The organism is Maricaulis sp. W15 (assembly GCF_001924955.1).
Lineage (GTDB): Bacteria > Pseudomonadota > Alphaproteobacteria > Caulobacterales > Maricaulaceae > Maricaulis > Maricaulis maris.
This window is the reverse complement of the sequence record NZ_LQXG01000002.1, coordinates 1-57,671: the sequence shown is the minus strand read 5'-3', so window position 1 is coordinate 57,671 and position 57,671 is coordinate 1. Positions and strand designations below refer to the sequence as shown.

General features: G+C 63.6%; 48 protein-coding genes and 1 pseudogene (1 of these 49 running past the window's edge). 23 read left to right on the top strand and 26 right to left on the bottom strand.

The window, feature by feature from the left end; translation table 11 throughout:
* On the top strand, positions 1-92 hold the 3' portion of the coding sequence (locus AWH62_RS03135) for a DUF1993 family protein (protein ID WP_075189111.1). The gene continues 421 nt to the left of window position 1, outside the view; the window shows 92 of its 513 coding nt (coding positions 422-513); the start codon falls outside the window, past its left edge; the stop codon is at positions 90-92.
* 86 nt (positions 93-178) lie between these two features.
* On the top strand, positions 179-814 hold the full coding sequence (locus AWH62_RS03130) for an LON peptidase substrate-binding domain-containing protein (RefSeq protein ID WP_075189027.1): 636 nt from the start codon (positions 179-181) through the stop codon (positions 812-814).
* A 24-nt stretch (positions 815-838) separates the two neighbouring features.
* On the opposite strand, the gene AWH62_RS03125 is transcribed toward AWH62_RS03130, so the two are convergent.
* The 5 genes and pseudogenes from AWH62_RS03125 to AWH62_RS03105 all read right to left on the bottom strand — a co-directional run.
* The gene (locus AWH62_RS03125) at positions 839-1,213 is read right to left on the bottom strand and encodes a hypothetical protein (protein ID WP_143742896.1); all 375 of its coding nucleotides are present in this window, start codon (positions 1,211-1,213) and stop codon (positions 839-841) included.
* 27 nt (positions 1,214-1,240) lie between these two features.
* Positions 1,241-1,642, bottom strand: a complete 402-nt coding sequence (locus AWH62_RS03120; protein ID WP_075189025.1) for a hypothetical protein — start codon at positions 1,640-1,642, stop codon at positions 1,241-1,243.
* Between the two features lie 178 nt (positions 1,643-1,820).
* Positions 1,821-2,603: a class I SAM-dependent methyltransferase gene (locus tag AWH62_RS03115; protein ID WP_075189024.1), complete on the bottom strand. Its 783-nt coding sequence runs from the start codon at positions 2,601-2,603 to the stop codon at positions 1,821-1,823.
* A gap of 57 nt (positions 2,604-2,660) precedes the next feature.
* A complete protein-coding gene (locus AWH62_RS03110; protein ID WP_075189023.1) occupies positions 2,661-3,212 on the bottom strand; it encodes a hypothetical protein in 552 nt (183 codons plus the stop codon).
* Positions 3,213-3,552: 340 nt separating this feature from the next.
* Positions 3,553-4,176, bottom strand: a pseudogene (locus AWH62_RS03105) (AAA family ATPase); the annotation flags it as partial.
* A gap of 171 nt (positions 4,177-4,347) precedes the next feature.
* Between AWH62_RS03105 and AWH62_RS03100 the strand changes: the two are divergent.
* From AWH62_RS03100 to AWH62_RS03080, 4 genes are all read left to right on the top strand, one after another.
* Positions 4,348-4,533, top strand: a complete 186-nt coding sequence (locus AWH62_RS03100; protein ID WP_075189021.1) for a YqaE/Pmp3 family membrane protein — start codon at positions 4,348-4,350, stop codon at positions 4,531-4,533.
* A gap of 139 nt (positions 4,534-4,672) precedes the next feature.
* Positions 4,673-5,632: a hypothetical protein gene (locus AWH62_RS03095; protein WP_075189020.1), complete on the top strand. Its 960-nt coding sequence runs from the start codon at positions 4,673-4,675 to the stop codon at positions 5,630-5,632.
* 806 nt (positions 5,633-6,438) lie between these two features.
* On the top strand, positions 6,439-6,984 hold the full coding sequence (locus AWH62_RS03090; protein ID WP_075189019.1) for a hypothetical protein: 546 nt from the start codon (positions 6,439-6,441) through the stop codon (positions 6,982-6,984).
* 1,872 nt (positions 6,985-8,856) lie between these two features.
* On the top strand, positions 8,857-12,033 hold the full coding sequence (locus tag AWH62_RS03080; RefSeq protein ID WP_075189017.1) for a metallophosphoesterase: 3,177 nt from the start codon (positions 8,857-8,859) through the stop codon (positions 12,031-12,033).
* An 82-nt stretch (positions 12,034-12,115) separates the two neighbouring features.
* Here AWH62_RS03080 and uvrB read toward each other — a convergent pair whose 3' ends face one another.
* Positions 12,116-14,281, bottom strand: a complete 2,166-nt coding sequence (uvrB, locus tag AWH62_RS03075) for an excinuclease ABC subunit UvrB (protein ID WP_075189016.1) — start codon at positions 14,279-14,281, stop codon at positions 12,116-12,118.
* 150 nt (positions 14,282-14,431) lie between these two features.
* Between uvrB and AWH62_RS03070 the strand changes: the two genes are divergently transcribed.
* Together AWH62_RS03070 and AWH62_RS03065 are read left to right on the top strand one after the other, a co-directional pair.
* A complete protein-coding gene (locus AWH62_RS03070) occupies positions 14,432-14,890 on the top strand; it encodes a response regulator (RefSeq protein ID WP_075189015.1) in 459 nt (152 codons plus the stop codon).
* 3 nt (positions 14,891-14,893) lie between these two features.
* Positions 14,894-15,343, top strand: coding sequence for a response regulator (locus AWH62_RS03065; RefSeq protein WP_075189014.1), 450 nt, complete (start codon positions 14,894-14,896; stop codon positions 15,341-15,343).
* A 13-nt stretch (positions 15,344-15,356) separates the two neighbouring features.
* Here AWH62_RS03065 and AWH62_RS03060 read toward each other — a convergent pair whose 3' ends face one another.
* Positions 15,357-15,749, bottom strand: coding sequence for a DUF3775 domain-containing protein (locus AWH62_RS03060; protein WP_075189013.1), 393 nt, complete (start codon positions 15,747-15,749; stop codon positions 15,357-15,359).
* A gap of 200 nt (positions 15,750-15,949) precedes the next feature.
* Between AWH62_RS03060 and AWH62_RS03055 the strand changes: the two genes are divergently transcribed.
* Positions 15,950-19,594: an ankyrin repeat domain-containing protein gene (locus AWH62_RS03055; protein WP_075189012.1), complete on the top strand. Its 3,645-nt coding sequence runs from the start codon at positions 15,950-15,952 to the stop codon at positions 19,592-19,594.
* A gap of 87 nt (positions 19,595-19,681) precedes the next feature.
* Positions 19,682-20,188: a response regulator gene (locus AWH62_RS03050; protein ID WP_075189011.1), complete on the top strand. Its 507-nt coding sequence runs from the start codon at positions 19,682-19,684 to the stop codon at positions 20,186-20,188.
* Between the two features lie 48 nt (positions 20,189-20,236).
* Here AWH62_RS03050 and AWH62_RS03045 read toward each other — a convergent pair whose 3' ends face one another.
* From AWH62_RS03045 to AWH62_RS03020, 7 genes are all read right to left on the bottom strand, one after another.
* On the bottom strand, positions 20,237-20,713 hold the full coding sequence (locus tag AWH62_RS03045) for a hypothetical protein (protein ID WP_075189010.1): 477 nt from the start codon (positions 20,711-20,713) through the stop codon (positions 20,237-20,239).
* Between the two features lie 194 nt (positions 20,714-20,907).
* On the bottom strand, positions 20,908-21,252 hold the full coding sequence (locus AWH62_RS03040; protein WP_075189009.1) for a hypothetical protein: 345 nt from the start codon (positions 21,250-21,252) through the stop codon (positions 20,908-20,910).
* A 60-nt stretch (positions 21,253-21,312) separates the two neighbouring features.
* Positions 21,313-22,344, bottom strand: coding sequence for a low specificity L-threonine aldolase (locus AWH62_RS03035; protein WP_233128246.1), 1,032 nt, complete (start codon positions 22,342-22,344; stop codon positions 21,313-21,315).
* Positions 22,345-22,360: 16 nt separating this feature from the next.
* Complete coding sequence (locus AWH62_RS17065) at positions 22,361-23,155, bottom strand: hypothetical protein (protein ID WP_198928857.1); 795 nt, start codon at positions 23,153-23,155, stop codon at positions 22,361-22,363.
* A 98-nt stretch (positions 23,156-23,253) separates the two neighbouring features.
* Positions 23,254-23,829, bottom strand: coding sequence for a class GN sortase (locus AWH62_RS03025; protein WP_143742895.1), 576 nt, complete (start codon positions 23,827-23,829; stop codon positions 23,254-23,256).
* Positions 23,826-24,194 carry a hypothetical protein gene (locus tag AWH62_RS16610; protein WP_083634960.1) on the bottom strand — a complete coding sequence of 123 codons (369 nt, stop codon included), beginning with the start codon at positions 24,192-24,194 and terminating at the stop codon, positions 23,826-23,828. The genes AWH62_RS03025 and AWH62_RS16610 overlap by 4 nt, the downstream gene beginning before the upstream one ends.
* A 129-nt stretch (positions 24,195-24,323) precedes the next feature.
* A complete protein-coding gene (locus AWH62_RS03020) occupies positions 24,324-26,069 on the bottom strand; it encodes a marine proteobacterial sortase target protein (RefSeq protein WP_083634959.1) in 1,746 nt (581 codons plus the stop codon).
* Between the two features lie 292 nt (positions 26,070-26,361).
* Between AWH62_RS03020 and AWH62_RS03015 the strand changes: the two genes are divergently transcribed.
* Both AWH62_RS03015 and AWH62_RS03010 read left to right on the top strand, forming a co-directional pair.
* The gene (locus tag AWH62_RS03015) at positions 26,362-27,567 is read left to right on the top strand and encodes a pyridoxal phosphate-dependent aminotransferase (RefSeq protein WP_075189110.1); all 1,206 of its coding nucleotides are present in this window, start codon (positions 26,362-26,364) and stop codon (positions 27,565-27,567) included.
* 118 nt (positions 27,568-27,685) lie between these two features.
* The gene (locus AWH62_RS03010; protein ID WP_075189006.1) at positions 27,686-28,153 is read left to right on the top strand and encodes a Dps family protein; all 468 of its coding nucleotides are present in this window, start codon (positions 27,686-27,688) and stop codon (positions 28,151-28,153) included.
* Positions 28,154-28,585: 432 nt separating this feature from the next.
* Here the strand turns inward: AWH62_RS03010 and AWH62_RS03005 are convergent, their stop codons facing one another.
* The 7 genes from AWH62_RS03005 to AWH62_RS02975 all read right to left on the bottom strand — a co-directional run bounded on the left by AWH62_RS03005 (position 28,586) and on the right by AWH62_RS02975 (position 35,142).
* On the bottom strand, positions 28,586-29,479 hold the full coding sequence (locus AWH62_RS03005) for a LysR family transcriptional regulator (protein WP_075189005.1): 894 nt from the start codon (positions 29,477-29,479) through the stop codon (positions 28,586-28,588).
* A 67-nt stretch (positions 29,480-29,546) separates the two neighbouring features.
* A complete protein-coding gene (locus tag AWH62_RS03000; RefSeq protein ID WP_158025545.1) occupies positions 29,547-30,563 on the bottom strand; it encodes a DUF547 domain-containing protein in 1,017 nt (338 codons plus the stop codon).
* Between the two features lie 294 nt (positions 30,564-30,857).
* A complete protein-coding gene (locus tag AWH62_RS02995; RefSeq protein ID WP_075189003.1) occupies positions 30,858-31,850 on the bottom strand; it encodes an aldo/keto reductase in 993 nt (330 codons plus the stop codon).
* Between the two features lie 151 nt (positions 31,851-32,001).
* Positions 32,002-32,568 carry a TetR/AcrR family transcriptional regulator gene (locus AWH62_RS02990; protein WP_075189002.1) on the bottom strand — a complete coding sequence of 189 codons (567 nt, stop codon included), beginning with the start codon at positions 32,566-32,568 and terminating at the stop codon, positions 32,002-32,004.
* A 53-nt stretch (positions 32,569-32,621) separates the two neighbouring features.
* Positions 32,622-33,566, bottom strand: a complete 945-nt coding sequence (gene trxB, locus AWH62_RS02985; protein WP_075189001.1) for a thioredoxin-disulfide reductase — start codon at positions 33,564-33,566, stop codon at positions 32,622-32,624.
* A 145-nt stretch (positions 33,567-33,711) separates the two neighbouring features.
* Positions 33,712-34,155 carry a beta-lactamase hydrolase domain-containing protein gene (locus AWH62_RS02980; protein WP_158025544.1) on the bottom strand — a complete coding sequence of 148 codons (444 nt, stop codon included), beginning with the start codon at positions 34,153-34,155 and terminating at the stop codon, positions 33,712-33,714.
* A gap of 30 nt (positions 34,156-34,185) precedes the next feature.
* Complete coding sequence (locus AWH62_RS02975; RefSeq protein WP_075188999.1) at positions 34,186-35,142, bottom strand: mitochondrial fission ELM1 family protein; 957 nt, start codon at positions 35,140-35,142, stop codon at positions 34,186-34,188.
* Between the two features lie 128 nt (positions 35,143-35,270).
* On the opposite strand from AWH62_RS02975, the gene AWH62_RS02970 reads away from it, so the two are divergent.
* The 4 genes from AWH62_RS02970 to AWH62_RS02955 all read left to right on the top strand — a co-directional run bounded on the left by AWH62_RS02970 (position 35,271) and on the right by AWH62_RS02955 (position 39,542).
* Positions 35,271-35,696, top strand: a complete 426-nt coding sequence (locus AWH62_RS02970) for a BlaI/MecI/CopY family transcriptional regulator (RefSeq protein ID WP_075189109.1) — start codon at positions 35,271-35,273, stop codon at positions 35,694-35,696.
* Complete coding sequence (locus tag AWH62_RS02965) at positions 35,696-37,633, top strand: M23/M56 family metallopeptidase (protein WP_075188998.1); 1,938 nt, start codon at positions 35,696-35,698, stop codon at positions 37,631-37,633. The genes AWH62_RS02970 and AWH62_RS02965 overlap by 1 nt, the downstream gene beginning before the upstream one ends.
* 69 nt (positions 37,634-37,702) lie before the next feature.
* Positions 37,703-38,281: a murein hydrolase activator EnvC gene (locus AWH62_RS02960; RefSeq protein WP_075188997.1), complete on the top strand. Its 579-nt coding sequence runs from the start codon at positions 37,703-37,705 to the stop codon at positions 38,279-38,281.
* 91 nt (positions 38,282-38,372) lie between these two features.
* A complete protein-coding gene (locus AWH62_RS02955) occupies positions 38,373-39,542 on the top strand; it encodes a trans-acting enoyl reductase family protein (RefSeq protein WP_075189108.1) in 1,170 nt (389 codons plus the stop codon).
* 366 nt (positions 39,543-39,908) lie between these two features.
* Here the strand turns inward: AWH62_RS02955 and greA are convergent, their stop codons facing one another.
* The 3 genes from greA to AWH62_RS02940 form a co-directional block, all read right to left on the bottom strand.
* Positions 39,909-40,382 carry a transcription elongation factor GreA gene (greA, locus tag AWH62_RS02950; protein WP_075188996.1) on the bottom strand — a complete coding sequence of 158 codons (474 nt, stop codon included), beginning with the start codon at positions 40,380-40,382 and terminating at the stop codon, positions 39,909-39,911.
* A gap of 55 nt (positions 40,383-40,437) precedes the next feature.
* On the bottom strand, positions 40,438-43,695 hold the full coding sequence (gene carB, locus AWH62_RS02945; protein ID WP_075188995.1) for a carbamoyl-phosphate synthase large subunit: 3,258 nt from the start codon (positions 43,693-43,695) through the stop codon (positions 40,438-40,440).
* Positions 43,696-43,978: 283 nt separating this feature from the next.
* Positions 43,979-45,424 carry a metallophosphoesterase gene (locus AWH62_RS02940; RefSeq protein WP_075188994.1) on the bottom strand — a complete coding sequence of 482 codons (1,446 nt, stop codon included), beginning with the start codon at positions 45,422-45,424 and terminating at the stop codon, positions 43,979-43,981.
* 357 nt (positions 45,425-45,781) lie between these two features.
* Between AWH62_RS02940 and AWH62_RS02935 the strand changes: the two genes are divergently transcribed.
* Positions 45,782-46,336 carry a DUF2975 domain-containing protein gene (locus AWH62_RS02935; protein ID WP_158025543.1) on the top strand — a complete coding sequence of 185 codons (555 nt, stop codon included), beginning with the start codon at positions 45,782-45,784 and terminating at the stop codon, positions 46,334-46,336.
* On the top strand, positions 46,333-46,569 hold the full coding sequence (locus AWH62_RS02930) for a helix-turn-helix transcriptional regulator (protein WP_233128245.1): 237 nt from the start codon (positions 46,333-46,335) through the stop codon (positions 46,567-46,569). The genes AWH62_RS02935 and AWH62_RS02930 overlap by 4 nt, the downstream gene beginning before the upstream one ends.
* 134 nt (positions 46,570-46,703) lie before the next feature.
* Here AWH62_RS02930 and AWH62_RS02925 read toward each other — a convergent pair whose 3' ends face one another.
* Together AWH62_RS02925 and carA are read right to left on the bottom strand one after the other, a co-directional pair.
* Positions 46,704-48,305, bottom strand: coding sequence for a peptide ABC transporter substrate-binding protein (locus AWH62_RS02925; RefSeq protein WP_083634955.1), 1,602 nt, complete (start codon positions 48,303-48,305; stop codon positions 46,704-46,706).
* Between the two features lie 186 nt (positions 48,306-48,491).
* Complete coding sequence (gene carA / locus AWH62_RS02920) at positions 48,492-49,664, bottom strand: glutamine-hydrolyzing carbamoyl-phosphate synthase small subunit (RefSeq protein WP_075188991.1); 1,173 nt, start codon at positions 49,662-49,664, stop codon at positions 48,492-48,494.
* 219 nt (positions 49,665-49,883) lie between these two features.
* Between carA and AWH62_RS02915 the strand changes: the two genes are divergently transcribed.
* The 5 genes from AWH62_RS02915 to AWH62_RS16720 all read left to right on the top strand — a co-directional run.
* Positions 49,884-52,055, top strand: a complete 2,172-nt coding sequence (locus AWH62_RS02915; RefSeq protein ID WP_075188990.1) for a sulfotransferase — start codon at positions 49,884-49,886, stop codon at positions 52,053-52,055.
* Positions 52,056-52,331: 276 nt separating this feature from the next.
* A complete protein-coding gene (locus AWH62_RS02910) occupies positions 52,332-52,796 on the top strand; it encodes a GatB/YqeY domain-containing protein (RefSeq protein ID WP_075188989.1) in 465 nt (154 codons plus the stop codon).
* Between the two features lie 107 nt (positions 52,797-52,903).
* Positions 52,904-54,745, top strand: a complete 1,842-nt coding sequence (gene dnaG / locus AWH62_RS02905; RefSeq protein ID WP_075188988.1) for a DNA primase — start codon at positions 52,904-52,906, stop codon at positions 54,743-54,745.
* Between the two features lie 52 nt (positions 54,746-54,797).
* The gene (gene rpoD, locus AWH62_RS02900) at positions 54,798-56,909 is read left to right on the top strand and encodes an RNA polymerase sigma factor RpoD (RefSeq protein ID WP_075188987.1); all 2,112 of its coding nucleotides are present in this window, start codon (positions 54,798-54,800) and stop codon (positions 56,907-56,909) included.
* Positions 56,910-57,346: 437 nt separating this feature from the next.
* A partial coding sequence (locus tag AWH62_RS16720) for a hypothetical protein (RefSeq protein ID WP_198928856.1) occupies positions 57,347-57,671 on the top strand: 325 nt, incomplete at its 3' end.

Sequence of the window (57,671 nt, the reverse complement as noted above, 5' to 3'; positions counted from 1 at the left end):
ATGCGCTCTTTCACGCCTCGACCGCCTACAATATCCTTCGGCAATTGGGCGTGCCGATCGGCAAGGCCGACATGATGGGGATGAGCCGTTAGCGCGATGTCGCAGACTTGCCTTCATCTGTTGTCTTGAGATCGGGTCGGACCTTGGCAGCCTGCCACTCCGGCCCTATCTCAAGTGCATGAGCCAGAATCTGCCCCTGCCTGACCAATTGCCGCTCTTCCCGCTCGGCGGCGCAATCTTATTGCCTGGCGAAATCCTGCCCTTGAACGTCTTCGAGCCGCGTTATCTGAACATGCTTGACGATGTTCGCCGTGGTGGCGGGCATATCGGCATCATCCAGACCCGACCCGGCAGTGATCCGGGACACCCGGAACTGGCCATGATCGGCGGTGTCGGTCGCCTCAAACAGTGTCAGGAGACTGAAGACGGTCGCTACTTGATCACGCTGGTCGGGGTTAGTCGCTTCCGGCTTGAGCGCGAAATTGCGACCAAGACGCCGTACCGGGTGGCTGAGCCGGACTACACCCCGTTCCGCGATGATCTCTTGCCGCGCCGCGAACCGGATGCGGATCGGGAGCGGTTGCTGCAATTGCTGCAGGCCTGGTTCCAGGCCGAGCAATTGACCGCGGACTGGCGCAGCCTGCGCGATGCGCCTATCGCCGTTCTGGTTGACCAGTTGTCGATGAACGCACCGTTTCCGGCCAGGGATCGTCAGGCCTTGCTTGAAGCGCCGGACAGCGCGGCGAGACTGGATCTCATGCAAGCGCTTCTTGCGGCGCGGATTGCCGGCAGCGCCGACGGGCCGATCCAATAGCCGGTCGCCGGCCCGAGGGCGGGTTCAGTTTTTCAGCCAGTCGAGGGCGCGTGTTTTTGATGTGAAGACGTCGGCCTTGTCGCCATTGCGAGCATGGGCGCGGCAGGCCCCGCGAGCGATGTCGCGCTGTTCCTTGCGCACGACATAGGCGATCCGGTAGCCCTTGAAGAGCCGCGCAACGAATCTGAAACGCTCCTCCCAATCCAACTCACCGAGTTTGTAGTCGGCGCTACGGATATCGTAGAGGATCAGGTGGCTGTCGATTTTTGCGGCGATGCTGGTGAAGGCGCTGGCCGGAGCACGCTCGGCGCCTGCCACCCGTTCGCCCTCGGCGCGCAACTCGATCACATTGTTGACTAGTTTGAGTTCGAAGCCGCGCATGGAGTAATTGTTGTTCATGCGGCGTCGGCCCCGCCGCCCGTCGGCTCACTCTTTCCGAGCTGGGTCGGTCCTGTGTCCATCCAGCCATACTCGCGCAGATTGCCGTGAGCGGCAATGCAAGGCAGAGCCGCCCCGCGCTTCGAGCAATTCCATGACCCGACCGATCTGCCCGTCCTGATCCGGGCGGCCAACGAAGGCGGTCGGATAGGGCGTGCAGATACGGGCGATGACGCGGGCGCGTTCTTCCCAGGCATCCGGCGTGAAGTCGTAGTGCGCGCCGCGTACATCAAACAGGACGCCGGAGACGTCGGAATGGGCCAGAAAGCTCTCGAACGAACGTCCGCTGTCGCGCCCCATGCCAACCGTGCGTGTGCCTTCCGTCCGCATCTCCAGCACACTGCCGTCGATGCGAATCTCGAAGCCTTCCATGGAATAGGCCTGGACCACGCGCTCTCCCTTTCACGATGAAGGGGCGGTTATGGCGGTAATCATGCCAAGAATGTGGCGGTTTGGCCAATTTTGCGCGAATGGAGGGGGAGGCGGCCATGCGTATGCGGGTAGCTGGCGCATTTTCAGCGAAAGTGGAAACCGGTTTCGCGGTTCGAAAAAGCGTCAAAACAAAGCTCTAACCGGATTTGCGGGCCAGGGTGGCAAAGCTGGTCGGCATGTACGGGTCGAGCCGGGTCGCGTCCGCTGACCAACGGTCCTCGTAAAATCCCTCAATCGTGAAACCGGCCGCAATCTGACCGCCGATCTGGTCTTCCAGGCTGTGGGAATATTCCAGTGCTTCGCGTCGGCGGACACGTTCCTCGCGCTGTCCGACCGGCAGGTCGCGGGCGGCGGAGAAGGGCAGGTGGAAGCGTGCAGTCAGCGGTCCGCCGGCGTCCACCTCGTCATGATCGAACAGGAAAAAGTCCGGATTCATGAAGCCGGCGAGCAGGCGGCCACCGGGTTTGAGGATGGCGGCGCATTCGCGCCAGACCGGCAGGATGCGGCTGGCGAACAGGTTGGATGTGGCATTGAAGACCAGATCATAACCGCTCCCGACCTTGTCGGAAAATGCCGTCATGTCAGCCTCGATGGTTTCAAGGGCCAGACCTTCGCGGGCCGCCACCTCGGCATCCTTGGCCAATTGTGCCGGTGACAGGTCGACACTTGTGACGGTCGCACCGGCAGCGGCGAGCATTGGCGCCTGTTGCCCGCCGCCGCTGGCGAGACACAGGATGCGGGCGCCCTTGATGTCGCCGAACCAGTCGCGCGGTACCGGCTTGTTCGGTGTCAGGATGACCGACCAGTCACCGTTTCGAGCGGCGGCGATGGTGGCAGCATCGACCGGTTGGCACCACTCACTGTCGCCGCTTTCGCTCTCGGCGTTCCAAGCGTCCCGATTATGTGCGTGGATGTCCATCTCTCACCCCATGACCCGCTGCCTGCCTAGCCTGCGGTGCGACAGCAGACAAGCCGGTTAGCCCGGCTTGCGGGTTTTCAGGCAGGCGCAGTTTTTCATCCCGGTTTCACACAACCGGTCCAGCCATTCATCCAGCGCGATCGCCAGGATGCGTTGCTGTGACCAGCTCATCTGCACCGAGACCGTGCCCAGGCGCCGTTTCTGTTCGGCAGTCAGGCGGACGGCGGTGCGGTGTTCCAACGGCGCGTCAGGACCGGGCAGCGGACGCGGCGGATTGGGGGGTGCCGCGCCGCTGCAACACCCGCCCGGCGGCGAGGCGGAAGCGGGTGTTTCCGACGCCTGTTGGCCAGGCGTTCCGGAGCCGGTATCGGGGGCATGACGCGGCGGCGGGGCGGCGTCAGCCGGCAGGGGCGGGCGTTTGCGGGCAAACAGCGGCGTGTTGTGGCACTGTTGCTCGCGCGGCTGGTTTTCCGGGCGCGGCGGATCAATATCGCGGCGCTGCGGCTGGTCGGTATAGGAGGTCGGGCCGAGCGGCGAGGGGATGGCAGGCGAGGCCTCGCCCTTGCGGGCAAGCAGTCCGGCGTGAAGGCTGGCGTATTTGGCGCTCATGAACGGGTCCTTCCTGTCGGGATCAGGCGGTGAAGCGGCGACCGAAGGGTTGATGGCTGGCGCGGCGACGATCCGGCTTGCCCGGCGGCGGACCGCTGTCGGCCTTGCGACGGTCAATCCCGTCCCAGTTGGAATTGGCCGAGGCGGCCGGACCCGGCGGTGGTGGCGGGGCGCCGCTTCCGGCGAGGGCATAGCCGGGCTGGTTTTCCAGCGCGTCCTCGTTCTCTTCGACCTCCTGGCCTGACATGCCGGCAGTGGCGGGCGACAAGATGTCGGCTTCGAAGGTCGAGCGCGGCGGACGGTCCAGGAGATCGCGCGGATCGCTGGCCCGCATCCGCATCAGCCGGTCGTCGAGATAGGCCCAGAGATTGGCGACTTCGACCGCCGAACGACTGGTGTCGGAAACTTCTCCGACCGTGCGGCCATCAATCATTGAGGCGGCAAAGTCGACGCGGTGGTGCAGGGTGACCGGGGCGACGGTGCCGTGCTGTGACAGGGCGACCGCCGTCTCGCCGGTGATCCGGGCCCGGGCGGTGGCGGAATTGATGACGAAGACCAGCGGCTTGCCCTGCATCTGCACGATGTCGACCGTCGGCCCCACGGCGCGCAGATCGTGCGGGCTGGGACGGGTCGGCAGCACCACGAGATCGGCATGGGTGATCACCTCGGCAATCGTCGAGGTGACGGCCGGCGGCGTGTCGATGATGATCAGGCGATAGCCGGCATCGGCGAGGAGCTGGATGTCACGACCCAGATCCGGCACCGAGATGCGGGCAAAGGCCGGGACGCTGCTGGCCCGCGCATTCCACCATTTCGCCATCGAACCTTGCGGATCGGTATCGACCAGGGCGACCGGCCCGGCCCCCGACAGCTCGGCCTGGACGGCCATGTGGGCTGACACGGTGGTCTTGCCGGACCCGCCCTTCTGCGACGCGAAAACCACGACTTGAGCCTTGCCTGCCATGACTTGACCTCTCCCGTGCGACCGCGCAATGGCGGCCTCCTCAGCGCCCATCAAAACAGGCATGTCTTGCACGAGGTCTAAGCGGGGCGCTGGAATTTGATTTGAACTTTGTACGTATTGTCTGCGTTACGCCGGGGGGATGCATAACCGAAGCGACCGAGGAGACTTGCCATGACCGTTCCAACCCGAACCGATAGCGCCGACATCATCCGGGTCATCGCGGCGATTTTCCTGCCGCCGCTCGGCGTCTTCCTGCAGGTCGGGATCGGCGCGCAATTCTGGATCAATATCGTCTTGACCCTGTTCGGCTATATCCCCGGCATCGTGCACGCGGTGTGGATAATCGCCCGCCGCTAGGCGCAAAAAACGCCCGCCGCCAGGCGCGGGTGTCCGCCGCAAAGCCTGGTGATGCGGGCAGGGGACAGGCGGCCAGCCAGTCCCGTCCGATGCAAACCCGTCCTCATGCTAGGCTGATGCCGGAATGAGGAGTGAATGCATGACTGAAGCCGCCCTGAACCGCTATATCGCCCTGCATGAGGCGCTGGGCCGTGGCCGGTCAAAACCCGATTCGACGGCGCTGCCCTTCACCGCCTCGGCCCTGCTGCGCAGCGCGGACGAGACGGCCGAGCCGCGCCAGCTGGTGAGCCGGACCCGTGAGATCCACGACGCAATCAAGGACCGCCTTGGCGGCCATCGCGCCCCGACCGGCTCCCTGCGTTGGGTCTATGCCGCGATGATGACGGCCCGGGGGATTGATCCGGAGCGCTTCTTCGCCCTGCGCGAGGCGGTGCGCGCGGCCCGCAAGGCCAGCGGTACCGGATCGATTCATGGCGGCGGTGCGCGTGCGGCGCTGGTCCTGGCCCTGTCGGACGAGCCGACCGAGACGCTGGTCGCCCGCTTCTACGCCATCAAACAGGCCATCCGCCCGCCCTGGTGGCGCTCCGATGTCTCGATCACTGACACCTTCGCCGCCGCCCATGCCGCCGAGGGCGCCGCTCCCGGCGATGTCACCGCCCGTCGCGAGCAGGCCGAGCAGGTCTTCGCCGCAGACCGTCATTTCCAGCACAACAAGCGCGAGGCAACCCGTCTTGCCGTGCTGCTGCACGCCAGCCCGCACCAGGCCGTCGCGGCCTTCGACAGCCTGCGCGAGGCCGCCCGTTCACAAAAGCGCCTGCGCGGCGAGCATGACAAATCGATGCTGGTCGCCTGGGCCGTCGAGGGGCTGACCGCCGCCGATGTCCACGCGATGGCCGATATCAGTGAACGCCTGCCCAAGAAGTGCCGGGGCGCCGGCGCCCCGCGCACGCGGTTGGCGCACCAGATACTCACCGCTGACCGTCCCGGTGTGCCCGCGACCGACGTCTCCGCCATGGCCGCCGTCATTGCCGCCCAGACCGCGGTCATGGTGGCCATCATGAGCAGCACCGTGGTCGCGACAACCGCGACGGCGAGTTAGCGGGCGATCCGTCCCGGACGGCAGGCAGGCCAATCGCTCCGCACGCTTTTGCGCCGGAGAGATGGGAGGGAGCGGGATGTCGGCCGGAGCCGATAAAGCGCTGATTTTAAAACGGTAGGCTTCGACAAGCATCCCGCTCACGGAGTTTTCCCGGACGCTCTCGCCCCCGATTCCAATGCGCCAGGTACTGAGGGTCGGTCGTTTAGTGCCCCTGGACCCGGTCGCACGCCCTGCCGGAGCTTCGGGATGTCACCCCCGAGGCGCGGACAGGCTCCGCGAGTCTCCGGGCACAAGTGACTGAGCTCGTGCCTCCCGTCCCGAAAACCGAGGGCATTATGTGTCGGGCGGTGAGGGGGGAGGATAAGTTTGTCTCTATCCCCGCCTCACACACCGTCATCCCGATGACAATCGGGACCCAGTCTGCGACGCGACGTCGTTGCCAGGGCGTGCGAAATCGCGTCTGCGAGGCTGGGTCCTGACCTGCGTCAGGATGACGGATTTGGGTGGGTTGTGCGGGGACAAGTTGGGTAAACAACGGCGCAATCGCGCTCGCCAACCCCTACATCCCTTGCCGAGAGGTCGCCGCATCCGGTTTTCCAGGTCAAGGGCGGCGCAGCCGCCGCTCCGCGGTTCCACCCTTGAGCTGGAAAACCGGATGCGGCCTGCTGGCTGACAAGAGATGTATGGCGCAAACCGCGCGGTGCGCGTTCTTCTTCGAGGGGACCGCCCCCGCCCGTCACCCATTTGGCTCATTGTCCAGTCATCTTCGCCTCGCTAGCCTTTGGCGAACAGACAGGGGACAGATCATGATATCGACCAATCGCACGCTTCTCGCCAGCCTCGCCGCCCTGGCCGCCCTCGCCACACCGGCCCTCGCCCAGAAAGGCCCGGCGCCCGCGGCCCCGGATGATTGCGACCATGTCGCCCTGGCCCATTGGGGCGGCGATCCCGACAGCGCACTGGTCGCCGAGGCGGTCACGATCTGCGGCGAGGATGGCCGCGTCCGCGCCACGCTCACCCTGGTCGGCAGTGATGGCGAGATCCGCTTCCAGCGCCAATATCCCACCGACGAAGTCATGCTCCTCGCCTCACCCGCCGACGGCGACATGCCGATCCGCCTCGGCTATTGGCTCGCCGCCTTCACCGACCTCGACAACACCGCCTTCATCCCCGGCCCCGAAGCCGAATTCCCCTTCTACCCCGCCGAAGGCCTCACCAACGCCGACATCAACGCCCTGCGCGCCGAAGCCCGCGACATGGCCTGCTACGTCCAGGGCCTGGAAAGCGCCAACTGCCTGGTGCGCGACGGCAATGGCGTGCGCGAAATCGGCCTGATGCTGTTTCCGGGGTAGGGTCCTTCCCCGTGATGGGGAAGGTGGGCCGGCGCGGCGCGCCGGGTCGGAAGGGGTGAAACGCGCAGCGTTCCGTCACCCACCGCCGATCACCCACTCCGTCTGGCCGCTAACGCGTCCAGCTACCTCGCCCATCAAGGGCCAGGACCCACTGCTCCATCTCCCACCGTCATCCCACGGTCGCGGCAAAGCCGCGATCCGGGGGACCCCAGCCACCCTGCCGGTCGTCTTGCCTCCGCCAGCGCGCCCAGGTGACCACCCGGCGAGCCGAGGTCCCCCGGATGCCCGCTGCGCGGTCCCCGTGGGATGACGGAGATTGAGGGTGTGAAGCGAGGAGAGGGAATGCCACCACCAGGCCCTTCCCCTTGGTGGGGAAGGTGGGCCGGCGCGGCGCGCCGGGGCGGAAGGGGTGAAACGCGCAGCGTTCCGGCACCCACCGCCCATCACCCACTCCGTCTGGCCGCTAACGCGTCCAGCCACCTCGCCCATCAAGGGCGAGGACCCACTGCTCCATCTCCCACCGTCATCCCCCGGTCGCGGCAGAGCCGCGATCCGGGGGACCCCATCCACCCGGCCGGTCGTCTTGCCTCCGCCCGCGCGCCCGGATGATCAACCCGGCGAGCCGAGGTCCCCCGGATGCCCGCTGCGCGGTCCCCGTGGGATGACGGGGAGTTAGGGTGTGAAGCGAGGAGCGGGAATGTCGCCACTAGGTCCTTCCCCTTGATGGGGAAGGTGCCCCGAAGGGGGCGGAAGGGGTGAAACGCGCAGCGTTCCGGAGCCAATCGCCAATCACCCACTCTGTCTCGCCCTACGGGCGATACTCCTCGCCCATCGAGGGCGAGGACCCACTGCCTCTCCCCAACCGGGGAGAGGTCCCGGAGCGCGTCAGCGCCAAGGGGGTGAGGGGCGCGCCGCCCCGCGGCGCATGGAAAGGCTTTTACTGGGCGCTGACGCGCCGCCCCTCATCGGCCCTGCGGGCCACTTCTCCCCGGTCGGGGAGAAGCAGGGAGGGCTGCCTTTCTTCCCCACAAGGTGGGGAAGTGGGCCGAGGCGAGAGCCTCGGGTCGATGGGGCCGAGCGTAGCGAGGAGCAGCCCTTGCCGCTTGCGGCGCCACCCCACCGTCTCGCCCTGCCGGGCGATCCACCTCCCCACGCTGTGGGGAGGAAAGGCGGAAGCCGTGCCTTCCCCGAACAAGATCCACCGCTCCATCTCCCACCGTCATCCCACGGTCGCGGCAAAGCCGCGATCCGGGGGACCCCATCCACCTCGCCGGTCGTCTTGCCTCCGCCCGCGCGCCCGGATGATCAACCCGGCGAGCCGAGGTTCCCCGGCTGCCCGCTGCGCGGTCCCCGTGGGATGACGGAGATTGAGGGTGTGAAGCGAGGCGAGGGAATGCCGCCACCAGGTCCTTCCCCTTGATGGGGAAGGTGCCCCGAAGGGGCGGAAGGGGTGAAACGCGCAGCGTTCCGTAGCTGGCCGCCGATCAACCATCCCACCGCTACGCGGTCCTCCGCGCCCGTCAAGAGCGAGGGCCTTGGGCGGTTTCGTCGCGGCGATGGTGAGCGTTGATTGTGCGGGTCAGGCCAGAAAATGGTGTGTGTCCCCAATATTTGCGGTGGTCTGACGTCCGAGGTGGAGTCCCCCTGAATAGGCGCGCGCCTAAATCGAAAGGTGGCGTGTTCCGATTGCCTCGCCTGACCAGCCTTGCTCAGCCAAGCTTCCTCCAAATTGATTGAGCTGAGTCTCTTCGCGTCAGACATATTTTGCTTCGCTCAGATTGTGACCTAAAGTGGCGCTGCGATGCGCTGATCGTTTTCATTCAACGTAGTTTACGGGTTCTGTGCGGCACTGCGAATCGATTAGGAGATTTAATGCCTGAAATAATTAAAGTATTGCATCTTTCGGACCTTCATATCTCGGCGCCCACAAACCCTGATTCTGTGCCTATTCTGCGCGCATTAATCGATGATGTTCATCGATTACGGGATACCGCAACGTCACCTGACCTGATGTTGTTTAGCGGTGATTTGGTTCAATCAGGTACATCGACGAACTTCGAAGTTGCATTGGATGCGATTATGAAGATCGCCGACGCTGCAGGGCTATCGGAAGATCGAGTAGTGTTTGCTCCTGGGAACCATGATGCTAACACTGACATGGTAGCATCAAACCTACGAACGCTTCCATCTGTACGAAAAAAAGTGGAAGAATGCCATACTTTTTCAAATTTGTATTCAAGCTTATCATACAAACAATATATTTCAGAAGTTTTCGCTAATTATAGAGAGTTTTCTGACCAGTTCTGCTCTGAGAGCAAGGTGTTTGAGAACGAAATAGCATCCGTCTTTAATTTTAGGGACTTATGCATTGTATCGATCAATACATCTTCCCTTACGGCGACCGGAATTTCTACCGACCTGGATGATCACGGTGCAATGTGCATTCCGGAGGCATTCCTAGTCGATGCGCTTGCGATGGTGCCTCCTGGGGTGCCCGCGCTGGTGGTTGGTCATCACCCATTGAGTTGGTTTGAGCGCGAGAACGGAAAGCGGATCCGCGCGCTCATTGAGAAATCGAGTATCGCCTACTTGTATGGCCATGCACACGAAGCGCACCCGAATGTAATTGTAGGGCCAGCCGGCGGCGCAGCCTTCTTGCAAGCAGGCGCCCTCTTTGAGGGGAGGAATCGTTGGGCTGGCTACTCAATTATCGTGACCAATCCGAACGAAAATCACTTTATGGTCAAGTTTCGCCGTTGGGTGGAGCCTCGCCGTGTCTTTGCTGATGCGACGGATGTCGCGGAGGGCGGGGCATTTTACTCTTCCGACTCCGCAAAGGCTTACTTCGCGGCGGCGTTGCCAAAATTTGACAAAGTGAAGATGGACGCTTGGAGGACAAATGTCCTGACGCCACATTTGTATGAAAGCGCGAATAGCGCGATATCTGGCAAACATATTGACCAGATATTCATTGATCCCGGGTTTGAAAAGGAGATTCACCTAAAGAAGGAGTCGGACGAGAAGCTGGGTCCTAGGGTGAGTTTGGTGAAATTTAGGGAAATAATTCATGATGATCAAAATTGCCTAATATCGGCTCGGCAAGAGTCGGGAAAAACAACATTTCTAAATAAAACAGCAATTGAGCTGTCAAAGAAGAATATTGACGACAATTGGTCAATACCGGTTGTGCTTCATTTCTCTAATTTCAAGGATAATGTGAACGATATTAAGCGTAAGCTTCGTCAAGCTATGCCGGATCTGCCAGAAGGTTACGATTTTAATGATGCCTTGGAGAGTGGTCGGATTACTGTTCTTCTGGATGACGTAAGTTTCGAGCGGCGGGAACGTAAATCTTCAATTAACAAATTTGTTGAGCTGTATCCAAAATGTCGATTCATAATAGCGACTAGCACCGCGTTAGTCGACTCGGCTGGTTTGCAGCCAGAGATTGCACCAGGTGTTGCTTTCTCGAAAATGAATATGCGGCCTATGCAGAAGAAAGACGTTCTGCACCTAATAGAAAAGCATGGTGATTTAGCGCCTCTTGAGGCAGATCAGCTTCTGGAGCGACTCTTAAGGGATGCGAGGACGCTCAACGTCCCTGTCACCGCAGTCACAAGTACCTTTCTGATAGAAATATTTATGGCGAACAGAGATACGCCGATTGACATGGCAAATCTCATTGAGCGCTATATTGACTTGGTATTAGAGCGTTTCGCTTCTGAGGAACTTATTCCTGGAAGCTTTAATTACAAAAATAAAATAGACTTGCTTTCCTATTTGGCCGAGTTTTTAGTAAAAAATGACGCTCAAACTTTTTCAGATTCTGACGCGGTAAATTTAATCGAAGAATATTTGAATAAATATGGATTCAGGTTTAACGCACACAAGTTATTACAATATTTCGTAGAAAGCCGGATACTGGAATTAAGTGGTGGTCGGATCCGATTTAGGTTACGTATGTTTTTTGAATGGTTTGTCGCGCATAGAATGAACGTCGACAATGAGTTTCTTACCTTTATTTTCGATGATCAGCGGTTTTTATATTATCCAAATGAGATATCTCTATATTGTGCGCTGAACATGCGAGATGTCGATCGCCTAGATTGGATATTTGAAAAGCTAGAGACGACTACCAAGGAAATTTGGGCAAACGAGCCAAAAGAATCTCGCGATGCTCGGTCTCTCGAGAGTTATGTAGCGCCGCATCCTTCGGATAATGATGATGATCTCCGTGCACTAGCTGAAAGCTTGGCGTCGCCGGAAGAGGTGGAGCGCGCACGTGAAGCGATTTTGGAAGGTGGAGATCTTGAGGATTTCCAAGATCAAAGTATTGCTCGTGCTGCTCACGCTGACATCAATGAGAGATGGATTGCACTGCTGGTCCTAACAAGTGCAATGTTGAAACATCTCGAACTTGTTGGGAACGACCGAAAAAAAGAAGTGCTTAGAGGCGTCCTGGACGGTTGGTTGCGATTCACTGCTATGTCCCTTGCAAGTCTGCCTGTTTTGGTGGAAGAGCGAAAAGTTGTTATAAATGGTATTATTTACCGCGCAGTGTTTCCTGAAAATTTGTCTTCTGGCGAGGTTGCCCGTCGCTTGGCCGTCACGTTGCCCAGCGCTGTAGGAAGAATGGCTGCTCGGGTACTCGGAACTGAAAAGCTTCAGGAGCAACTCAGAGATGGAATTGGGTCTCCGAACGAGCCCGTTGGAAGGCAATTCATGCGGTTTGCAGTGTTGTCTGATTTGCGAACCGATGACCTTGCTGACTTGGCGGTAAAAGTAGGTGGCTCTCTGGAAGGCCACGATTACCTTGAAGATGTATTGGTTCGAAAATTATATGAAATAGCGATCCGATATCGGCTGCCAGATAGTGAGATTGGTAAGGTCCGAAGTCTCGTCGGAGGCATCGTTGCAGCTCAACAAGGCGTCCGGAATGCTGTCTCCAATCGTAGGGCGGTTACTTCATCTAAGCGCGCTAAGGTGGTCGATAGTTTGCGGAAATCTCGGCTCATTCTAGATATGCAAAGTAAGGGACAAGCTGAGTAGCGTGATGACTCGCTGCATTCGGTCAATAGTTGGCAAGAAATGCCATCCATCGCTGGATTCGAGTGCACTACCCCCCACCTAATCACTCCCCCCGCAACTTCAAAACCTCATCCCGCAGCCTCGCCGCCTCCTCAAACTCCAGATCAGCCGCCGCCTCACGCATCCGCTTCTCCAGATCCGCGATCACCGCGACCACATTATCCCCCGCCACAAACGCCGCCTGATCCGCCTCGCGCAGGCCTTTCGGCTTGCCATCGCCCTTCTTGCGGCCCTTGGCCGCCACGCCGCGGCCCTTGGCTTGCGACTCCATCACTTCTTCCAGGATGTCGCTGATGCCCCTTGTGATGGTCGTCGGGGTGATGCCGTGTTCTTCGTTGTGGGCGATTTGTTTGGTGCGGCGGCGGTTGGTTTCGTCCATGGCGCGTTGCATCGAGCCGGTGATGCGGTCGGCATAGAGGATGACCTTGCTGTCGGCGTTTCTTGCGGCGCGGCCGATGGTCTGGACCAGGCTGGTTTCTGATCTGAGGAAGCCTTCCTTGTCGGCGTCGAGAATGGCGACGAGGCCGCATTCGGGGATGTCGAGGCCTTCCCGCAACAGGTTGATGCCGATCAGCACGTCATAGACGCCGAGGCGGAGATCGCGGATCAGTTCGATGCGTTCGACCGTGTCGACGTCGGAATGCATGTAGCGGACCTTCAGGCCCTGCTCGTGCATGTATTCGGTCAAATCCTCGGCCATGCGCTTGGTCAGCGTGGTGACCAGGGTGCGGAAGCCCTTTTCGGCGGTGGCGCGGGCCTCGTCGATGACATCGTCGACCTGGGAGGCGCCGTCGGTGGAGACCGGGCGGATCTCGACCGGCGGGTCGATCAGGCCGGTCGGGCGGATGACCTGTTCGGTGAACACGCCGCCGGTCTGGTTCAGCTCCCACTGGCCCGGCGTCGCCGAGACCGAGATGGTCTGCGGCCGCATGGCGTCCCACTCCTCGAATTTGAGCGGGCGGTTGTCGAGGCAGCTCGGCAGGCGGAAACCGTGATCGGCCAGCGTCTTCTTGCGGCTGAAATCGCCCTTGTACATGGCGCCGAGCTGCGGGATGGAGACATGGCTCTCATCGGCGAAGACGAGGGCGTCCTCCGGAATGTATTCAAAGAGCGTGGGCGGCGGCTCGCCCGGCTTGCGACCGGTGAGATAGCGGGAATAGTTCTCGATGCCGGCGCAGGAGCCGGTGGCGCCGAGCATTTCCAGGTCGAACTCGGTGCGCTGTTGCAGGCGCTGGGCTTCCAGCAGCTGGCCATTGGCCTCCATCCAGGCCAGGCGTTCCTTGAGCTCGGCCTTGATCTTGACCACGGCCTGGTTGAGCGTCGGGCGCGGCGTCACATAGTGCGAATTGGCGTAGAATTTCACCGATTTGAGCTCGGTCATGGTCTTGCCGGTCAAGGGATCGAATTCGGTGATCTGCTCGACCTCGTCGCCGAAAAAGCCGATCCGCCAGGCGCGGTCGTCATAATGGGCCGGGAAGACTTCCAGATTGTCGCCGCGAATGCGAAAGGTGCCGCGGATGAAGGCGGCGTCATTGCGGGTGTATTGCAGGTCGACCAGCTGCCGCATGACGGCGCGCGGATCGGCCATGTCGCCGGGCTTCAGCTCGAACGTCATCGCCGTATAGGTCTCGACCGAGCCGATGCCGTAAATGCAGGAGACCGAGGCGACGATGATCACATCATCGCGTTCGAGGATGGAGCGCGTCGCGGCGTGGCGCATCCGGTCGATCGCCTCGTTGATCGAAGATTCTTTCTCAATATACGTGTCGGTGCGCGGCACATAGGCCTCGGGCATATAGTAGTCGTAATAGGAGACGAAATACTCGACGGCATTGTTGGGGAAGAAGCTCTTGAACTCGCCATAGAGCTGGGCGGCGAGGGTCTTGTTGGGCGCCAGGATCAGGGCCGGGCGCTGCACCGCCTCGATGATCTTGGCCATGGTGAAGGTCTTGCCGGTACCGGTCGCGCCCAGCAGGACCTGGTCGCGCTCCTCATCCTTCAGCCCGGCGACCAATTCCTCGATCGCCTGCGGCTGGTCGCCCTTGGGCGAGTATTCCGACACACACTGGAAACGCTGTCCGCCCTCGGACTTGGCCGGCCGTTCCGGCCGGTGCGGTGTCCAGTCGCCGGCGCTTGTCACGCGGGTCAGCGTGTCGAGCACGAAGTCTTCCGGGGCGGTGAGGGTGTCGTCGAGAGTCAGCTTGGCCATGGGGGGAATATGTGACGCTGCGCGCGCGAGGGCCAGTGCCGCACTGCGACCCCCTTGCCACCATTCTGTCAGGAGGGGTCATAGCGCATGAGCGGGCGTTAGGCTGGCGTTCAGGCGCGTGTGGTTAACTGGGCGACTGAGGAGATGACAATGTCTGCCCTTTCAGTGCCCACCCCGGATCGTCTCACCGTGCTGCTGGTCGATGACAGCCGCCCGGTCCGCGCCGTCATCCGCACATTGCTGACCGGGATCGGTTTTGCCCGCGTCTTCGAGGCCGCCGATGGCGATGAAGCCCTCGTCCTCACCCGCACCTGCCGCCCGGATCTCGCGCTGATTGACTATGATCTCGGCCTGTCCTCCGGGCTCGACCTGGCGCAACGCCTGCGCGATCCGCGCCAGTGCGACCGGGCCGACCTGCCGCTCTTCCTGCTCGCCGCTGATGGTTTCGCGCATCTGGTCCGCGGCGCTGCGGCTGCCGGCGTTTCTGCCGTCCTGCCCAAGCCGGTGAATCCGCAGACCCTCCTGACTGCGCTGGCGACCAAGCTGGCAGCGCAGTCGCCATTGCCGGGCGGGGCGGATATGTTAGCGTCTACAGCCGGAGGACATTGATGCATGTCGAAGACGCCGCTCGCCGGAATGCGCATTCTCGTGGTCGAGGATGTGACATCGATCCGCAGCCTTATCGTCAAACTGCTCGGGCGCCTGGGCTGTGAGGATGTGATCGAAGCGGCTGATGGTGAGACCGCGTGGCAGCATCTCAAACGCGTCGAACTTGATGCCATGTTGCTCGACTACGAGCTGGAATCCGATGACGGCGTGTCGATCGCCTGGCGTGTACGCAGCGCCAAGGATCTGTCCAACAAGGATGTGCCGATCATCCTCTTGACCGCTCATGACGAGATCCGGATCGTTGAAGCAGCCGCCAAGGCCGGGATCGACGCCTATCTGGTCAAGCCGGTCATGCCCGACCGCCTCGGTCAGCGCATCCGCGATGCCATCAAGCACCGCCGCAACCAGCTGGGCCTGCCACCGGTCAGCACGGAAGTGTCCTGGGACGATTGATCTGACCGCCCGCTCACGCGTCGTCGAACACGTCCGCTTCAATGACGGCGTCCAGACCCAGTTCCAGATAATCACCCAGCATGGGGGCGCCGAGCAGGTAGTCCTCGGTTGGGCCGCTGCGGCGGCTGCGCGCTTCGCGCACGGCGTCGGGGAAGTCGCGGCCTTCATAATCGCCGCGACCGATCCAGTAGAGCGCCACAAGTTCGGCCTGGGCCTCCTCGTCGAGCGAACCCAGCCAGTCCTCGATCTCTGTGCGGATCGGATCAATATTGCCGGTGAGCAGGCTCTCCACGGCATCACTCTCGCCGCTGTCGGGATCCGTCTCGTAATCGTCGATCTGTTCCTTGCTGTCATAGGCGCGGGCCCGATCAATCAGGGTGCGCACCATTTTCTCCGCGATATTCATGACCTTGCCCTTTTCAAGCTGGGGAAATCACCGCGACACAACGGGGAGAGGCTAGCACAGAAAGGGCGGCGTGTGACCGGGGTGGCCGGGCGTTTTGCGGAATTCACCTCCCGCCGCGCGCGACTCCGGCCTTGCACCGCGCGCGCATCGCCGTAAGACTCAAGCCTGTCAGTCGCTTGGTCTGCAATCGGGGGGTGCGGATGACGCTCTCGCTGGGACAACTCAGCAATCAGGTCTTCAATGCCTGCGCCGATTTCGGGTCCGGCGAGATGCCGACGCTCGGCCTGTTCGCGGCGGCCGCTGTTGTGGATGGCGGGACGAGCCTGGGTGGCTATCTGGCGGTCAAGGCGGGGCAGAGCCTGCTGTCGGACGCCGAGCGCCAGCGCGGCCTGACCCTGGGCAGTAACCACACGCTATTGAGCCTGGTCTATCGGGCGAAATGGTCGGCGGTGCGCGAGATTGCCCGCGAGCTGGATGCTGATGGAACGGCGAAATTCTCGCAGAATCCGACCCTCAAGGAGATCTACGGCACCGCCGCTTACGCGCTCAAACATCCGCCTGGACCGAAGGCCGATCCGCGCGATGAAGCATTGATCGGCCAGACAGGGTTCTGGTCGCGCGTCGGACAGCGCCTGACCGGAAAGCGCGGCGTAACCCGGTTTGACGACAGCGAGCTCGAAGGCTTCCACGACAGCGATCGCGAACTTCTCCGCCAGGCGTCAAAGGTCCTGTCTCGCGAAACCGGCAATCGTCCCGACGCGGCGGCGATAGAGGGGTTTCGGGACGCCGCCGGCGCTGCCGCGGCGGAAGCTGTGCTGGAGGCGCTGCAAGCGCGGATGGTGCGGGTCTCGCTGACGCCGGAAGAGCTGCGGGGCGGCAAGGAGTTTCTCAAGCGTTTCCATGATCCCAAACGCGGCTGGGCGGCGACATTTCGTGGCCTGCTGAAGGGGGCGCTGGAAGACCCGAAGCAGGACGGCTCGGCCAAACGCTTCTTGTTGAGCTTCACGGCTGAAACGTTGGAACTGACCGCCTCGACCCATGCACTGGTGCAGGATCTCACCACACGCGTGGCGGCGATGCAGGCGCAGATCCAGGCACAGGGCGTGGTGCTCGATCAAGTTGATGACGGCGTTCAGCGACTCATCCGTCTGGCCGAACCGGATCTGTTTCTTACGCGTGATGGACGCGAGACAAACTTTTCGGCCAATGACGCCGATGTTGCCTATTTCCTCGACTTCGTTTTTACCGCCAGGAAATCAGAATTTACCGGTCGCGACGCAGAATTCAGGGCCTTGCTCGAATTCCTTGGTCCGCATGCAGAAGCCTGTCGCTGGTGGCAGATCGCGGGGGATGCCGGGCAGGGCAAGAGCCGGCTGGCGCTGGAGCTGATCGATCTCGCCCTGATCAACAATTGGCATGCCGGTTTTCTGTCCTGGGGCGAGCTGTCGAGCCGGGCGGCAGATTGGGAGACGATCCGGATTGATCGGCCAACCCTGATTGTCGTCGATTATGTGGCTGCGCCGGACAAGGGAGCGGCCTGCGCGAGACTGCTGGCCCAATTGATTCAGCGCGGCCAGGCAGGCGGACTGGACTGGCCGGTTCGTGTGCTCTTCGTCGAGCGTGCGCCTTTTCGGGGCGGTCACACGGCTGAAGGTGGCGGCAATGAAGCGCTCTGGTTTGCCCCATTCCGAAATAATATCGGCGTTTTCGACACGGCGGCCGTTTGTTTCAATACAGACACAGCGCTCTGGCTCGGGCCGCTCCATGATGACGCCTTGCTGTCGATCGGCCAGTCTTGGCTGGCTTCACACGAGCTGGAGGCGCTGAACGAGGCGGAGATCGAACGCTTCAAGCAACTGATCGACGCCAGGGAGGGCGGGGTTCTCAACCGCGCCAACCGGGCCCGGCGACCGCTTCTGGCCATGGTCTTTGCCGACCTGATCCGGCGCGGTGACGGGGCGGCGGAGATATCCTTGGCCGGTGCATTGAAGCTCGCCCTGCAATCCGAGCGCACCCGCTTTTGGGAAAAAAGTCAGAGCGTCGCGTTCAAACCAAGCGCTGCTGCCGTGCGCCTGGCTTGCCTCGTCAACATCGTCGGAACACTCGATCCGGCTCGACATGGCGATGTGATGGGCCGTCGCGACGAGGGTTATTACGGCACGTCAGGCGAAGGTTGGGAAAAGACCTTTCAACAGGCCTGGGTCCTTCTCGGTCGCAACATTACTGAGGGATTGGACGGCGAGTGGCCCGCGTTCACCGCCCGCGAACCCGACCTTTTCGCCGAGTATTTCCTTGATTGGAGCGCCAGCTTTTTCCCACCGGCCGAGCGACACGACACCGCCCGCCGCCTTGGCCCCATCATCGAAGACGCCTGGCGCATCAATCCGCGGGCCACACTGGAATTCCTCGTCCGCCTGTCCGAAGACGCGGACGATCTCGGCATGCGGGACGTTTTCAACGCCTTGGCCGCAATTCCGCTGCCGGAAGGGGCGGACTTTCCCAGCCTCGCAGAACTCCTGCCGGGGCATGGGGATGGGCCGGCTGAGAGGATGCTGTTCGCTTCATATGTCGGTCTGGCATCTTTGTGCCACGCGGTCCTTGCCGAGACCGGGCCCTCCCAATTGGACGCCTGTGTCAATCCGGCTGGATCCACGGTGTTTCCATTACTGTTTGCGGCCCAGAACGGGCATGGCGCGATTGTCGCGGCCTTGCTGGCGGAGGGCGCCGAGGCGAACCGGGTCCATGAGCAGAGCGGGAATTTGCCGCTGCTGATGGCGTCGCAGAACGGGCATGGCGCGATTGTCGCGGCCTTGCTGGCGGCGGGCGCCGAGGCGAACCGGGTCAATGAGCAAAGTGGGACTTTCCCGCTGCTGATGGCATCGCAGAACGGGCATGGCGCGATTGTCGAGGCCTTGCTGGCAGCCGGCGCCGAGGCGAACCGGGTCAATGAGCAAAGTGGGAGTTTCCCGCTGCTGATGGCATCGCAGGAGGGGCATGGCGCGATTGTCGCGGCCTTGCTGGCGGCGGGTGCCGAGGCGAACCGGGTCAATGAGCAGAGCGGGAATTTGCCGCTGCTGATGGCGTCGCAGAACGGGCATGGCGCGATTGTCGAGGCCTTGCTGGCGGCGGGCGCCGAGGCGAACCGGGTCAATGAGCAGAACGGGACTTTCCCGCTGCTGCAGGCGTCGCAGAACGGGCATGGCGCGATTGTCGAGGCCTTGCTGGCAGCGGGCGCCGAGGCGAACCAGACCGATGAACAAGATGGAGGTTTCCCGCTGCTGCTGGCATCGCAGAACGGGTATGGCGCGATCGTCGCGGCCTTGCTGGCGGCGGGCGCCGCGGCGAACCGGGTCAATGAGCAGAACGGGACTTTCCCGCTGCTGCTGGCATCGCAGAACGGGCATGGCTCGATTGTCGAGGCCTTGCTGGCGGCGGGCGCCGAGGCGAACCGGGTCAATAAGCAGAGCGGGAATTTCCCGCTGCTGCAGGCGTCACAGAATGGGCATGGCGTGATTGTCGAGGCCTTGCTGGCGGCGGGCGCCGAGGCGTACCAGACCGATGAACAGGACGGAGGCTTCCCGCTGCTGCAGGCGGCGCAGAACGGGCATGCCGCGATTGTCGAGGTCTTGCTGGCGGCGGGCGCCGAGGCGAGCCGGGTCAATGAGCAGACCGGGAATTTCCCGCTGCTTGCCGCCGTTTACAGCCGGGACCTCGCCTGTGTCCGGCTTCTGGTCGAGGCTGGCGCGGATCGCGCCATGCGGCATCCTGCCCTCGGCACCGCTTTGGACTACGCCCGCCAGATCGAGGCCGCCGACATCATCGCTTACCTCGAAAGCCTAGACTGAACCGGCCCGACCCGGTCAAGACTTGGTTAAGGCGGGCGGTGCACAATTGGCGGGTTCATTGATTCCCTTTCGCCACTGCGAGATTTCATGTCCGGCAGCTTCGACCGCATTCGTGTCCTGATCGTTGAGGACAATGCGCACATGTCGACCATCCTGCGTACGATCCTGCAGGGGTTTGGCGTGCGGACGATCGTGGAAGTGCGCGATGCGGCGGACGCGTTCGAGACCATGCGGGATGTCAATCCGGATTTCGCCCTGGTCGACTACATGTTGGGCGATCTGAACGGGCTGGAATTTACCCGGCTGGTGCGCACGGCGTCGGACAGTGCCAATAAATACCTGCCCATCGTCATGGTCACCGGTCACACCGACCGCTCCAAGGTGATCGAGGCGATCAATGCCGGGGTGAATGAGTATCTGGCCAAGCCGGTGCGTCCGGTCGACCTGTTTCATCGCATCTCGGCGCTGATCGAGCGGCCGCGCCGCTTCATCAAGGCACCGACCTATTTCGGCCCCGATCGCCGGCGTCGCCAGGACCCGCGCTATGCCGGCCCGTGGCGCCGCGATGGTGATGAGGAAAAGTCGGCGAGCTAAACCCAGGACGGCGCCGACCATGCCCCGCCGCCTTGTTCGGCGAATGGTTTAGCGACCCTCTACCGCGACCCTGCAGGTCGTGGAAAAGCGCGTCGAATCGATCAGCTCAGCCTCTACAGGGAGTGGATCAAGATTCTGGCCGCTGACTGTGCACGAGGGGGCACCGGACGGGTCCCACACGAAATCGATCCTGAGCGCGGCACCCTCAGAAACCGAGAAATTCAAATTACCGAACATGGCGGCGTTCGTGTCTGTGGTACTGGCCGTGTAAGACAGGGGTTCGCCCATCTGGGAGGCAAACCGCATGGGGGGCTGCTCCCACTCACCGTTTCTCAGGTCGAAATCGTCCAGACTCAGCGCGGCGAACGGTCTGAGGTCGGCCTCAATCGTGAGGCTGCGCGCAGACTCATCTTGCAAGAGTTTGGAGCCGACAGGTTTCAGCGCGTTGAGCACAGCTGCCGGCGTGTCGGCCGCGGCGAACATGGCCGATGACAGGGCGGCTGCAAGGGCGATCATCGGTAGCATGGATGTCTCTCTCCGGTTGCTGGCCGGAAGGTTGGCACGCCAGGCGCTAAGATTTCTTGAACTGGCGTCGTTCGGCGCCCGGCCCGGCGGGCACCGGTGCGCAGACGGTAGTCGCGATACGGGCCCACGCCCGTCCTGGCGGGACGGGGGTCTCGAACTGTCAGCCATGGCGCCCGAGCGCGGGTGTCTCCATGTCAGGCCCACTCCAGCGACTCCTGCGTGACCGGATACCGCCGGTAAAGCGAAAACACGATCACCGCCTCCTCGGCGCCGACCGCCTTGCGCTTGCGGATAATGGTCGCGAAGTCGGCATTATTGATCAGCAGGTCCGGCCCGACCCCGGTCAATTCCTCACGCAGGATGAGGGCGGTGTCGCAACTCAGCGGGGCGCCGCAACCGGAGCGGCAGGCGATGGCATCGGCTTCGGTCAGCAGGCCCTGCATGCGACGGGCAGCGAGCCTGTCGGCGATCAGGGCGCGGCCCCAGGCGTCAAAGCGGACCGCATCGAGATGAAACAAGACTCCCCACTCGGTCGACATGCGGACCTCCCGACTGCACGCAGAAAGTGTACTTGTTTTGTTCTGCCACCGCAAGGGGTGTCAGAGCGCGCCGAGTGCCGATGCGATCTCCGCCTCGGTGGTGCACCAGCTGGTCACGAAACGGGCCGAGCCGTCTGGCCATTGGTAGAATTGCGCACCGGCGCTGCGTAGGCGTGCGGCGAGGGCGTCGTCGAGGCGGACGAAGATCTCGTTGCCATCGACCGGATGCAGAACCTCGGCGCCGTCGATGTTGCGAAAGCCTGCCGCCAGTGCCCGGGCCCGGTCATTCGCCGTGCGGGCGAGGTCCAGCCAGAGATCATCAGCCAGCCAGGCGTCGAACTGGGCCGCCATGAAGCGCATTTTCGGGGCCATATGCCCGGCCCGCTTCTGGCGTGCCTGCAACTCCTCGAACCGGTCCATGACGGAGGGGAAGAGGATGACCGCCTCGGCTCCGAGGGCACCATTCTTGGTGGCGCCGAAACACAGCGCATCAATGCCGGCCTTCCAGGTCAGTTCGGCCGGTGTACAGCCAAGCGTGACCAGGGCATTGGCGAAGCGGGCCCCGTCCATATGCACGAAAGCCGGTCGATCCTGCAGGCGACCGGCCCGTTCGTCGATTTCGGCCGGCGAATAGGCGGTGCCGCTCTCGGACAGATTGGAGAGGGACAGGACCCGCACCGGGCTGGTGTGGACAAATCCCTCGGGAATTTCGGCCAGGGCGCGGTCGAGTTCCGCAAGGTCGATCTTCGCGTGTGCGCCCTTCAGCGGGATCAGCTTGCCGCCGCCGGTGAAGAATTCCGGGGCGCCCCGCTCATCGCGGTGAATATGAGCCTCGTCATGGCACAGGATGGCGCCATGCGACGGGCAGAGGACGGACAGGGCAAGCGCGTTGGACGCGGTGCCCGAAACCGCGAAGAGGAGTTTCAGGTCGGTCTCGAAAACCGCCTTCAGCCGTGCCTCGACCTGGGCGGTCAGGGGGTCGGCACCATAGGAGGGCGCGAAATCCCGGTTGGCCGCCGCGATGGCGTCGATCAGGGCGGGATGGGCGGGAGCGGTAGTGTCGGACAGGAAATTCATGTCCGCAATGGACAAGTCCGGCGCCGCTGCGTCAATCGCCGAAGGCGGGATCGGGGATCAGTGGCGGCAGGCTGTCGCGCATCTGGTCGGCGGAGGAGGTTGGCCGGCCGCTGGCATCGGCAAGGGTTGCCTGCCCGCCGAGATCCCGGCCGGGATAGGCGTTGCGCTCGAACAGGGCGCGGATCTGGTCAGCGGTGATCTGGGTAAAGGCGGCCTCGGCCTTGGCGATGTTTTCCTCGCTGGCAAATTGCAGCATCGGCAGGCCTTCACTGCCGTCCGACGGTGTGCAGGCCAGCGCCCGGCGATTGGCATCCGAGGTCGACAGGCAGAAGACCGAGCGCACCGCGTATTGTGTGCTCCCGGAGCCGTTGGGAAAGGGCACGGCGGCGCGGTTATCATTGAACGGATTGGTGTCGCTGAGGATATGCGGCGCCTCAACGGCGTCGCCGGGTTGGGTGGGGTCTGCCATCGCGGTGTCAGCAGGTTCCGTGACGGGCTCGGCTTCGGGCGCCGGGGCCGGGGTCGGTTCGGGGATTGTTTCCGGCTCTGGTTCCGGTTCGGGCGCGGGGTCTGGCTCCGGCTCTGGCTCAGGCTCTGGCGCGTTTTCCGGCTCTGGTTCCGGCTCAATGACGGGTTCTGGCGCCGGAATAACGACCGGTTCGGGCAGTTGGACGAAGACGATGTCGAGCACATCATGCGCGACGGGGGGCGCATCCGGTCGCGGCAGGAAGAGAAGGCCGGCGATGATGAGGAGGTTGACGGCAAGCGCAGACGCGCCGGCGGTCAGACGGCGGCGCAAGGCTTCGGAAAGGGGCGATGAAAACACCACGCCCGGTTATCCTTTCGCTCGGCCCCCGCCGTCACGCATCCTGCTTAGACCAGCTGCGTGGCTGACGCCAGAGGGGCGGGCGGGAAAAGACCGGCTCAGATTGCGGTTTCTGCGTCGGCCCAGACAATATAGCGGTCCGGGCCGGGGGTCAGGCTGCCGAAAGGCCAGCAGGTGACCAGGGCCAGCCGGGCGGGACCGATCGCCGGTTCGATCCCCGAGCGGGCGGCATCGACAATTTCCATGCCGGTGACCCGGAAGCGCAGCGGCGCTGCGCCGGGTTGTTCGATCACGATCAGGTCACCGGTCGCGACGCGTTCCAGGAAGGCAAAGTGGGTATCGCGGTGGGCGGCGATCACGCTGACCCCCGGCGCGCCGGGGCGCGCCGAGGCGTCGAGCAGGGCCGGTCCGAAGGCGAGGCTTTCGCCGCCGCCGTCGGACAGGACAATGGCGTGTTCGCCGAGAAACGGGACGGAGAGCCGCGCCACGGGCCGAAAATCGGCCCAGGGCCATGGTGTGGACGCGGACTCCCCGTCGATTGCGCGGGTCCAGGACTGTGCGAGGAGGACCTGCGCAATATCGGCCTTAACCCCCATCCAGGCACCTTGCGCGAAAACGCAGAGACCGGCGGCCAACAGGCCAAGGGCGAAAAGGCGGGTTGGTTTGACGGTCACCACAAGCGCTCCTCGCGGCGGGTGACCAGCCAGATCAGGGCGAGGATCATCATCAACGCGCCGAGCCCCATCAGGATCTCGCGCGGTGTGGCTGTGGCCGGCAGGGCCAGTCCGCTGGAACGTTCGGCCTCGCCACCGGCAGCAGGGGCGGCGCGCACGTCCAGCCGCGACCGGTTCAGCAGCGCCTGGAGCTGATTTGCGGCTGGCCGCTGGGCGACGGCGCCGAAATCCCAGCCGTCCGGGATCATCGCCGGGACGTCTTGCGAGGCGAGCGGCGTGTCTTCCGGGCGGGCCGGGGTGACATCGACGGCGACCAGGCTGGTCAGGCGGGAGACAAGGCCAAAATCAAGCGCGGTCTGCAGCACGGCGGCGTCGATCTCGGTCTGGCTGGCGCCCTGGAAGCGGGCTTCCTCGAGGGCGCGGATCCGGTTGCGACCGAACAGGGCGGCGATGCCGCGGCCCTCGCGGGCATTGGCCAGCGACAGCGTCTCGCGCTACATCGCCCCGGCCAGCGCGCCTTCAATGACCATCACCCCGTCGCGGCGACCGAGGCGGGCGGTCAGGGTGACCGGTTCGCCATGATAGAGATCGGGCAGTGGGGCCGGCCAGATCTCGCTGAGCGCGTCCTGCGGGAAGAGCACGTCGAGATCGGTCATCACCGGGCGTTCCAGGGCGGTGAACAGGGCTTCCATGCGGGCTTCGACCTCGGAGACCTGTCCGATATGGGTGAAGGTGCCCCGCCCAAGCCGGGCGGCGCGGCTCATGAAGTAGGAATTGGGCGCCGAGCCGATGCCGACCGGAAACAGGCGCGAACGCCCCAGCCCGCTGTCGATCGCGGAGAAGAGCTGTGCCTCATTGCCGATCGCGCCATCGGTCAGGAAGACGACCTGGCGTACCTGCTCGTCGCTCTCGCTGCGCGTGTCGTGCAGGGCCGCGTTGAGGGCCGGCAACATCACGGTGCCGCCCTGGGCCTCGAGCCGGCGGGCGAAGGCGAGGGCGGTGTTGATGTTGGCTTCGTTGGCGGGCACAGCCTCGGGGAAGACCTGGTCCATCGTGTTGTCGAAGCGGATGACATTGAAGCGGTCTGTCGGCTCGAGGCGTTGCAGCGCCGTGATCAGGGCGGCCCGGGCCTGGCGCATCGAGGCGCCGCCCATCGAGCCGGAATTGTCGATCACGAAGATGGTTTCGCGGTCGCGGCGCGGGGTGGCATCGCTCATCTCGGCCGGAGGCAGGACCTGGGCGAGGAGATAGGTCTCGCCTTGCCATTCCTCGATGAAGAGGGCGGCGCTGGCAGCGTGCGGATCGGCGGCGCGCCAGGTCAGCACGAAATCGCGATTGGCCGGGATCGGGCCGGCGGCCAGCGTGATGTGTGCGGTCTCGTCGGGGCGGCGCTCGACCAGCGTGGCATGGTAGAGGCTGGCCACTTCGCCGAGGGCAAAGCCGGCATCGAGATCGGCGGTGATGGTGACCGGCAGGCGCAGTTGGTCGCCAGGTTCCGTGGACGGGTGCAGGATGGGCGGCGTGATGCGGGCGGCATCCGGCACGGCGGCGCTGCCGTCGGAGCCGGTCGAGGCCAGCAGGAAGTCGCTGTCTTGCGGGATATAGCGCGGTGTCAGGCCGAGTGGTTGGCGCAGCTCGTAGCGGCCCTCGTAAAAGCGCGCGACGCTCTGGTATTCCAGCTGCACGATGATGGTCTCGCCCGGTCCGATATTGGCGACCGAGGTGGTGAACATGTTGGGCCGTTCCTGCTCGACCAGGCTGGCGCGCTGGCCATTGCGGCGGGCCGCCTCATAGGTGCGGCGCGCGGCCTGGCGTTCCTGGATCTCGCCCTCGATGAAACGGTCGCCGACCTGCATGCGCAATCGGTCGACACCGCTGTCTTCGGGCAGCGGAAAGACATAGGTCGCCTCGACCCAGGCATCAGAGGGGTTCTCAAAGCGCTGGGTGATGGTGGCACGGATCACCGGTCCGGAAATGTCGAAGGCGATGTCAGTGGCCACCATCGGGGCGGGGATGTAGCGACCCGGCTCGATGGTTTTGATCAGGAGCGCGCCTTCATTGATCTCGGACAATCGCACCATGTGGGTTTCGTCGATTACGGTCGGCTCCGGCGTGTCGGCGAAGGATTCGGCTCTCGCGTCCGACCAGAGCAGCAGCGAAATCGCAAAGACGATGATGGCGAGTGTCAGTGCAAACCAGGCCTGTGACCCGGCGGATGTGTGTGTGCGTGCGGCCGCCATGCGAACCTCCCCGAAATGTGCCGGTCGCCCCGCGGTGCGAGGGTGAGTGCAGAGCGACCGGCTTCCCTGTCCGAGCTCACGCTGGTCCCCGATCAAGAGTGTGACAGGGCGTTAATACGGCGATTGCGGGGAAAATTGGGGCGATGTCGGGGCGGCTTCCCGGACCGGGCACTTCGCGAGCCATGCAAAATTGCCGCATCATTTCGGCGAACATGCATGGCTGGGGGATTGGCCTGCCGGGCGAGCGGGACTAGGGTTTTTGTCTCCAGCCGAGCTCTACCGGGACATGATCATGACATTCACGCCGTCCGCCGCGCTTCAGCGCGTCAAACCCTCTGCCACGCTTGCCGTTACCCAGAAGGCGCGCGAGCTCAAGGCCAAGGGGATTGACGTGATCTCGCTCGGCGCCGGCGAACCGGATTTCGACACGCCGGACCACATCAAGGATGCGGCCATCGACGCCATCCGTCGTGGTGAGACGAAATATACCAATGTCGACGGGATCGCCGAGCTCAAGGACGCGATCATCAAGAAATTCCGGCGGGATAACAGCCTCACTTACGAGGCCAACCAGATCCACGTCTCAACCGGTGGCAAGCCGGTGATCTATAATGCGCTGCTGGCCAGCCTGAATGTTGGCGATGAAGTCATCATCCCAGCGCCCTACTGGGTCAGCTATCCCGAGATGGTGAACCTGGTCGGCGGCACGCCGGTCGAGGTCAAGGCGGGGATCGAGAACCGCTTCAAGATCAGCCCGGACCAGTTGGCTGCCGCGATCACACCGAAGACGCGCTGGCTGATCCTCAACTCGCCGTCCAATCCGACCGGCATGGGTTATACCCGTGACGAGCTGGGCGCCCTGGCCGACGTGTTGCTGGCACACCCGCATGTCTGGGTGATGACCGACGACATGTATGAGCACATTGTCTATGACGGCTATGAGTTCGCGACCATCGCCGAGGTCGAGCCGAAACTCTATGACCGCACGCTGACGATGAATGGTGTCTCCAAGGCCTATTCCATGACCGGCTGGCGGATCGGCTATGCCGGCGGCCCGGCGGCGCTGATCAAGGAAATGGCGAAAGTCGCCTCGCAGACCACGTCCAACCCGTGTTCAATCTCGCAATGGGCTTCGGTCGCGGCGCTCAACGGCGAGCATGACTTCCTCACGGCCCGCAATGCCGCCTTCCTGCGCCGTCGCGACCTGATCCTTGAAGCCATCAATGGCGCCGAGGGCCTGGTCGCCCCGACACCGGAAGGCGCCTTTTATGTTTTCGCCGATTGTTCCGGCACGATCGGCAAGACAGCGCCGGACGGGACGGTCATCAAGACCGATACCGATTTTTGCGCGGCGCTTCTGGGCGCGGAAGCCGTGGCGGCGGTGCCGGGCGTGGCGTTCGGTCTCGAACCTTGTTTCCGGATTTCCTACGCCACGTCGGATGAGGTCCTGACGGAAGCGGGCAAACGTATTCAGAGATTTTGTGCATCGCTGCGTTAGTCATAGATCGTATCAATGTCAGGCCCAATAAATCCTGATTGGATTTATGACTGCCGATAGCCTACATCTGCCTGTGAGAGGCGGCGCTGCCGTCGCAAGACCGACCAAGGAGACTGACATGGGCATCAATATGGGCCTCACCGACGCACAACGCGAAGCGATGGCGAAAGCCGTGACGGCCGTGTTGGCGGACACCTATGCGCTCTACTTCAAGACGCATGTCTATCACTGGAATGTCACCGGTCCGCGTTTCCACGACCTGCACGCCCTGTTCGAGGCGCAGTACAATGAATTGTGGATGGCCACGGACGTCATCGCTGAACGCATACGGGCGCTCGATGTCGTCGCACCGCGCTCCTATGCCGAGATGACCGAAGCTGCGGCCATCAAGTCTGGCGGTGAGGCGACCGAGGCCAATGACATGTTGCGCGACCTGCTCAAGGGTCACGAGACCGTGGTCGCCACCATCCGCAAGGCGCTGGCCCTGGCCGGCGAGCATGGCGATGAAGCGACCGCTGACGTTTTGACGCCGCGCCTGACCGAACACGAAAAGTCGGCCTGGATGCTGCGTTCCACAATCGGCTGACCCATCCGGTCAGTTCGTTGACGAGAGCCCCGGTGCCCGGCACCGGGGCTTTTGTTTGTCTGCCATTGGCTGTGCATCGAACAAAAAAGCCCCGGCTCCTTGGAGCCGGGGCAGTCATTGTGATGCGGGCCGGGGAAGCCCGAAAGAAATGGCGCCGGGTCCTAAAGGGGAGGAGAGGGACCCGGCGCAAATTTGTGCGCCCAAATGGGGAGGAGGGGCGCACAAAACTCAGATGGGGAGATCCGAGGAGCGGCGTGATCGCCGCGTCGGGTGTGTATATGTGCGATTGTTGCCGGTAACAGAAGTGCTATCGCGTCATGCCAGCTATGCAAAAAATAGCGCAAGCCACATTGTTGCCATGCATCGTCGGGATGGCGGCGGGGCGATCGGGCAAGTCCCTGTTTTCCCGGAAATCATGCGGCAGAATTGTGGCTAGCTTTGCCAGCGACGCGCCTGCTCGATCAGGAAATCACGGAAAGCGACGATGCGTCGTGAGCCCCGGAGTTCGCTGGGATAGACGAAAAACACCTCGAAGTCCGGGCCGTCCAGGTCCGGCAGGACCCGCGTGAGCTTCTGGTTCTCACGAGCCACATAGTCCGGCAGGGCGGCAATCCCCATGCCCGCTTCGACGGCTTTCATCACGCCGTAGATCGTATTGACCTCGATCACCGCCGGGCGTGGTGCTGCCCCTTCTTCGCGGCCGGCCTTGGCAGCCCAGTCGAGGCCGGGAATCGGTGCGAGTTGCGGTGGGCCGTAATAGATAATCGCGTGGTCATCCAACTCGGCCGGCGTACGCGGCGCACCCTTGCGCTCGATATAGTTGTGGCTGGCATAGAGGTGCTGGCGGACCGACAGCAGCTTGCGCTGGACGAGATCGTTCTGGGTGGAGGGCCAGGGGCGGATGCCGACTTCGGCCTCCAGACCCGCCAGGTCCAGCTCATGGTCGTCCAGCATCAGGCGGATGCGGATATTGGGATATTCGTCGTGAAATTCCGACAGACGAGGTGCCAGCCAGATGGCGCCGAGCGCGGTTGGTGCCGTCACCTTCAACTCACCGGAGGGCTCGTCGCGGGCGTCGTGAACATGCGCCTCCGCGATCGCCACTTTCGAGGCGATCTCGTGCGCCGCGCCATAAAGCAGATTGCCCGGCTCGGTCGGGATCAGGCCGCGCGCATGACGGTGGAACAGGGTTACGCCGAGATCATCTTCCAGTGCCGCGATCTGCCGGCTGACGGCCGATTGCGACAGGCCGAGCATGTCGGCCGCCTTGGTCAGGGAGCCGGCCTGCGCAGCCGCGTGAAACGTTTTCAGCTTGTCCCAGTCCATGCCCGCTCACTCCCCGTATGGAATCGGTTTGGGCAGTCTATCCGGAAAGCCACAAATCGCGAGCCTGCTAGTCCGCGCCGTCGTTGGCGGGCTCGTCCGGTCTCGTGTCGTCCGGATCCGGCGAGGGCAGGTCGTTTGTGAAGACCTCGCCATAACGACCTTCGCCGATCAGCTCGATACGACGTTGCTCGACGGCATTCAGCAAGAGGCGCCCGTTTGTCGGCAGGACGCCGCAGGAGTTCGCGATCCCGCTGCCCTGTTCCGACCAGCCATAGGACAACATGGGCGATGCGCCGCCGCTCCCGCGGCAGCGGTAGGAACCGTTGATCAGGTCGGCAATCTGCCAGTCCGCCACATTGGTCTCCAGGGGACGGTCGCCCATCAACTGGCTGCTGGTTTCCGGGTTGGCGTAGGCAAGCAGGTGGCGGCGAAGGTCGCGGTCGAAATTGTCGAACAGGCCGCGGGCGTCGTCATAGACATGCGAAACCCGCAATTTGCGACGATGCACATCAACGCCCCGCAGCGCATTGACGAATTCGTCTGCGCTGGCATCCAGCTGCTCCCAGACCTGATCGCCCTCGAATGCGGCCCGCCGCAATTCCGGACTGCCGACAGACCCATTGAAAAAACCGTAGATGATCCGCGGATCATCCCATTGCTCAAAGACGATCCGAAGGCGGATATCATTGAGGCTGAGTGTCTGGCCCGCGACTGTGAGGAGCGGCCCCTCGAACAGGGACTGGTCGGATCCGGGTGCCCGCAGCCGGTTGATATTGCGGATCGGGTAGGCCGCGAGAATTTGCTCGACGACGGCGACGTTGTGAAGGTTGAACCAATAGGCGAGTTGCTCATCGCGATTGAGCGCTTCCAGGCCGCCGATCCGGTCCGGAAGGGTTTCAAGATCTTGCCGCAGCGTGGTGATGGCGTCGCGGTATTCGTCCGGCATCAAATGGTAGACAACCCGGTTGCCTTCATACCGATAGCGGCTGAGATTCCCGGTGCTGAGGCGGGTTCCGGTGGTGATCGGGCGCGACCGCTCCGGATTGCGGTCCATCGGCGGCACATTCAGGACAATGTCTCGCAAAACGAGCGTCCAGCCACTGTGGTCAATGTGAATGAGCGAGTCGGGATCGGACTGTGCGAACCGGGAAAAGTCCGTCGCTTGCCCGTCGCTTTGAGTTGCGAAAGAAGCCCCCCCGCCGGTCATTGCGAGAAGCAGGAAAATGGCAACTGACATGATACGCATCGACAACCCCGGGTTCGGTGCACGGGCGACACCCTTCGGGCCGCATTGGGCGCGTACCCTACCCGGCTGCCGCGAAGCGGCAAGAGGGACGTGCCTTAAATTACAGACACGTCCCATGGCAGCGATCCGGCGTCAGGCGTTGATATTGCTTGACCGGCTTTCCGGATAGCGCGCCCCTTTGACCCGGTCCGCCAGCGCGTTGAGACGGTCGCGCTCCGATGTCGTCAGGCCGATATCCGCCCCGGCCAGATTGGACTCAAGATTGGCCAGCTTGGTCGTGCCCGGAATGGTCAGCACGTTGTCGCCGCGCCCGAGCACCCAGGCCAGGGCGATCTGGGCCGGCTTGGCGTTGTGGGCGGCGGCCACCGCCTTGACCTCGTCAACCAGTTCCAGATTGGCCTTGAACGCCTCGGTTTCGAAGCGGGGCTGCGTCGCGGCGGACCGGAAGTCACCCTTCTGCGGTGTATGATCCGGTGTGTAGCTGCCGGTCAGCAGTCCGCGCCCGAGTGGCGAATAGGCGACCAGTGAGGCGCCGATCTCGTCGACCGCCTTGAGGGAGCCATCCTCGATATCGCGCGAGAAGATCGAGTATTCCGACTGCAAGGCGGCGATCGGATGGACCTTGTTGGCGCGTCGCAGCGTGTCGGCGGAGGCTTCGGACAGGCCCAGCGCGCGCACCTTGCCTTCGTCAACCAGCTTGGCCATGGCCCCGACCGTTTCCTCGATCGGCGTCTTCAGGTCGACGCGATGCAGGTAATAAAGGTCGACATGGTCAGTCTTCAGGAATTGCAGCGACTCCTCGATGGCGGCGCGCATATTCGCCTCCGAGCCGTCGACATCGAGGAAGGCGCCGGTCTGCCTGTCGCGCACCGGTCCGAATTTGGTGGCGATCACGACCTTGTCACGGCGGTCGTGGAAGGCTTCGCCGAGCAGGCGTTCATTGGCGCCCATGCCATAGAGCTGGGCGGTGTCGAAATGATTGACGCCGGCATCGATGGCGGCGTGCAGCAGGGCGACCCCGTCGCGGGTTTCCACGGCCGGGCCATAGAATTCCGACAGGCCCATACAGCCCAGCCCAATTGCGTTGACGAAAATGCCGCTGTGTCCGATTTCGCGTTTCAGCATGATGATCTCCCGATGCCGCCCGCATGTCGTGCGGCGTTTGATTGGCGGTAGACGCTCCCGGGCGCACGCTTGCAAAAGCTGCGTGTGAGCGCTCACTCACATATTGTGCGCGAGGTTGCCCGGTGCAAGGGCCGCTTGGTGATTTATACCGTCAGACGGCCCAGCTGTCCCATGCGGCCTCAATGGCGGCATCGATTTCTGTTGCTTGCCAGGTGTGGCCGGCCAAGGCCTGTTTCAGCATCGACATGAGGGGCGGGAAGAAAAAGGCGCGCAGCACGGATCCCGGCAGCGGTTTGATGAGGCCGGCCTCCTGGCCGTCGCGCATCAGATCGGCGACGTGCTGGTAAAACCCCTCATGGGCAACACCTTCGCTGCCCGATAGCGGACTTTCGGCGAAGCGCTGGCCATAGGTGAAGGCGGCCGGATCGGAGAGATAGGCGTGCCAGACGCCCATCCACAGCTGGCCGAAACGGTCGCGCGGCGAACCGCCGGGCACGGTCTTGGCCTGAACCGTCTCAAACACTTCCTGTTTGAGCTGCCGATAGATCGCCAGGAAGAGCGCATCCTTGCCGGGGAAATGGCGATAGAGCGTGCCTTCCGCCAATCCGGTTGCCCGGGCAATGGCCGCCGTCGTCGTGGCTGCGAACCCGTCGTTTGCGACGAGGTCGAGGGCGGCGCGCATGATGCGGGTCCGGGTCGTGCTCTGATCATCCAGCATGAAGCCCAGTCTCCCGCCGCGGCGCGCCGCAGTCCAGCGTGATCGGCGCCCGCCTATTCCTGGGCGGCGAGGAAGCGCTCGGCTTCCAGCGCGGCCATACAGCCCATGCCCGCCGCCGTGACGGCCTGACGGTAGACGTCGTCGGTCACATCGCCGGCGGCGAACACGCCGGGGATGGAGGTTTTCGGCGTTCCGGGCTCGACGACCAGATAGCCGCCTTCCTTGGTTTCCAGCTGGGCGGCGAAGAGCTCGGTTGCCGGCGCATGGCCGATGGCGACGAAGAAGCCGTGGGCCGGAATATCAGTCATCGCACCGGTCTTGAGATTCTTCACGCGGACAGCTGTCACGCCGGGCGGGTTGGTGTCGCCAAGGACTTCCTCGACGGCGCTGTCCCATACGACTTCGATCTTTTCGTGCTTGAACAGGCGGTCCTGCATCACCTTTTCGGCGCGCAGGCTGTCGCGGCGGTGCACGAGGGTGACCTTGGAGGCGAAATTGGTCAGGAAGAGAGCTTCCTCGACCGCGGTATTGCCGCCGCCGACGACAACAACTTCCTTGCCGCGATAGAAGAAACCGTCACAGGTCGCACAGGCCGAAACACCGAAGCCCTGGAATGTCTGCTCGCTCTCCAGCCCCAGCCATTTGGCTTGGGCGCCGGTGGCGATGATGACGCTGTCGGCGGTATAGGTCGTGCCGCTGTCGCCCTTGAGCACGAAGGGACGTGATTTGAGGTCGGCCTCGACAATGATGTCGGAGACCATGTCAGTGCCGACTTTCTCGGCCTGCTCTCGCATTTGCTCCATCAGCCAAGGGCCCTGAATGACATCGGCGAAGCCCGGGTAATTCTCGACATCGGTGGTGATGGTCAGCTGCCCGCCCGGCTGCAGGCCGGCGATCAGCGTCGGCTCGAGCATGGCGCGGGCGGCATAAATGGCAGCGGTGTAACCGGCAGCGCCGGAGCCGATGATGATCAGGCGCGAGTGACGCGTCTCGGACATGGTCGAACCTCAAAGTCATTCAGAACGGGGCGAATCCCCCCGATGATGGATTGAATGTCTATATAGGCAATCGTCCGCGCTTTGCCTGCCCGTCTTTGCAGCCCGGCCTTGCGTGGCGTATCGGCCGGGCGCGATCAACGGGTGGCTATTCACCGACCGGCGGCAACAAGGCGCGAACCATGCCGGGGTCGCGTCCGCCCGGCCATCCCATCGTGTCAAACGGGTCGGTCCCCGCTTTGCCGGTCGCGATCAGGTGGGCGGCGTAGAGATGGGCCGAGCGCGTGCCCGACCGGCAATGCATGACGACCGCCCCGTCGCTGTCGTCCAATATCCCGGCCAAGGCCAGCGTGAAGGCGGGATCGGCCCCGTATTGGCCGCCGATCGGCATTTCGACATAGCGCATTCCGAGCGCGGCCACGGCTGCGGCGAGGTCAAAAGGCAGGCTTGCGGTCTCTTCCGGGGTGCGCGAGTTGATGACGAGGCGCGCGCCGGCTTCGGCCCAGGCTTGCAAATCGGCTTCGCCGGGCTGGCTGGCCAGCCAGACATTGTCGTGGCGCGCCACAATGGCGGCTTCATCCTGCAGGGTCATGATCTCTCCCATCCAAGTCGGCGCTGCGGCCTACCCCGTCGCATCGGTCAGCCCGCCAGCGTGTTGACGGTAGCGCCGCAGGCATTCGCCAGCGACCCGTCCGGTTTCATCGAGCGGTGCATAGGTCCATTGCGCAAGCTCTCCGAGATAGGGACGGACGGCGCCATGGGCCTCCAGGTCGGCGTGCAGGCGGGCAAATTTGCCGGGCGTGCCGGTCAGCGGCAGGGCGTAGACCGGCCGGCCGGTCGTGCAGGCTTCGACCAGCATGTTGGTTGATTCCTCGGTCACGAAGATCCAGTCGGCCGCCGCCAGAAATGCGAAATAGGGATTGGGTCCGTCGCCGTCATGATACCAGGCTCCCGGCTTCGCCTCGAAATGCCTTCGAAAGCGCTCGCGCATTGGGTCCGGCGTTCGCCGTGACACCGTGATCATCAACGCGATGCCCTGGGCCAACAGATCGTCGAGCCGTGCCTCAAGATAATCGGCGCTGGTGTCATCGAGCTTGAAGCGCTTGGAATTGCCGCCGATCAGCACGGCGGCGCGTTTACCGGGCAGGGCATCGAGCTCGGTGGCAAAGCTTGCCTTGCCGGCCGCGAGCACATCATCGGTGACCCGGTTGGGTGAGCCGATCATGGTGATCACATTATCGCCGTGCAGACGATCATGTCGCGGCGCAATGATCACGTCGAAATCACCATGCCGACTGCGTGGATCCTGCACATAGATGAAGTAACTGTCGGGGAAGATCCGCTTGTGGCGACGTGCCAGCGGGATGGCGGCGCGCCCGCAACCGATCCAGATGTCCGGGTCGGACCGCGCCGGCAGGGTGACGAAGCCGTCCTTGCGCACCGTGACGCGGTCGATCGTGACCGGGCCGTCGATCTGCCGCGCCATGGCCTCGGCCAGGCCGAGCGCCTGGTTCTCGATGCCGCGACGACCGTCGGATACGACCCAGATCGTCGTGCTTTTACCTGTGAGGCGAGACATAGGGCCAGTTAGAAAGTGCGTGTTGTAACGCGTCAAGCATCGAGCTCGCTTGACAGCGCGTGCTACGAGTGTAACGTCATGCGACAGATGTAGCGCGAAACCGCGTGACCCAAATGCGAGACCAGCCGATGCCCGCGAACACAACCACCACTGCCCCCTCCCAGGCCGAGCTGGCCATTCTCAAGCATTTGTGGACCGCCGGCCCGCAGTCAGCCCGTGAGGTTCAAAGCCGTATCGAAGGCGTGACCGGGTGGTCTTACTCGACCACACGGACCCTGTTGGCGCGGATGACGGAAAAAGGATTGGTGGCACGAAAGGACGTGCACGGCCTGTCGGTGTTCGAGGCACGGGTTGAAAAAGTCACGCTGATGGGGCGCCTGATCCGCGACTTCGCGGCCAATGTCCTCGACATGGACGGTCCGCTTCCGGCGACCACCTTCGCCAATAGCCGGCTGTTCTCGGATGCCGAGGCGGAGGCGTTGACGCGATTGCTCGAGACTTCCGACGCATCGGCGAAGGACGAGGGGGATGAAACCGGCGGGGAGGGGCGCTGATGTCCGGCCTGTTTCAAGCCCTGCTGATCGGCGCGGCGCTGTCGCTGCTGTCGGGACTTCTCGCACTGGTGTTGGCCAGCTGGCAGACCCGCCGCGGCGCTGGCGGTTCCGGCCTGTGGCGCACGGCGCGCTGGGCCGCCCTGACGCCTCTGTTGCTGGCACCTATTATCTATTTCATCCCGGACACCGCCCGCGCGCCGATGCACGCGCCGCTGCCCGGAGGCGCGTTGCCGTCTGGCGATATGGCGGCCATGACACAGGCCGGGCTTGATCCGGTCTCCATCCTCGCCGCGGTCGACTGGCGTCTGGCGCTGGCCGGGACCTATCTTGCCGGTCTGCTGGCCGCCCTGGCAGGGGCGGCCCTGCGTCACGGTCGCCGCGCGCTGCTGCTCGCCGGCAGCCGCCCGGCGCCGGAGATCGCACAGGACTATCTGTCCATGCTGGCGGCACGGGTCGGCGTCGAGACGCCGGATTTCCGTCTGCGTGACGGGCTCCCGTCGCCGCTCCTGACCGGCTGGAATCCGGTCATCCTGGCTGCACCCGACCTGCTCGATGATAGCGCCGCCAGCCGCTACGCGCTGACCCATGAACTCGTCCACTACCGCCGCGGCGATGAGCAGGACCGCCTGCTGGGCGCGACCCTCATGGTGGCGCTCTGGTTCCATTGGCCGCTGCGCCGGATCGAGCGTGAGCTGCATGAGGCGCGCGAAATTGATTGTGACGCCGAAAGTCTGGAAGCGCTGGGGGGCGCTGAGCGCAAGCCCTATGCGGCGACGCTGATCACCATGATGCGAAGCCCGGCCCAGCTGGTGTCGGCCTTCGGACCCGATGACAGGAGACATCGAGAAATGCGTATCAAAGCCATTCTGTCGGGCCGTTCCGCCCGTCCATCCTCACGGCTGCTGGCGGTCATGCTGGCCGGCGTGTCCATCCTGCCGGTGGCCTGCGCCCAGGCCGCTTTGACCGAGCGGTCCCAGCTTGTGGTCGACCTCAACAATCCGGCCGAGAACCATGTTGTCCGCTTTCAAAGCGTACCGCACGCCGATGGCGAGGTTGATGAGAATCACGACCTGCATTTCGACGCGGATGTGCATGTCGAGCATGATTTCGAGATGGAACACACCGGCGATGGCGACATGGTCTTCCATTCCGAAGACGGCGGTGAACTCAGGTTTGAGCTGAGCGAGATGGATGCCAACGCAAATGTGATGTTCATAGAAGAAGGCGATGAAGGCGATGCCGTGATCTTCACTGCGCGGGATGGCGCGGCGAGCCGCTATGCCTTCATTGATGAGGCGGGCAATGTCACCCGCTTGGACTTGGCCCCCGGGTCGGTCTGGGAGAGCGAGGATGGGACGCGGCACGTCGTGGCGCCACCGGCCGAACCGGCGGATGTGGAACCCTCTGCCGAGCCTGCGCCAGTCGCTCCGGCCACCGAACCGGCTCCGGTGCTCGACCGGGTTGAACCCGCGGCGGCGCCTCGGCCTGACGGTCGCAAGCGCACTGTCGCAGCGGTTGAGGCCGTGGCCCCGGCCTTCACCCATACGGTCGCCGACGGTCGAATTTCCAGCCGTTTCGGACCTCGCCGCGCGCCGGCAGCTGACATTTCGTCGGATCATCATGGCACCGACATCGCAGCCGCCAGTGGCACGCCGATCCGGGCGCCGGGCGCTGGCACAATTGTCCACGCCGAGGCGGGGCTGAATGGCTGGCCGGCCTGGGGCAATACGGTGGTCATCGACCATGGTGCGGGTTGGGAAACCGTCTATGCCCACATGCAGGGATTTGATGTCGAGGTCGGCGATCATGTCGAAGCCGGCCAGCAGATCGGACGGGTGGGCTCGACCGGTCGCTCGACCGGACCACATGTCCATGTCGAACTGCGCCGGAATGGCGAGCGCATCGATCCGGCCAGCCGTCTGCCCGGCCTGCGCTGAACGGGTTCAGCTTTGGTTCAACAGTGTCGGGCTTTAATGTCGCCAGGTTGAATGGCAGGGCCGCGGGGCATGACGTCGGGACGCAATATAGCGATCATCACAGCGCTTCTCGCGCCGGTGGTGATCGCTGCTTGCGCCCAATCCCCCCGACAAGAACCGGTCACGCCGCTCGCGCCCGACCTGGCGGGAGCGCCGCCGGGCTCCGCCATTCCCGGTCATGACACTGCGCCGGACCCGGGCGCTGTCCTGTTTTCCTATCCGGTCGTCGAAGGCATTGTTTACTCCCGTTTCGGCGCTGTCCGCGGCGGCGGGCGGGTGCATTCCGGGACCGACATCTCGGCGCCGCGCGGGACGCCGGTTCGGGCTGCTGGCGCGGGGCGCGTGATCTATGCCGGATACGGATATCAAGGATCGGCAGCGTGGGGGCAGGTCGTCCTGATCGACCACGGTCGGGGATGGGCAACGCTGTACGCGCATCTGTCCGCCGTCGAGGCCTCTGTGGGACAGGAATTGACCGGCGGCGAGCAGATCGGCCGTGTCGGCCGTACCGGCAATGCAACCGGGCCACATCTGCATATCGAAGTGCGGGAGAACGGCACCCGTCATGACCCGGCTCGCTTGATACCTGGTATTGGCACCGGCTCCTGACTGGCTCTTCGACTTGCGGGTATGCCCCTGATCGTCCCATCATCCACGCCTCCATAAACACAAATCAGAAATTCAACGGTCGGGGATGAAAATGACAGAACGCGAATTCGATGTGGTCGTCTTTGGCGCGACAGGTTTTACGGGACGATTGGTCGCCGAATATCTTGCCGCCACGCATGGTGGGCTGACATGGGCGATGGCGGGCCGGTCGCAGGCCAAGTTGGCCGAGGTGCGCGATCTGATCGGCGCACCGGCGGACACACCGCTGATCGTGGCTGACAGTGCCGATGCGGCCTCACTGGCGGCGATGGCAGGCCGTACGCGCGCGGTCATCACCACGGTCGGACCCTATCAGCTGTATGGCGAGCCGCTGGTCGAGGCCTGCGTGAAAGCGGGCACGGATTATGTTGATCTGTGCGGTGAACCAGCCTGGATGCATGACATCATTCGCACGCACGATGCCGCCGCCCGCGCCAGCGGTGCCCGGATCGTCCTGTCCTGCGGCTTTGATTCCATTCCCTTCGATCTCGGCGTCTATCATCTGCAACAGGCCGCGATTGCCAAAACCGCTGCGCCGATCAGCCGGGTAAAAGGCCGTGTCCGCAAGATGAAGGGGACTTTCTCCGGCGGCACGGCGGCGAGCTTTGCCGAGACCATGGTGCGGGCCGGCAAGCAGCCGGAAATCATCGGTTGGCTGAAAGATCCGTTCTCGCTGGTGCCGGGCTTTGACGGCCCGAAACAGCCCAGCGGCTCGAAAGTCGTGTTCGAGGAGGATCTCGATTCCTGGGCTGCGCCCTTCGTGATGGCCTCGATCAATACCAAGAATGTCCACCGCTCCAACGCGCTCCTCGGTCATCGATATGGTGAGGACTTTGTCTATGACGAGATGTTCCTGACCGGGCCGGGCGAGCAGGGCGAAGGCTTTGCCAAAATGATCGCCAATGACAAGTCCATGTCGGAAAACCCGCCCAAGCCGGGCGATGGGCCGTCAAAGGAAGAGCGTGAGACCGGTTTCTACGACATCATGTTCACCGGCCTGACCAAGACCGGCGAGCGGATGACGGCCAGCGTCTCTGGCCAGAAAGACCCGGGCTATGGCTCGACCTCACGCATGATCGCCGAAGCCGGTCTGTGCCTGGCATTCGATGTCGATCGCGACACCACGCCGGGCGGTGTCTACACGACGGCCCCGGCGATGGGTGAGGTGTTGATTGAGCGCTTGCAGAAATATGCGGGTTTGAGCTTTGCGATCGAGGGGTAGGGGCACGCTGTCAAACGCGATGTTCACGGAATTCGGGGCCCGGCGCTGCGTCAAGCGAGGCCAAGCCCTGAGTCGCCACTCGAGCAACGCTCGAACCGGACCTTAAATCCCATGCCAGCCAGTGGGCCTCAGAGGGTCAGTCGGGTCAAGGGCCGCGCAGCGGCCGCTTCGCGGTTCCACCCTTGATCCGACTGACCCTCTGAGGCGGAATCCCGGCAAGAGAATTAGGGGTAAATCTGTCCGCCCGGGCGCCGACCGACGGCTTGTCCTGCTGGCGCGCCGGTCGCGGATGAGAACATCCCCCAACGCCAAACCGGCGCCCCATCGGAGCGCCGGCTTGGCATGTCATCGCATTGAAAGAGCCGACTATCCCCAGGCGACCGACATGATCTCATAGCTCTTGAGGCCGCCGGGCGCATTGACCTCAGCAACGTCGCCGACTTCCTTGTTGATCAGCGAGCGTGCAATCGGCGAGGAGATCGAGATCTTGCCGGATTTCACATCCGCCTCATCCTCACCGACGATCTGATAGGTCGATTCCTGTTCGGTGTCCTCGTCGAGCACGGTGACGGTCGCGCCGAACTTGACCGTGTCGCCGGACATTTTGGTGATGTCGATCACTTGCGCCCGAGCGAGCTTGTCCTCGAGTTCCTGCACCCGGCCCTCGATCCAGCCCTGGCGTTCCTTGGCTGCGTGATACTCAGCGTTTTCAGAGAGATCGCCATGCTCGCGCGCCTCCGAAATCGCCGCGATCACGGCCGGGCGTTCGATGGTTTTCAGACGTTTCAACTCTTCGTCGAGGGCGATTTGCCCGGCGACCGTCATCGGGATCTTGTTCATGCGACCACTTATCTTCGGGAAAGAGGAGACAGGCTAGCCTCCACTTAATTGACCATCAAGAGTAGGTCTGCAGCGCTTGCGGTTCAAGCGCTCCCTCATCGATGCGACGCAGCGACGCAATTGCGGCCCGGGCCGCCGAGGCGGTGGTGTAACAGGGGATCCTGGTTTCAAGCGCAGAACGGCGGATCGAATAGCTGTCGAGATGGGATTGTCGGCCTTCCGTCGTATTGAAGATCAACTGGACTTCGCCATTCTTCATGGCGTCGACAATGTGCGGGCGGCCTTCAAAGACCTTGTTCACGCGCGTCACCGGGATGCCGGCTTCCTCGAAGGTCTTCGCCGTCCCGCCGGTGGCGAGAATGGTAAAACCGAGCATTTTCAGCACGCGAACCGGCTCGACCATGGCTGCCTTGTCGCCTTCTTTCAGCGAGATGAAGACAGCGCCCTTGCGCGGCAGGGCAATGCCGGCGCCCAGTTCCGCCTTGGCGAAGGCCGCTTCGAATGTGGTGTCGATACCCATGACTTCGCCGGTTGAGCGCATTTCCGGGCCGAGCACCGGGTCGACACCGGGAAAGCGGGCCCAGGGCATGACGGCTTCCTTGACCGAGACATGTTTCGGCGCCGGGTCCTTCAGGCCGAATTCCTTCAGCGGCGTGCCGGCCATCACCTTGGCGGCAATCTTGGCGACCGGTTGGCCGATCGCCTTGGCCACAAACGGCACGGTGCGCGAGGCGCGCGGATTGACTTCGAGCACGAAGATTTCGCCGTCCTTGACCGCGAACTGGACATTCATCAGGCCTTTCACGCCGATGGCCTTGGCCATGGCGACGGTCTCGGCCTTCAGCTCGGCGATCATGTCGTCGGACAGGTTGTAGGGCGGCAGCGAGCAGGCGCTGTCGCCGGAGTGCACACCGGCTTCCTCGATATGCTGCATCACGCCGGCCACCCAGACATCGGTGCCATCGCAGATCGCGTCGACATCGATCTCGTCGGCATCCGTCAAATAGCGGTCGAGCAGGAGCGGCGATTTGCCGGAGACATTGACGGCCTCGCGGATATAGCGCTCGAAACTGTCCATCTCGCGGATGATCTCCATGGCCCGGCCACCGAGGACATAAGAGGGGCGCAGGACCAACGGGAAGCCGAGCTTTTCGGCGGCGGTGCGCGCTTCGGCGTCGGAGGAGGCTATGGCGTTGGGCGGTTGTTTGAGGCCGAGATTGTCCAACAAATCCTTGAAACGCTTGCGGTCTTCAGCGAGGTCGATCGCGTCCGGCGCGGTGCCGAGGATTGGCACGCCTTCGGCTTCCAGCTCGCTCGCCAGCTTGAGCGGCGTCTGGCCGCCATACTGCACGACCACGCCCAGCAGCGTGCCGTTCTCGCGCTCGGTCTCGATCAGCTCCAGCGTGTCCTCAATGGTCAGCGGCTCGAAATAGAGACGGTCGGCGGTGTCGTAATCGGTCGAGACGGTCTCGGGATTGCAGTTCACCATGATCGATTCGATGCCCATATCGCCAAACGCAAACGCGGCATGGCAGCAGCAATAATCGAACTCGATGCCCTGGCCGATCCGGTTCGGGCCGCCGCCCAGGATGATGGCTTTCTTCGCATCCGTAGGATTGCTCTCGCAATCGGTCTGGCCACCAAAGGCCGGCAGCTCATAGGTCGAATACATATACGGCGTCGCGGCGAAAAACTCGGCGGCGCAGGTATCAACGCGCTTGAACACCGGGCGCACACCCAGGGCCCTGCGGGCCTTGCGGATGTCGGCTTCCTCAACCTTGACCAGCTTGGCCAGGCGGGCGTCGGAAAAGCCCATCGCCTTGATGTCACGGAAGGCTTCCGCCGTGTCCGGCAGGCCGAGCGTGGCGATGTCGTCCTCGGTGGTGACCAATTGTTCGATCTGGCGCAGGAACCAGGGTTCATAGAGCGAGGCCCGCTCGACTTCCTCGACTGTCATCCCTTCGCGGAAGGCTTGCGCGATAACGCGCAAACGGTCGGGTGTCGCCATGGCGAGCGCAGCCCGGACGGCCTGTTTGCGGGCATCCATGTCGACCGCGTCATCAACACCGGCAATCTCGATCTCGTCGAAACCGGTCAGGCCGGTTTCCATCGAGCGCAGGGCTTTTTGCATGCTTTCCTGGAAGGTGCGGCCAATGGCCATGGCCTCGCCGACCGACTTCATCGAGGTCGACAGCTTGGCTTCGGCGCCGGGATATTTCTCGAAGGCAAAGCGCGGGATCTTGGTGACGACATAGTCGATCGTCGGTTCGAAGGCGGCGGGGGTGGCGCCATCGGTGATGTCGTTGGCGATCTCGTCGAGCGTATAGCCGACCGCCAGCTTGGCGGCGACCTTGGCGATCGGGAAACCGGTCGCCTTGGAGGCCAGCGCCGAGGAGCGCGACACGCGGGGATTCATCTCGATCACAACCATGCGGCCGTCTGCCGGATTGACCGCGAACTGCACATTCGAGCCGCCGGTCTCGACGCCGATCTCGCGCAGCACGGCGATCGAGGCCGTGCGCATGATCTGGTATTCCTTGTCGGTCAGGGTCAGGGCCGGCGCGACGGTGATCGAGTCGCCGGTGTGGACGCCCATCGGGTCCACATTCTCGATCGAGCAGATGATGATGCAATTGTCGGCCTTGTCGCGGACAACCTCCATCTCGAACTCTTTCCAGCCGACAATCGATTCCTCGACCAGGATTTCATCGACCGGCGAGGCGTCGAGGCCGGTGCCGCAGATATGGCGGTATTCCTCGACATTATAGGCGATGCCGCCGCCGGTTCCGCCGAGTGTGAAGGAGGGGCGGATGATGGCCGGCAGGCCGATCTCGCTCATCACGGCTTCTGCTTCGGCCATCGAGTGAACCGTGCGCGAGCGCGGGCTTTCCAGGCCGATCTTGTCCATCGCGTCGCGGAAACGCTCGCGGTTTTCCGCCTTGTCGATGACATCCGCCTTGGCGCCGATCATTTCGACACCGAACAGGTCCAGCACGCCGCGCTTGTCGAGTTCGAGGGCGCAGTTCAGCGCCGTCTGGCCACCCATGGTCGGCAGCAGGGCGTCCGGGCGTTCCTTTTCGATCACCTTGGCCACCATGTCCGGCGTGATCGGCTCGATATAGGTCGCGTCGGCCAGTTCCGGGTCGGTCATGATGGTGGCCGGGTTGGAATTGACCAGGATGACCCGATAGCCCTCGGCCTTCAGTGCCTTGACCGCCTGAACCCCTGAATAGTCGAATTCGCAGGCCTGTCCGATGACAATGGGGCCGGCGCCGATGATCAGGATGGACTGGATGTCGTTGCGTTTGGGCATGGGCGTGGCCTTCTTTTCCCGTTTTCGCGTGTCATGCGCGCGCGCTCGTCGCGGCCCTCCGGGGACGGAGTGCCGTGCGAGCGATCAGTTTTGGTGCTGAAGCGGGTAGGTATCGCGGAATCGGCGGGAAAGTAAGGGGGAAACTGCGCCTTTTCGTGCAGAAGGCGGCAATGTCCCGGCGGCACGCGGGAAAGCGGTGTTTTTACAGGTGTGGACCGGTGTTGATGGCGAGGCGCAAGCGGGCGTCCGGCGGCGGCCCGGTCGACCATTGGCCTGCGACACCTCACGGCGTGCAGTGAACATCCATCGCGTCTTCATAATCCGAATCGAGCGGGACCGCTGCGTCCCGGTCATCGACATAAAGATGCCCCCACATATTCACCCAGCGAGCGTCGTCGGACAGGCTGTCGACCTGGTCCAGCAGTGAGGTCCCGGCAGGCGTGGTGTTGGGATAATTCGTGCGGAAACCGTAGCTGATCCCGCCGCTCCAGGCATAGTCGTCGACCGGCGGCTCGACATAGGTCGCGCCATAAGTGGTGACCTCAACCGGTTCCAGCCCGCCGCCGAGCTCGAAGATTTTCATGCCGGGCGTATTGCCGTGGTCGGTGCTGATACCTGGCACTGACACCAGAAGTTCCGAGACGCCGGGCGTTGCCTCGCAGGTGTGCAGGCGGCGTATGCCGTTGAGATGGGTGTGGCCGGCGAGCACGGTGGTGATCACCGGCTGGTGGTTGCCGATATAGGTCAGCAAGACATCCTGCATCCGGCGCCCGGTGAGCGCGGTGTCGCGACCCTGGTAGGCGAGGCTGTCGTCCCACATTGAATGGCCGCTATGGCCGTCGATCCCGGGCGGAACGTGCATGGCCAGCAGGACGGGTTCATTCGCTGTGGTGGCGGCATCGAGCTGGTCCGCCAGCCAGTCGAGTTGTGCCGATCCTGTCGCGGCGGCGTCCACAAGATCGGAACAGCGGCTGTAGTCGGCGGTATAGATATTGGTGTTCAGGGCCAGAATTCGCAGCGGTGCCGCGCTGGCGCCGACCGTGATGCGGGCTGCGTAATAGCCGTCAGTGAGACGGCTGCGGTCGATGATGTCGGCCGAGCCGTTGATCACCGGCCACACGGTCGGATCGTCGACCGTGTTGAAGACGCTCCGGTCATGATCGGTGAAGGGGCAGTAGTCGAAATCACCGCGGCCGTGATTGCGCTCCACCGTGTCGTTATTGCCGGGCAGGTAGAATAGCGGCGTGGTGGTGCCGGAGACAATGTTTTCCAGACCATCCAGCACGTTCGCGAGAACCGGCCTGCGCTCGCTCTCGTCGGGAATGCTGTGTTCCGGCATATCGCCCAGATAGATCACGAAGTCGGGAGTTTGACTGGACAGCAGCGCCTGGGCCTGTGTCTGTGTCGCGGTCCAGAAGGCTGGCGAGGTTTGACAGGTGCGGCCGGTGCAGGGATGCCCGTCCCGCAGCCGGTGCACGTCGGACAGGGCAAGGAAGGTCGCAGACGCGGCTGCCGCGGGCGCCGGGATGACAGGATCGGCGGCGGCTGGCGCCGTTTCGCCGCCCGTTTCGCCGCCTTGTGCCAGGCCGTCGCCGGCCGCCATGGCGGCGTCCGATGCGCTGCCCGTGTCGGTGTCGGCGGTCCTGCCCGCGTCCGAACAGGCGGACAGGGCGAGCGTGCTGGCGGCAAGCAAGGCCAGGCAAGCGCGCTGGCTGTGGCTGTCGATCATGAATTCCCCCGGGTGCCGAACGGCGATGCACATCCTTCACCCGGAGATCGGGGAAGTCGGCAGGCCGGTGTTTGTGCGAATACGATCAATGGAACAGAACGACGCTACAACTTAAAGGGGTTTTCGGCAACAAGCTTCGCCGCAGGTAGTCGGGCGATTGATTGGGGCCGGCAATCGGGACTGGATGCTGAGACTGGCCCCTGCGTGAGGAATGGGGCGCAGGCAGACAGCACGACACACAGGCCGCGACGGCTGGGGGTGGGTTGACACACGGTGTGCGCTCCCGATTGCCGGTGCGAAACAATTCAACTAATATGCATAGAAATTCAAGTTTAACTTTAATTCATGGACAGTCGCATGCCCTCAATCCCGCAGGATCGATCCATCCGGCGTCTCAGCCGATTTCTAGCCCTGGCGACGCTGGCCGGCATGGTCCTGGTGCCGTTGTTCGGACTCGGTGTCTGGTTTTTGCCCGGCCTCGCGAACGCGTTGGGTGAATTGCCGGGCAGCCGCTGGGTCGGCAATGGCCAAAACGACTGGTTCGTGTTCCAGATCCGCCTCGGAGCGGCCGGCATATCGATGATCGGAATTGGCCTCACACTGTACGGGCTGTTCGGCGTGCGCCGGCTCTTCCTGGAGGGCGCCGAGGGCCAGTATTTCTCCGAGGCCTCGGTCGGCGGGTTTCGCCAATTTGCCCTGGCCAGCCTTGTCGGTGCGATCTGGGCTCCGTTCGAAACCACCGTGTTCAGCGTCTATCTCTCGGTCGCTAACCCGCATACCCGGAATGCCGTGGAGATCAGCTTGGGGTCCGACACCATCGAGTCGATCGGCACCGCGCTGCTCTTGTTCCTGATGGCGCATATTCTCGCCGAGGGGCGTCGTCGCCATGAGGAGCTGGAGTTGATCCTGTGACCGCCGATCCCGACCTGCCCGGCGAGATCATCGTTCACCTGGACGTGTTGCTGGCGCGCCGCAAGGTGCGATCGAAAGAGCTTGCCGACCGGATCGGTGTGTCCGAGCAGGCGCTGTCGATGATCAAGACCGGCAAGATCAAGGGCATTCGTTTTTCCACCCTGATCGCGATCTGCGATGCGCTGGATTGCCAGCCCGGCGAGTTGTTCGAATTCAGGAAGGTGCCGGACTAGAGCTTGCCGCCCAGTGCCAGGAACTCGCGCCGCATGTTGGCTCGGGCCTTGTCGCCGAGTTCCGTTTCGAATTGATCCGTCAGGAAAGTGCGCTCATCTGCTGGTGCCAGCACGCGCTCAACTGCTCTTCCATCTCACGCATCGGCCAACTCCAGATCCCGCCACAACATCGGCTGGATGTCGTTCCGTGTGCCGCCAACGCGTGGCCCGACAAGCCAGTGGGCGCGTTCGTGGAGGAGCGGGATGATGGCCATGTCCTCGTGGATCCGGTCCATCGCCGCGAGATAGAGCTGGGCGCGGGCGGACGGGTCATTCTGGCGCCGGGCAGCGGCCATCAATTCGGCGAAGGTCGGGTCGTCCCAGTTGAAATTGGCCGCGAACCCGCCGGGCGCAAACGGGTCGAGCATGAAGAAGGGATCGGACTTCAGGCCTCGATTGAAGCTGGCGATGGCGATATCGAAATCGCCGGCATCGACGGCCTGGTAGAGGTCGGTGGGATAGCTGACCAGAAGCTCGGTCTCGATCCCGAAACGGGCCCAGTCATCGGCAATCGCCACGGCGAGGCGTTCGCCTTCGCCGGTCGTGGTGCGGAGCTGGAGCTGCCGGGACACGCCGCCGGCCTGCGGCGCCAGCTCGCTGTCAGTGATGACGGACCCGGGAATGACCAGTTCGGACGGGGTGGCGGTATCGGCGTAAAACTCACGGGCCAGGAAGGGGCGGTCGATGGCCCGGGACAATAGTCGCCGGACGCGCACATCATCCAGCGGCGCACGCGCGTGATTGATTTTCAGATAGCGCAGGATCGGCGCGTCGAAACTCTGGAACTGCGTGCCCAGGCGTTCGCGCCAGTAATCGATCTGGTTGGCCGGCGGCCGGTCGGCAAGATCGTAATCGCCGGCCCGGAAGAGGCGCATGCGGGTGGCGTCCTCGCGCACGCCGTCAATGCGGATGGCCGGGATGGAGACGGTGTCGGCGGCGTAGTGGTTCGGGTTCTTTGTCAGGTCGAGACTGATCTGGCTCTCGGCTGCCACCGTGTAGGCCCCGGCCGTGACGATGTGTTCCGGACGGACCCAGTCCAGCCCGACGCGTTCGATCACATGGCGCGGGAAGGGGTAGAATTCGCGCATCAGCGTCGGCAGCAGGCCCAGCGGCGTCTCGAGCCGGAATTCCACCGTGCGATCATCCAGCGCGGTCACGCCGAGCCGGTCCGGTGCCATCTCGCCGGCATGGATCGCCCGCGCATTCGTGACGGCATAGAAATCGCCCAGCACGGCAAAGCTCTGGGTCGGGTCGACAATGCGCCGGGCCGACCAGGCCACATCTTCAGCCGTCAGCGGATGGCCATCCGACCACATCAACCCCTCGCGTAGCCGAAAGGTCCAGACCAGGCCGCTCGCGTCAACAGACCAGCTTTCGGCCAGTCCGGGGCCGACCGAGCCATCAGGTGCGTACTCCGTCAGGCCGGCATGGATCTGCTTGTAGACCAGAGCCGCCGCTGCGAACTCACCGCGGGCCGGGTCGAGACTGTCCGGCAGGCCGGTCGTGGCGACACGCAGGAGATCAGGCGGTGGGCCGGAGCGCCCACAGGCGGCAAGACCGGATGCTGCCGTGGCGGCGAGAAGGGTGCGTCGGTTGAGCATCACGCCATGATGGCGCGATTTGTGGCGGGGTTGTCCAGTGAAATAGCCAAGAACGAGACGCCGTATCGCTGCGCGGCGGGCCGCAGACCGAGCCATACATCACTTGTCAGCCAGCGCGCCGCATCCGGGTTTTCAGGTCAAGGGCGCGTCCGCGCCGCTTCGCGGTTTCACCCTTGAGCTGAAAACCCGGATGCGGCTGAATGCCGGCAAGCGGTGTATGGGCAGCTCCGCGCGGTGCGCGCACCTCTCACTGAAAGAAAGGGAGCGACGTGTCCTAGGGCTCTAAGCCTCAACCCGGCCCTTCAGCTCACCCACAAAGCGGTCGAACACGCCGAAACTGTCCTGCGGGCCGGGGCTGGCTTCGGGGTGGTGCTGGACGGCCCAGACCGGTTTGTTGACCAGTTTGAATCCGGAATTGGATCCGTCGAACAGCGAGACATGGGTCTGGACGGCATTGTCGGGCAAGGTCGCGCCATCAACGGCAAAGCCGTGATTCATCGACACGATTTCAACCTGGCCGGTCTCGTAATTCTTGACCGGGTGATTGGCGCCGTGATGGCCCTGGGGCATTTTCGCGGTCTTGGCACCGATCGCGAGCGCCAGCATCTGGTGGCCAAGGCAGATGCCCAGCGTCGGGATGCCGGCCTCGAGGACGGCCTTGATGGTCGCCAGCGCGTATTTGCCGGTCTCCGCCGGGTCACCCGGACCGTTCGACACGACCACGCCATCCGGATTGAGCGCCTTGATATCGTCGATCGAGGCCTTGCCCGGCAGCACGGCGACGCGGGCGCCGGCGCCGGTCAGCAGGCGCAGGATATTGGCCTTCACACCATAATCGAGCACCACGATGCGAGGTCCGTCTTCCGGCCCGACCGCATAGCCTTCGCCCAGTGTCCAATTGCCCTCGGTCCAGTCACCGCCCTCGGTGCGGGCGACATCGGCGGCCAGCTCGCGGCCTTCCATCGTCGGCGCAGCCTTGGCGGCGGCCTTGAGGGCGTCGATATCGATATTGCCGGCCGGATCATGCGCGATGGCGCACATCTGCATGCCATGTTCGCGAATGCGGCGGGTCAGGGCGCGGGTGTCGACCCCGGTCAGCGCGACGATGCCGCGGGTGCGCAACCATTCCTCAAACGTCGTTTCGGCGCGCCAGCTGGCCGGCGGCGTGATTTTCGCGCGGCTGATCATGCCGACGGCGGCCTTGCGGGCCTGCGGCGACGCGGCTTCCTCGTCTTCGGCATTGGCGCCGACATTGCCGACATGCGGGAAGGTGAAGCAGACCACCTGGCCGGCATAGGACGGGTCGGCCAGGATTTCCTGGTGGCCGGTCATCGCCGTGTTGAAGCAGACTTCGCCCAGGGCGGTACCGGTTGCGCCGGTGCCATGGCCCAGGAACACAGTGCCATCGGCAAGCGCCAGCGCGCCGGTCGGAATTTGGGTCGGCGTGGACGTCATGGCTTTGTCTCCAAGGGTCTTGCGGGGCGCGCTCGCGCCGTCCGGAATCGGTCGGTGGCGAGGGGCGGGTAAACGGGCGCTCTGCTAGCGGTTGATGCAGGCCGGGTCAATAGCGTTGCAGTGACCGGGGCGAACCAAGTCCATCGTCTGCAAGCCCGGCTTGCCGTGGCCGGTCGCGCCTCGCGATACTGGTGGCCGCAAGCCGAGGGGCGTCGAGCCATGAGCGAAACCGTGGAAGCCTTCATCGAGGCGGGCAATGTCGCGCTAAAGGCGGGTGATCATGACGGTGCGGCCCTGGCTTGGTGCCGGGCGCTCGATCTCGACCCGCATCTGGCGCGTGCCCACAATAATCTCGGGGCCGTGACGCTGATGGCCGGTCAGCCGCATCTGGCGCTGCCCTGTTTCATGAACGCGACGGCGCTGCGCCGTGACCAGCCGGGCTTCTGGATCGGCCTGGCGCGTACGCTGGTGGAACTGGATGAACCGGCCCGCGCCGCCGCCTGTCTTGATGCAGCGCGGCAAGCCCTTCCCGACGACCAAGCCTTGCAGGCTGCAGCGCGCCAATACCCGGCGGATGACGCTGTCCGGGCCCGTTATTCCGGTCTCGCCGATCGCGGTGGAGCGACGACTGCCGCGACCCGGCTTGCCGAAATTGAGGGCCTGCCCTTGGGCACCGATGCCGCGGCGGCTCTGGCCGCGGCACGCGAACTGGTCTGGGCCCTGCCGGACCGGCCCGGCCTCTGGGTGGTCTTGTCGCGACTGGCCATGGCATGCGGTGATCTGCAACAAGCCGAATTTCATGCCCGCCGCGCCATCATGCTGGCACCCGCCGACGTCGCCGGCTGGCACGCGCTGACGACGATCCTGCAGCAATCCCCGGTCCGGCGCCGGGATGCCGAGCGTGTCCTGTTGCGGTCGCTCGACCTGTGTGGTCCGCAATTGCGCCTGGCCGAGATGCTGTGTGGCCAGCTGATGAGCGACGACCGCGCCGATGATGCGCTGGCGGTATTGGACGGCTTGCCGGCTGAACGTGGCGGCGACCCGGCCCGCTGGCACTTGCTGGCCGCGCGCCTGTTGGACGCAGCAGGGCGACCGGAGGCCGGCGCTGCCCTGTTCCGCGACGCGCTCGCCGACGGCGAGGCCCCGCATGCGACGCTGATTGCGGCAGCCATCTTTCATGAGCATGACCTGGAACCCGGGGCCTGGCTTGAATTGCGGCAACAGGCGGCCGCCCTGGGGGCCGATCTCGATCATCCTGACCTCCACCATGCCCGGGCACGGGCGCTGTTGCGAACCGGTCAGCTCGACGCTGCGGAAGAGGCTGTCAGCCTGGCGCTCGATGGCGATCTCAGTGATGAAGCGCGTCGCGGCGCCAGCTATATCGCCGGCCAGATCGCGGATCGCCGGGGTCGGCATGATCAGGCCTGGGCGCATTTTGAAACCGCCAATCGTTTGCTGGAGGCCAATTGGGAGGCCAGCGGCGTGTGCGACCACACCATGCCGTTGGCGCGGCTGGCCAGTCTCGATGCCCGCCTTCTGGCAGAGATCAAGTCCGGCAATCCGCTCACCCGGACGCCAGCGCGGCCCAAGGGTGCGGAGGCGGGGGCGGACCTGGCATTTCTGGTCGGGTTCCCACGCTCGGGCACGACCTTGCTCGACAGCGTTCTGCGCGCTCACAGCGTCGTCGATGTGCTTGAGGAAAAGCCGGTCCTGATCGATGCCCTGCGCGCCGTCATCCCCGGGGTCTCTGGCGATGAAACCAATTTCACCGAGGCCTGGCTCGACGCGGTCGAGGCGACCGATCCGGCTGTCCTGCAGGCTGCCTATCGCGAGCAACTGGCCTCCCATGTCGATGATGCGGCGCCGGGGCAGGTGATCATCGACAAGCTGCCGCTCAACATGAATTGGGCCGCGGTGATCCACCGCATCTTCCCGGCGGCAGCATTCATTCTGGCGCGCCGCCACCCGCTGGACGTGGCGGTCAGCAATTTCGCCCAGGACTACGCGCCCAATAATGCGATGCTGGTGATGACGCGGCTTGAGCGCATCGCTGCCTTCCATGCCGCCAGCTTCGACCATTTCGAACGCTTTGTGGGCTGGCGCCGGCCGCGCCTGGCGCATGTCGACTATGAAGCGCTGATCGATGATCCGCAGGCGGCGATCGAACCGGTCATGTCGATGCTGGGCCTGTCATGGGAACCTCAGCAGGCCCGGTTCTTCGAGACCGCGAAGGCGCGCGGCCGGATTTCCACACCCAGCGCTCACCAGGTCACCCAACCGCTCTACACCCGCTCGCGCGAGCGCTGGCGCCACTATGAAAAATGGCTGTCCGGCCCGGCCTGTGCGCCGCTGCGGGCGCGTGCCCGTGCCTGGGGGATGGCGGTGGATTGACGCCCGGACGGGGTTGAAATTCGGCGCCCTCGGGCGAATTTGCAAACCGGTTATTCGATCACGATTTTCATTCGGGCTTGATTCTTTGCCGCCAACGGAATAATTCCCGGCCCCTCGTTTCGGAGGCATGTGCCTCAAACGCGCGACGCCAGAGCAAAAGGCCCAGCATTGTTCGAAACAATCGGCACGTCATTGCGTGCACAACAAAAGTTCTTCACACCGGAGATCTCGTCAGGGAGCGCCGCGTCCGGCGCCCGGATAGGTTTGGTTGAGACCATGTCACTTCGTGAACGCATCACCACGGATATGAAAGCGGCGATGAAAGCCCAGGACAAGGCGCGTCTGTCGACGCTTCGCCTGATCTCGGCTGCCATCAAGGACCGTGATATCGCCGCCCGCGCCGAAGATCGCTGCGCCGGCTGCGAAGACACCGAAATCATGACACTGCTCACCAAGCTGGTGAAGCAGCGCGAGGAAAGCGCCGAGACCTATGAAAAGGCCGGACGTCTCGATCTCGCCGAGGCCGAGCGCTCGGAAGCCGAGATCGTGCGCGAATTCCTGCCGACCCCGATGGATGATGGCGAAATCGATGATGCCGCCAAATCGGTGGTCAGCGAGCTCGACGCCAGCGGGTTGAAGGATATGGGCCGCTGCATGGGCGAGCTGAAATCGCGCTATGCCGGTCGCATGGACTTTGCCAAGGCGGGCGCCAAGGTGAAAGACTTGCTCGCCTCGGCCTGACCCTGACCCCATTCGCAGATTGAACGCGTGACGTGGGCGGCTTTCGCGCGCATCATGCACGGCTGATCTGTGCGGGGCGGGTCGTGATTCAGGGGTAACCGACGGCAATGCGTCTCAATGAGGACTTCATCGACGAAATCAAGGCGCGTGTGCGCCCGTCGGACCTCATCGGCCGTTCCGTCCCCCTGAAACGCCAGGGCCGTGAATTTGTCGGCCTGTCGCCCTTCAAGAAAGAACGCTCGCCCTCGTTTTTCGTCAATGATGACAAGCGCTTCTACCATTGCTTCGCTTCCGGCAAGCATGGCGATATCTTCACCTGGCTCGAAGAGATGGAAGGCCTGTCCTTCATGGAGGCGGCCGAGCGTCTGGCTGGCGAGGCGGGACTTCGCCTGCCCGAGCCGGATCCGGAGAGCCAGCAAAAGACCCAGCACCGCAAATCCCTCGTCGAGTGGATGGAAAGCGCCCAGGCCTTTTTCCTGCGCGCCCTGCGCTCCCCTCAGGCCGAGGAGGCGCGCCGCTATCTCAAATCGCGCGGCCTGACGGGCGAGGACTGCGCCCGCTATGGCATTGGCTATGCCCCTGAGAGCCGGACGGCGCTCAAGGACGAGCTGGTCACCGCCGGCGCGCCGGTTGCAGACCTCATCGAGTGCGGGCTTCTGATCGAGCCGGACAATGGTTCGCCCTATGACCGGTTTCGCGACCGCATCACCTTCCCGATCCATGATCCGCGCAATCGCTTGGTCGGATTTGGCGGGCGGGCGCTGTCGAAAGAGGCACGGGCGAAATATCTCAACTCGCCGGAAACGCCGATCTTCCACAAGGGCTCGGTTCTTTACCGTTATCCGGAAGCCCGCAAAGCGGCCTCCGATCCCAAGCAGGATATTCGCGGCCTGATCGTCGCCGAGGGCTATCTCGACGTGATCGCGCTGTCGCGGGCCGGGCTGGAGCACGGGGTCGCGCCGCTGGGGACCGCCATCACCGAGGAGCAGATCCAGCTGTTGTGGCGGGCCGGCGGCGAGCCGGTGATGTGCCTGGATGGTGACAGCGCCGGACGGGCAGCGGCCTTCAAGGCGGCGGATCGGGCCCTGCCATTGCTGCAGCCGGGCAAGACGCTGCGCTTTGCCTTCATGCCCGACGGCAAGGATCCCGACGATATCCTGCGCGAGGAGGGCGCCAACGCCCTGCGCGCTGTCTTCCGCGAAACCCGCTCGCTGGCCGATCTGATCTGGGAGCGCGAGGTTCTGGTCGAGCCGCTCGATGATCCCGATCGCCGGGCCGGTTTCCGTCGCCGCATCCGGGCGCTGGTCAGCCAGATCGCCGACAGCGATATCCGCGAGGAGTACAAGCGCGAATTTGATCAACGGACGGATGCCCTGTTCGGCACGCGCCCGAAAGATGGCCGCAGTGACCGGCGCGGACCCTGGCGTCCCGGCAAGGGCGTACCGCTGGGGGCGACAGCCGAACTGCGCAACAAGCAGTCCCGACAGGCCGATCCGACCGCCCGGCTGGGCCATCTCCTGCTGGTCGCGGCGATCGAATACCCGGAAATCGCCGCCTCGCAGATCGAGACTCTCGCGCTTTTGCGGTTGGGATCGCTTGACAGGCTGCGCGACGCCGTTCTAGACGCCTGCTCTTCTGGGCAGTTTGTGCAGACCGACACGCTAAGGGCTGATTTGGCCGACGCCGGATACGCGGCAGAGATAAAGCGGTTGGACGGTGAGCGCAGACCCATGCGGGCGGAACTGGGCGGTATGGAGGCGTCTCCAGAGGTGAGGGCAGAGGCTTGGAAGCGGCTGGCTCACGCCTATATGGAACGAAGCGAAGCACAGACACGTCGTGATGAGGCGCGTGCCCGTCTGGACGAAGAACTCAAGCAGGCGGATTCGGAACGCTTTCGGCAGGTGGTAGACGCCTACCGGTACGAAAGCTCTCGTTCGGAATCCTCCTGATGCGTATAATTCCAATTGCGCGCCCCAGGGCGGCGCGACAAGGGACGATTAAATGAGCAAATCCGCCGAAGCCAATGATGCATCGGAAAATTCGGATGGTCCGCTGCTGGACCTGACGGATCAGTCAGTGAAGAACATGGTGAAGACCGCCAAGAAGCGCGGTTATGTCACCCATGACGAGCTGAACGCGGTCCTGCCGAGCGAGGAATTCTCGTCCGAGCAGATCGAAGACGTGCTCGCACAACTGTCCGAGATGGGCATCAATGTCGTCGACAATGACAGCGATGTGGATGACGACAGCGGTGATGCGCCGAAAGCGGCCAAGGCCACGTCTGCATCCTCGGATGATGATGACGATGATGACGAGGAAGAGGAGAGCGACAGCCGGGCTGTGGCCGGCGCCTCCAAGACCGCTGTCACGGGTCTCAACACACCGACCTCGGCCGACCGTACCGACGATCCGGTGCGCATGTATCTGCGCGAGATGGGTTCGGTGGAACTCCTGTCCCGCGAAGGCGAGATCGCGATTGCCAAGCGCATCGAGGCTGGTCGCAATGCGATGATCCGCGGCCTGTGCGAAAGCCCGCTGACCTTTGAAGCCATCATGGTCTGGCGCGACGAGCTGACCGAAGGCCAGGTCCTGCTGCGCGACATTATCGATCTCGACGCCACCTATGGCGGTCAGCAGGCGGAAGCCGCGGAGGATGGTGATGAGGACGGCGAGGGCACGGGTGATGGCGAGACGCCGACCCCGGCCGATGATGGTGCTCCCAAGCCCAAGTCCGACGATGATGATGACGACAAGGACGATGAGGAAAAGTCCGAGAAGTCTGATGATGACGAGGACGGCGAAAGCAGTTCCGACGACGATGATGATGACGACGATGATGACGGCGCATCACTCTCCCTGTCGGCCATGGAAGCGGAGCTGCGCGATGGCGTGATGGAGACGCTCGACTCCATCGCCACCGATTTTGCCGCCTTCCGCAAACTGCAGGACAAGCTGGTCGCCGCCCGTATCGAGGGCAAGGACCTGACCAAGCAATCGCGTGAGAAATACGAAGGCCTGCAAAACGCCATCGTGACCAATCTCAACACGATGCACCTGAACAATGCGCGGATCGAGGCGCTGGTCGAACAGCTGTATGCGATCAACAAGGAGCGCATGGCGCTGGAAGGCAAGCTGTTGCGCATGGCCGACGCCCATGGCGTGCCGCGTGCGCAATTCATGGACAGCTATTTCGGCAATGAGCTGAACCCCGACTGGCCGAACTCGATGGCGTCCACGTCCAAGGCCTGGGCCCGTTTTATCGACCGTGAAGGCACGGATGCCGGCAAGATCCGCGACGATCTCGCCGATTTGACCCAGCGCGCCGGCGTGCCGATCGAAGACCTGCGCCGCATCGTCCGCACCGTCCAGAAGGGCGAGCGCGAAGCGCGTGTGGCGAAGAAGGAAATGGTCGAGGCCAATCTGCGTCTCGTCATCTCCATCGCCAAGAAATACACCAATCGCGGCCTGCAATTCCTGGATCTCATCCAGGAGGGCAATATCGGCCTGATGAAGGCCGTCGATAAGTTCGAATATCGCCGCGGTTACAAATTCTCGACCTATGCCACCTGGTGGATCCGCCAGGCGATCACCCGCTCGATCGCCGACCAGGCGCGCACCATCCGCATCCCGGTGCACATGATCGAGACGATCAACAAGATCGTCCGTACCAGCCGCCAGATGCTGCACGAGATCGGCCGCGAGCCGACCCCGGAAGAACTGGCCGAAAAGCTCGCCATGCCGCTGGAAAAAGTGCGCAAGGTGATGAAGATCGCCAAGGAGCCGATCTCCCTTGAAACGCCGATCGGCGACGAGGAAGACAGCCATCTCGGCGATTTTATCGAGGACAAGAATGCCGTCCTGCCGATCGATGCCGCCATCCAGGCCAATCTGCGCGAAACCACCACCCGCGTCCTCGCCAGCCTTACCCCGCGCGAGGAACGCGTCCTGCGCATGCGTTTTGGCATCGGCATGAATACCGACCACACGCTGGAAGAAGTCGGCCAGCAATTCTCGGTCACCCGCGAACGCATCCGCCAGATCGAGGCGAAAGCGCTGAGGAAGCTGAAGCATCCGAGCCGGAGCCGGAAGCTGCGGAGTTTCCTGGATAATTGATCTGAAAAAGCCGGCCCAAGGGCCGGCTTTTTTGTGTCTGGCCGCGGACCCTTTTCTTCCCCATGAAATGGGGAAGTGGCCCGGCGCAAGGCGCCGGGTCGATGGGGCGGCCGCAGGCCGGAGAAGGCCTCACCCAAACCCTGCCGCGTGCCGCGCCAGCCCCTCCGTCTCGCCCTCACGGGCGATCCACCTCCCCCCGAAGCGGGGAGGAAAGCGCACTCGCCAGTTGCGTGCATGGCCGCTAGGTTGTGGGGTGAGGGCAGGCAACACAATGGCGAGGCATGATGGCGAGCGCGCCAAAGTTTGATCGGAAAGCGTTTGAGGGCTGGCTGGCGACGCAGCCTGTAGACGTGTCGCTCGTCATCGCGGCCCGGTGCGCCCTGCGTGTGGCTCCCATGCTGCGGGTTCTTTTGCGAACGACGGATAACCACCGTGCCATGATCCTGTCGCTGTTTCGGGGTATGGTGACGCCATGGGTTGCCGCTACACGTTCAACCCATGGCGTCGATCGGTGGGCCACCGCCGCCGCCACCGCCTACGCCTACGCCTCCGCCGCCGCCAACTCCGCCGCCAACGCCGCCTCCGCTGCCACCAACGCCGCCTCCGCCGCCACCAACGCCGCCTACGCCGCCACCGCCGCCGCCGCCGCCACCGCCTACGCCTACGCCTCCGCCGCCGCCACCGCCGCCGCCAACGCCGCCTCCGCTGCCACCAACGCCGCCTCCGCCGCCACCAACGCCGCCTACGCCGCCACCGCCGCCA

Coding starts and splice junctions, on each gene's coding strand:
- AWH62_RS02980 (WP_158025544.1), bottom strand. CDS start 34,155: ATGACCCTGCAGGATGAAGCCGCCATTGTGGCGCGCCACGACAATGTC.
- AWH62_RS03095 (WP_075189020.1), top strand. CDS start 4,673: ATGACTGAAGCCGCCCTGAACCGCTATATCGCCCTGCATGAGGCGCTG.
- AWH62_RS02975 (WP_075188999.1), bottom strand. CDS start 35,142: ATGTCTCGCCTCACAGGTAAAAGCACGACGATCTGGGTCGTATCCGAC.
- AWH62_RS02955 (WP_075189108.1), top strand. CDS start 38,373: ATGACAGAACGCGAATTCGATGTGGTCGTCTTTGGCGCGACAGGTTTT.
- AWH62_RS03110 (WP_075189023.1), bottom strand. CDS start 3,212: ATGAGCGCCAAATACGCCAGCCTTCACGCCGGACTGCTTGCCCGCAAG.
- AWH62_RS02915 (WP_075188990.1), top strand. CDS start 49,884: ATGAGCGAAACCGTGGAAGCCTTCATCGAGGCGGGCAATGTCGCGCTA.
- AWH62_RS03050 (WP_075189011.1), top strand. CDS start 19,682: ATGTCCGGCAGCTTCGACCGCATTCGTGTCCTGATCGTTGAGGACAAT.
- AWH62_RS03010 (WP_075189006.1), top strand. CDS start 27,686: ATGGGCATCAATATGGGCCTCACCGACGCACAACGCGAAGCGATGGCG.
- AWH62_RS03065 (WP_075189014.1), top strand. CDS start 14,894: ATGTCGAAGACGCCGCTCGCCGGAATGCGCATTCTCGTGGTCGAGGAT.
- rpoD (WP_075188987.1), top strand. CDS start 54,798: ATGAGCAAATCCGCCGAAGCCAATGATGCATCGGAAAATTCGGATGGT.
- carB (WP_075188995.1), bottom strand. CDS start 43,695: ATGCCCAAACGCAACGACATCCAGTCCATCCTGATCATCGGCGCCGGC.
- AWH62_RS02935 (WP_158025543.1), top strand. CDS start 45,782: ATGCCCTCAATCCCGCAGGATCGATCCATCCGGCGTCTCAGCCGATTT.
- AWH62_RS02970 (WP_075189109.1), top strand. CDS start 35,271: ATGCCCGCGAACACAACCACCACTGCCCCCTCCCAGGCCGAGCTGGCC.
- AWH62_RS03055 (WP_075189012.1), top strand. CDS start 15,950: ATGACGCTCTCGCTGGGACAACTCAGCAATCAGGTCTTCAATGCCTGC.
- AWH62_RS03070 (WP_075189015.1), top strand. CDS start 14,432: ATGTCTGCCCTTTCAGTGCCCACCCCGGATCGTCTCACCGTGCTGCTG.
- AWH62_RS03060 (WP_075189013.1), bottom strand. CDS start 15,749: ATGAATATCGCGGAGAAAATGGTGCGCACCCTGATTGATCGGGCCCGC.
- AWH62_RS03125 (WP_143742896.1), bottom strand. CDS start 1,213: ATGAACAACAATTACTCCATGCGCGGCTTCGAACTCAAACTAGTCAAC.
- AWH62_RS02910 (WP_075188989.1), top strand. CDS start 52,332: ATGTCACTTCGTGAACGCATCACCACGGATATGAAAGCGGCGATGAAA.
- uvrB (WP_075189016.1), bottom strand. CDS start 14,281: ATGGCCAAGCTGACTCTCGACGACACCCTCACCGCCCCGGAAGACTTC.
- AWH62_RS02990 (WP_075189002.1), bottom strand. CDS start 32,568: ATGCTGGATGATCAGAGCACGACCCGGACCCGCATCATGCGCGCCGCC.
- AWH62_RS03080 (WP_075189017.1), top strand. CDS start 8,857: ATGCCTGAAATAATTAAAGTATTGCATCTTTCGGACCTTCATATCTCG.
- greA (WP_075188996.1), bottom strand. CDS start 40,382: ATGAACAAGATCCCGATGACGGTCGCCGGGCAAATCGCCCTCGACGAA.
- AWH62_RS02960 (WP_075188997.1), top strand. CDS start 37,703: ATGACGTCGGGACGCAATATAGCGATCATCACAGCGCTTCTCGCGCCG.
- AWH62_RS02995 (WP_075189003.1), bottom strand. CDS start 31,850: ATGCTGAAACGCGAAATCGGACACAGCGGCATTTTCGTCAACGCAATT.
- AWH62_RS03100 (WP_075189021.1), top strand. CDS start 4,348: ATGACCGTTCCAACCCGAACCGATAGCGCCGACATCATCCGGGTCATC.
- AWH62_RS03115 (WP_075189024.1), bottom strand. CDS start 2,603: ATGGACATCCACGCACATAATCGGGACGCTTGGAACGCCGAGAGCGAA.
- AWH62_RS02965 (WP_075188998.1), top strand. CDS start 35,696: ATGTCCGGCCTGTTTCAAGCCCTGCTGATCGGCGCGGCGCTGTCGCTG.
- trxB (WP_075189001.1), bottom strand. CDS start 33,566: ATGTCCGAGACGCGTCACTCGCGCCTGATCATCATCGGCTCCGGCGCT.
- AWH62_RS03020 (WP_083634959.1), bottom strand. CDS start 26,069: ATGGCGGCCGCACGCACACACACATCCGCCGGGTCACAGGCCTGGTTT.
- AWH62_RS03015 (WP_075189110.1), top strand. CDS start 26,362: ATGACATTCACGCCGTCCGCCGCGCTTCAGCGCGTCAAACCCTCTGCC.
- AWH62_RS03045 (WP_075189010.1), bottom strand. CDS start 20,713: ATGCTACCGATGATCGCCCTTGCAGCCGCCCTGTCATCGGCCATGTTC.
- AWH62_RS02940 (WP_075188994.1), bottom strand. CDS start 45,424: ATGATCGACAGCCACAGCCAGCGCGCTTGCCTGGCCTTGCTTGCCGCC.
- dnaG (WP_075188988.1), top strand. CDS start 52,904: ATGCGTCTCAATGAGGACTTCATCGACGAAATCAAGGCGCGTGTGCGC.
- carA (WP_075188991.1), bottom strand. CDS start 49,664: ATGACGTCCACGCCGACCCAAATTCCGACCGGCGCGCTGGCGCTTGCC.
- AWH62_RS03090 (WP_075189019.1), top strand. CDS start 6,439: ATGATATCGACCAATCGCACGCTTCTCGCCAGCCTCGCCGCCCTGGCC.
- AWH62_RS03130 (WP_075189027.1), top strand. CDS start 179: ATGAGCCAGAATCTGCCCCTGCCTGACCAATTGCCGCTCTTCCCGCTC.
- AWH62_RS03005 (WP_075189005.1), bottom strand. CDS start 29,479: ATGGACTGGGACAAGCTGAAAACGTTTCACGCGGCTGCGCAGGCCGGC.
- AWH62_RS02925 (WP_083634955.1), bottom strand. CDS start 48,305: ATGGCTCGGTCTGCGGCCCGCCGCGCAGCGATACGGCGTCTCGTTCTT.
- AWH62_RS03040 (WP_075189009.1), bottom strand. CDS start 21,252: ATGTCGACCGAGTGGGGAGTCTTGTTTCATCTCGATGCGGTCCGCTTT.